The 47,084-nt window shown below is 68.9% G+C and carries 47 protein-coding genes and 1 tRNA gene (1 of these 48 cut by a window edge); 22 read left to right on the plus strand and 26 right to left on the minus strand.

Annotated elements, in window-relative coordinates; all coding sequences use genetic code 11:
• A protein-coding gene (locus tag NO998_RS14085; RefSeq protein WP_267647911.1) for a YcaO-like family protein crosses the window boundary here: on the minus strand, nt 1–1,207 show its 5' portion. It extends 503 nt beyond the left edge of the window; 1,207 of the gene's 1,710 nt are visible here — the first part of the coding sequence; its start codon is at nt 1,205–1,207; its stop codon lies beyond the left edge, outside the window.
• 45 nt (nt 1,208–1,252) lie between these two features.
• Nucleotides 1,253–2,074 carry a transcriptional regulator TbsP gene (gene tbsP / locus NO998_RS14090; protein ID WP_267647912.1) on the minus strand — a complete coding sequence of 274 codons (822 nt, stop codon included), beginning with the start codon at nt 2,072–2,074 and terminating at the stop codon, nt 1,253–1,255.
• Between the two features lie 268 nt (nt 2,075–2,342).
• Between tbsP and glyA the strand changes: the two genes are divergently transcribed.
• The 3 genes from glyA (at nt 2,343) to NO998_RS14105 (ending at nt 7,278) form a co-directional block, all read left to right on the plus strand.
• Nucleotides 2,343–3,590: a serine hydroxymethyltransferase gene (gene glyA / locus NO998_RS14095; protein WP_267647913.1), complete on the plus strand. Its 1,248-nt coding sequence runs from the start codon at nt 2,343–2,345 to the stop codon at nt 3,588–3,590.
• Between the two features lie 180 nt (nt 3,591–3,770).
• Entirely contained in the window at nt 3,771–6,266 is a 2,496-nt protein-coding gene (locus NO998_RS14100) for a PAS domain-containing protein (RefSeq protein ID WP_267647914.1), read from the plus strand.
• Nucleotides 6,267–6,354: 88 nt separating this feature from the next.
• A complete protein-coding gene (locus tag NO998_RS14105) occupies nt 6,355–7,278 on the plus strand; it encodes a bifunctional 5,10-methylenetetrahydrofolate dehydrogenase/5,10-methenyltetrahydrofolate cyclohydrolase (protein ID WP_267647915.1) in 924 nt (307 codons plus the stop codon).
• An 80-nt stretch (nt 7,279–7,358) separates the two neighbouring features.
• Here the strand turns inward: NO998_RS14105 and NO998_RS14110 are convergent, their stop codons facing one another.
• Entirely contained in the window at nt 7,359–7,805 is a 447-nt protein-coding gene (locus NO998_RS14110) for a universal stress protein (protein ID WP_267647916.1), read from the minus strand.
• Nucleotides 7,806–7,899: 94 nt separating this feature from the next.
• A complete protein-coding gene (locus NO998_RS14115; RefSeq protein WP_267647917.1) occupies nt 7,900–8,682 on the minus strand; it encodes a DUF7117 family protein in 783 nt (260 codons plus the stop codon).
• A 132-nt stretch (nt 8,683–8,814) separates the two neighbouring features.
• On the opposite strand from NO998_RS14115, the gene NO998_RS14120 reads away from it, so the two are divergent.
• The 3 genes from NO998_RS14120 (at nt 8,815) to NO998_RS14130 (ending at nt 10,546) form a co-directional block, all read left to right on the plus strand.
• On the plus strand, nt 8,815–9,732 hold the full coding sequence (locus NO998_RS14120) for a DUF1028 domain-containing protein (protein ID WP_267647918.1): 918 nt from the start codon (nt 8,815–8,817) through the stop codon (nt 9,730–9,732).
• A gap of 70 nt (nt 9,733–9,802) precedes the next feature.
• The gene (locus NO998_RS14125; protein ID WP_267647919.1) at nt 9,803–9,949 is read left to right on the plus strand and encodes a hypothetical protein; all 147 of its coding nucleotides are present in this window, start codon (nt 9,803–9,805) and stop codon (nt 9,947–9,949) included.
• A gap of 318 nt (nt 9,950–10,267) precedes the next feature.
• Nucleotides 10,268–10,546 carry a PadR family transcriptional regulator gene (locus NO998_RS14130; protein ID WP_267647920.1) on the plus strand — a complete coding sequence of 93 codons (279 nt, stop codon included), beginning with the start codon at nt 10,268–10,270 and terminating at the stop codon, nt 10,544–10,546.
• Here the strand turns inward: NO998_RS14130 and NO998_RS14135 are convergent.
• Nucleotides 10,543–11,769, minus strand: a complete 1,227-nt coding sequence (locus NO998_RS14135) for an AI-2E family transporter (protein WP_267647921.1) — start codon at nt 11,767–11,769, stop codon at nt 10,543–10,545. The genes NO998_RS14130 and NO998_RS14135 overlap by 4 nt on opposite strands.
• Before the next feature lie 79 nt (nt 11,770–11,848).
• Here NO998_RS14135 and NO998_RS14140 point away from each other — a divergent pair, with 79 nt between their 5' ends.
• The 5 genes from NO998_RS14140 (at nt 11,849) to NO998_RS14160 (ending at nt 17,606) form a co-directional block, all read left to right on the plus strand.
• A complete protein-coding gene (locus tag NO998_RS14140) occupies nt 11,849–13,156 on the plus strand; it encodes an MgtC/SapB family protein (protein ID WP_267647922.1) in 1,308 nt (435 codons plus the stop codon).
• A gap of 50 nt (nt 13,157–13,206) precedes the next feature.
• Nucleotides 13,207–14,544, plus strand: coding sequence for an aminotransferase class III-fold pyridoxal phosphate-dependent enzyme (locus NO998_RS14145; protein WP_267647923.1), 1,338 nt, complete (start codon nt 13,207–13,209; stop codon nt 14,542–14,544).
• 187 nt (nt 14,545–14,731) lie between these two features.
• Nucleotides 14,732–15,904 (plus strand): metal ABC transporter substrate-binding protein, encoded by a 1,173-nt coding sequence (locus tag NO998_RS14150; protein ID WP_267647924.1) that lies wholly within the window; start codon nt 14,732–14,734, stop codon nt 15,902–15,904.
• The gene (locus NO998_RS14155; protein ID WP_267647925.1) at nt 15,904–16,641 is read left to right on the plus strand and encodes a metal ABC transporter ATP-binding protein; all 738 of its coding nucleotides are present in this window, start codon (nt 15,904–15,906) and stop codon (nt 16,639–16,641) included. The genes NO998_RS14150 and NO998_RS14155 overlap by 1 nt, the downstream gene beginning before the upstream one ends.
• The gene (locus NO998_RS14160) at nt 16,641–17,606 is read left to right on the plus strand and encodes a metal ABC transporter permease (RefSeq protein WP_345781136.1); all 966 of its coding nucleotides are present in this window, start codon (nt 16,641–16,643) and stop codon (nt 17,604–17,606) included. The genes NO998_RS14155 and NO998_RS14160 overlap by 1 nt, the downstream gene beginning before the upstream one ends.
• A 155-nt stretch (nt 17,607–17,761) precedes the next feature.
• Here NO998_RS14160 and NO998_RS14165 read toward each other — a convergent pair whose 3' ends face one another.
• Entirely contained in the window at nt 17,762–18,082 is a 321-nt protein-coding gene (locus NO998_RS14165; RefSeq protein WP_267647926.1) for a ribbon-helix-helix protein, read from the minus strand.
• A gap of 369 nt (nt 18,083–18,451) precedes the next feature.
• On the opposite strand from NO998_RS14165, the gene aspS reads away from it, so the two are divergent.
• Together aspS and NO998_RS14175 are read left to right on the plus strand one after the other, a co-directional pair.
• Entirely contained in the window at nt 18,452–19,756 is a 1,305-nt protein-coding gene (gene aspS / locus NO998_RS14170; RefSeq protein WP_267647927.1) for an aspartate--tRNA(Asn) ligase, read from the plus strand.
• Between the two features lie 145 nt (nt 19,757–19,901).
• Complete coding sequence (locus tag NO998_RS14175) at nt 19,902–20,828, plus strand: HhH-GPD family protein (RefSeq protein WP_267647928.1); 927 nt, start codon at nt 19,902–19,904, stop codon at nt 20,826–20,828.
• A gap of 36 nt (nt 20,829–20,864) precedes the next feature.
• On the opposite strand, the gene NO998_RS14180 is transcribed toward NO998_RS14175, so the two are convergent.
• The 6 genes from NO998_RS14180 to NO998_RS14205 form a co-directional block, all read right to left on the minus strand.
• Nucleotides 20,865–23,045 carry a heavy metal translocating P-type ATPase gene (locus NO998_RS14180; RefSeq protein WP_267647929.1) on the minus strand — a complete coding sequence of 727 codons (2,181 nt, stop codon included), beginning with the start codon at nt 23,043–23,045 and terminating at the stop codon, nt 20,865–20,867.
• 181 nt (nt 23,046–23,226) lie between these two features.
• On the minus strand, nt 23,227–23,814 hold the full coding sequence (locus tag NO998_RS14185) for a cysteine hydrolase family protein (protein WP_267647930.1): 588 nt from the start codon (nt 23,812–23,814) through the stop codon (nt 23,227–23,229).
• A 52-nt stretch (nt 23,815–23,866) separates the two neighbouring features.
• Nucleotides 23,867–24,445, minus strand: coding sequence for a hypothetical protein (locus NO998_RS14190; protein WP_267647931.1), 579 nt, complete (start codon nt 24,443–24,445; stop codon nt 23,867–23,869).
• On the minus strand, nt 24,442–25,623 hold the full coding sequence (locus NO998_RS14195; RefSeq protein WP_267647932.1) for a redox-regulated ATPase YchF: 1,182 nt from the start codon (nt 25,621–25,623) through the stop codon (nt 24,442–24,444). Before NO998_RS14195 ends, NO998_RS14190 begins: the two co-directional genes overlap by 4 nt.
• Nucleotides 25,624–25,717: 94 nt before the next feature.
• Complete coding sequence (locus NO998_RS14200; RefSeq protein WP_267647933.1) at nt 25,718–26,284, minus strand: hypothetical protein; 567 nt, start codon at nt 26,282–26,284, stop codon at nt 25,718–25,720.
• A 117-nt stretch (nt 26,285–26,401) separates the two neighbouring features.
• The gene (locus tag NO998_RS14205) at nt 26,402–27,289 is read right to left on the minus strand and encodes a polymer-forming cytoskeletal protein (RefSeq protein WP_267647934.1); all 888 of its coding nucleotides are present in this window, start codon (nt 27,287–27,289) and stop codon (nt 26,402–26,404) included.
• Nucleotides 27,290–27,429: 140 nt separating this feature from the next.
• Between NO998_RS14205 and NO998_RS14210 the strand changes: the two genes are divergently transcribed.
• On the plus strand, nt 27,430–27,627 hold the full coding sequence (locus NO998_RS14210) for a DUF5800 family protein (protein WP_267647935.1): 198 nt from the start codon (nt 27,430–27,432) through the stop codon (nt 27,625–27,627).
• A gap of 19 nt (nt 27,628–27,646) precedes the next feature.
• On the opposite strand, the gene NO998_RS14215 is transcribed toward NO998_RS14210, so the two are convergent.
• Together NO998_RS14215 and NO998_RS14220 are read right to left on the minus strand one after the other, a co-directional pair.
• On the minus strand, nt 27,647–28,387 hold the full coding sequence (locus NO998_RS14215) for a ribonuclease H-like domain-containing protein (RefSeq protein WP_267647936.1): 741 nt from the start codon (nt 28,385–28,387) through the stop codon (nt 27,647–27,649).
• Nucleotides 28,388–28,447: 60 nt separating this feature from the next.
• Nucleotides 28,448–29,401: an NAD-dependent epimerase/dehydratase family protein gene (locus NO998_RS14220; protein WP_267647937.1), complete on the minus strand. Its 954-nt coding sequence runs from the start codon at nt 29,399–29,401 to the stop codon at nt 28,448–28,450.
• 175 nt (nt 29,402–29,576) lie between these two features.
• Here NO998_RS14220 and NO998_RS14225 point away from each other — a divergent pair, with 175 nt between their 5' ends.
• Complete coding sequence (locus NO998_RS14225) at nt 29,577–30,110, plus strand: Rrf2 family transcriptional regulator (protein ID WP_267647938.1); 534 nt, start codon at nt 29,577–29,579, stop codon at nt 30,108–30,110.
• Between the two features lie 11 nt (nt 30,111–30,121).
• On the opposite strand, the gene NO998_RS14230 is transcribed toward NO998_RS14225, so the two are convergent.
• Both NO998_RS14230 and ligA read right to left on the minus strand, forming a co-directional pair.
• Nucleotides 30,122–30,904: an MBL fold metallo-hydrolase gene (locus NO998_RS14230; protein WP_267647939.1), complete on the minus strand. Its 783-nt coding sequence runs from the start codon at nt 30,902–30,904 to the stop codon at nt 30,122–30,124.
• Between the two features lie 51 nt (nt 30,905–30,955).
• Nucleotides 30,956–32,719, minus strand: a complete 1,764-nt coding sequence (gene ligA, locus NO998_RS14235; protein ID WP_267647940.1) for an ATP-dependent DNA ligase LigA — start codon at nt 32,717–32,719, stop codon at nt 30,956–30,958.
• A gap of 89 nt (nt 32,720–32,808) precedes the next feature.
• Between ligA and NO998_RS14240 the strand changes: the two genes are divergently transcribed.
• Entirely contained in the window at nt 32,809–34,341 is a 1,533-nt protein-coding gene (locus NO998_RS14240) for a glutamate-cysteine ligase family protein (RefSeq protein ID WP_267647941.1), read from the plus strand.
• Nucleotides 34,342–34,409: 68 nt separating this feature from the next.
• Here the strand turns inward: NO998_RS14240 and psmB are convergent, their stop codons facing one another.
• On the minus strand, nt 34,410–35,135 hold the full coding sequence (psmB, locus tag NO998_RS14245) for an archaeal proteasome endopeptidase complex subunit beta (protein WP_267647942.1): 726 nt from the start codon (nt 35,133–35,135) through the stop codon (nt 34,410–34,412).
• A 117-nt stretch (nt 35,136–35,252) separates the two neighbouring features.
• Nucleotides 35,253–35,420, minus strand: a complete 168-nt coding sequence (locus NO998_RS14250) for a hypothetical protein (RefSeq protein ID WP_267647943.1) — start codon at nt 35,418–35,420, stop codon at nt 35,253–35,255.
• A 269-nt stretch (nt 35,421–35,689) separates the two neighbouring features.
• Between NO998_RS14250 and NO998_RS14255 the strand changes: the two genes are divergently transcribed.
• Complete coding sequence (locus NO998_RS14255) at nt 35,690–36,139, plus strand: DUF5799 family protein (protein WP_267647944.1); 450 nt, start codon at nt 35,690–35,692, stop codon at nt 36,137–36,139.
• A 22-nt stretch (nt 36,140–36,161) separates the two neighbouring features.
• On the opposite strand, the gene NO998_RS14260 is transcribed toward NO998_RS14255, so the two are convergent.
• Complete coding sequence (locus NO998_RS14260; RefSeq protein WP_267647945.1) at nt 36,162–36,374, minus strand: hypothetical protein; 213 nt, start codon at nt 36,372–36,374, stop codon at nt 36,162–36,164.
• A gap of 92 nt (nt 36,375–36,466) precedes the next feature.
• Between NO998_RS14260 and NO998_RS14265 the strand changes: the two genes are divergently transcribed.
• The 3 genes from NO998_RS14265 to NO998_RS14275 are packed head-to-tail and all read left to right on the plus strand — an operon-like array spanning nt 36,467 to nt 37,502.
• Nucleotides 36,467–36,751, plus strand: a complete 285-nt coding sequence (locus NO998_RS14265) for a DUF5779 family protein (protein ID WP_267647946.1) — start codon at nt 36,467–36,469, stop codon at nt 36,749–36,751.
• The gene (locus tag NO998_RS14270) at nt 36,748–36,981 is read left to right on the plus strand and encodes a DUF8142 family protein (protein WP_267647947.1); all 234 of its coding nucleotides are present in this window, start codon (nt 36,748–36,750) and stop codon (nt 36,979–36,981) included. Before NO998_RS14265 ends, NO998_RS14270 begins: the two co-directional genes overlap by 4 nt.
• A 38-nt stretch (nt 36,982–37,019) precedes the next feature.
• The gene (locus NO998_RS14275; RefSeq protein WP_267647948.1) at nt 37,020–37,502 is read left to right on the plus strand and encodes an SRPBCC family protein; all 483 of its coding nucleotides are present in this window, start codon (nt 37,020–37,022) and stop codon (nt 37,500–37,502) included.
• A 30-nt stretch (nt 37,503–37,532) separates the two neighbouring features.
• On the opposite strand, the gene NO998_RS14280 is transcribed toward NO998_RS14275, so the two are convergent.
• Nucleotides 37,533–38,072, minus strand: a complete 540-nt coding sequence (locus NO998_RS14280; protein ID WP_267647949.1) for a carotenoid biosynthesis protein — start codon at nt 38,070–38,072, stop codon at nt 37,533–37,535.
• Nucleotides 38,065–38,952, minus strand: coding sequence for a DMT family transporter (locus NO998_RS14285; RefSeq protein WP_425601458.1), 888 nt, complete (start codon nt 38,950–38,952; stop codon nt 38,065–38,067). The genes NO998_RS14280 and NO998_RS14285 overlap by 8 nt, the downstream gene beginning before the upstream one ends.
• 328 nt (nt 38,953–39,280) lie before the next feature.
• Between NO998_RS14285 and NO998_RS14290 the strand changes: the two genes are divergently transcribed.
• Nucleotides 39,281–39,354, plus strand: a tRNA-Tyr gene (locus NO998_RS14290).
• A 67-nt stretch (nt 39,355–39,421) separates the two neighbouring features.
• Here NO998_RS14290 and NO998_RS14295 read toward each other — a convergent pair.
• The 3 genes from NO998_RS14295 to NO998_RS14305 all read right to left on the minus strand — a co-directional run bounded on the left by NO998_RS14295 (nt 39,422) and on the right by NO998_RS14305 (nt 43,829).
• The gene (locus NO998_RS14295) at nt 39,422–40,765 is read right to left on the minus strand and encodes a cytochrome P450 (protein ID WP_267647951.1); all 1,344 of its coding nucleotides are present in this window, start codon (nt 40,763–40,765) and stop codon (nt 39,422–39,424) included.
• A gap of 152 nt (nt 40,766–40,917) precedes the next feature.
• On the minus strand, nt 40,918–41,811 hold the full coding sequence (locus NO998_RS14300; RefSeq protein WP_267647952.1) for a hypothetical protein: 894 nt from the start codon (nt 41,809–41,811) through the stop codon (nt 40,918–40,920).
• Between the two features lie 92 nt (nt 41,812–41,903).
• Nucleotides 41,904–43,829, minus strand: a complete 1,926-nt coding sequence (locus tag NO998_RS14305; RefSeq protein WP_267647953.1) for a DEAD/DEAH box helicase — start codon at nt 43,827–43,829, stop codon at nt 41,904–41,906.
• Between the two features lie 281 nt (nt 43,830–44,110).
• Here NO998_RS14305 and NO998_RS14310 point away from each other — a divergent pair, with 281 nt between their 5' ends.
• Nucleotides 44,111–45,409, plus strand: coding sequence for an erythromycin esterase family protein (locus NO998_RS14310; protein WP_267647954.1), 1,299 nt, complete (start codon nt 44,111–44,113; stop codon nt 45,407–45,409).
• Here the strand turns inward: NO998_RS14310 and NO998_RS14315 are convergent.
• Nucleotides 45,406–46,014, minus strand: coding sequence for a hypothetical protein (locus tag NO998_RS14315; RefSeq protein ID WP_267647955.1), 609 nt, complete (start codon nt 46,012–46,014; stop codon nt 45,406–45,408). The two genes, NO998_RS14310 and NO998_RS14315, sit on opposite strands and share 4 nt — an antisense overlap.
• Before the next feature lie 87 nt (nt 46,015–46,101).
• Entirely contained in the window at nt 46,102–46,662 is a 561-nt protein-coding gene (locus NO998_RS14320; protein ID WP_267647956.1) for a TATA-box-binding protein, read from the minus strand.
• Between the last annotated feature and the right edge of the window lie 422 nt (nt 46,663–47,084).

Below are 47,084 nucleotides of genomic sequence, written 5' to 3' on the forward strand. Positions count from 1 at the left end.
TCGCGGCGACGACCGGAACGTCAACGTCCTGTGTGAGCAGGGTGACCGTGACGTCAAGTTCCTCGCTCGCGGCGCGCTTCCGGAGCGCCGCGAAGCGGTCGTCGTCGACCGAGAGCCCGAGTGGCTCGTAGTCGGAGTACCACGAGAGCATCGTCGCGTCGCGCTCGATGACCTCCGAGAGCCCCGAAACCGTCGCTTCGACCGTCGAGCTACCGAGGCCCAACCCGGTCGTGATCGGTGGCTTGATCCGGGTCTCCGGTGGGGGGTAGTGGACGACTTCCGCGGGGAGCCAGACGCCGTCCTCCGAGTCGAGGTCCAGCCCCGGGACCCAGGGACGCTCGACGCTCGGGTCCGGGTCGTACCGGTCGGCCGTGACGAATCGCGTCGGCGAGACGGCGTCGTCGAGCGCCGTGGCGGGTGCACGGCGGAACTCGGCGTTCCGGTAGATCCCGGCGGCGTAGCGCTCCATCGCCTCGCCCAGCGCCTTCATGTACGCCTCGTTCCAGTCGACGGCGGCGCCGGCGGCGAAGGGCGCCGCGCTAGCGTCGGAGAACCCCGTCGTCTCGGAGTTGGCCGCCATGTAGTACGGCAGCGGGAAGGAGGCCTGCTCGCCGACCTGTTCGATCATGCCTACGCGCTCGTCGACGGCGGCCTCGGCGCGGGTGAGCGTCGGGTCGAGTTCCGTTTCCTCGTAGTCGAGCGAGAGCATCCGGTCGCGGCCGGGGTGACAGCCACAGAACGGGACCGGCTGGAACTCGCGCTCGGCGCCCTCGACTTCGACCACGGTGCCGCCGAGGTCCTCGCCGGTCAGGACCCGGGTGGCCCGGCGGCCCGCCAGCGCGCCAGCGAAGCGTACGGCGCTCGTTGACGCCGAGGGGCTCTCGTCGGTCGGTTCGGTCGTGGCGGCGACGCGCTGCTGGAGGCAGTGGTAGCAGCCGGACGAAGGGGTGAACGTCGACACTGTGGCGTCGGTCCCTTCGACGGCGTAGCCGCCGATGCCGCCGATTTCGACGGCGACCCAGCGGGAGAGCGCGTCGCTGTCGGCCGCGGCGCCGAACGCGTCCGCGCCGGTCGCGCCGACGACGAAACAGAACCCGACGTCGGCGAAGTCGCCGCTTCCGATCTCGACGATGCGTGCGTCGAGGTCGGCCATAGCCGCCTCGATCGCGTCGGCGGCCGGGCCGGTCCCGACGATTCCGATGTCCATGTCACCGGAGGGGGGCGCGGCTCGCAAAAAGGCGCGGGTGCCGGCTCAGGCGTCGATCATCGACTGGGCGATCGAGGCGAACTCCCCGGCGTCGGCGCCACGGAGTTGATCGTCGCCGAGCTTGAGGCGCAGGCGCGGTCGGCCCACGTCGATGGGCACCTTCTCGGTGTCGATCAGGCCCAGTTCCTCGAGTCGGGTCTTCGTCCGGGAGAACGTCGCCTTCGAGGCGATCCCCACGTCCTCGCCCCACTTGCTGATGTCGTAGAGGAGCACGTCGTTCTTCGCGGCGACCAGCAGCGAGATGGTGACCTCGTCGAGGCCGTCGCCGTCGCCGCGGGCGGTTTCGAGCGAGTCGAGCACGGCGTCGAAGTCCTCGCGGGCCTGTTCGCCGATGTCCGCGGCCATCGTCTCGCGGATGCGGGAGATGGCCGGCGTCCGGAGGTTGAACGTTTCGGCGGCGTCGAAGCGCTCGCTGTAGTCCGCGTGGGCGAGTTCGACGAACGCCGCGTCGTCGGTCGCCAGCCCGGCGACGGCGTCGCCGGCGCTCACGACGGCGACGGTCCGATCGTCGGTGATGAGCAGGGCGTTGTCGGTGTCGGCACCGAGGTTCCGAAGTTCGAGGGTGCCGGCCTCGACGAGATCAGCGGCGTTGCTCGCCACCAGGAAGTCGTCCATCACGTCTTTCAGCATCCGCTCGTCGGCGAGCAGCTTCACCGTCGGGAGCTCCCCGTCGAAGCCGACACCGAGCTCGACTAGGGCCTCGACGGCCGCTGCGGAGGGATCGACGAACAACAGCTCCTCGCCGGCCTCCTCGATGCTCTGGCGGAGGATATCCTCGATTTCCTCGCCGAGTAAATTCGATGTCATTACTATGAGAGTGTATGGAATACTCCGTATTTAATATTAACGGGAATACTGGCGTCTCAGCGCTTCTAACGGAAATTACTGGGTCGGACTGTATCGGAATTATATAAGTAGTGAACGTTTAACTAAACTTACTGTTGGGCGGTCGGACCGACCTCTTCGAGGCGACGGAGTGCCGTGGTGTCGCGGTCGACGCCGTGGCGGCGTCGACGGTGCCACGAGCGCGTCGCCGACAGTCAGGCTTAACCCGGCCGTCCCCGCCCGTGCGTGTATGGAGCACGATCACGTCCGACAGGTCGACCCCGAGGTCGCCGACGCGCTCGAAGCCGAGATCGGCCGCCAGCAGGACACGCTCTCGCTGATCGCCAGCGAGAACCACGTCTCCGAGGCCGTGATGGACGCACAGGGGAGCGCCCTCACGAACAAGTACGCCGAGGGCTACCCCGGCCGACGCTACTACGGCGGCTGTGAACACGCCGACACCGTCGAACAGTTGGCCATCGACCGCGCCAAGGATCTCTGGGGCGCCGAGCACGTCAACGTCCAGCCCCACTCCGGTTCGCAGGCCAACATGGCCGTCTACATCGCGGCGCTGGAGCCAGGCGACAAGATCCTCAGCCTCGACCTGACCCACGGCGGCCACCTCAGCCACGGCCACCACGCCAACTTCGTCGGCGAGCACTTCGACGTGGAACACTACGAGTGCGACGACGAGACGGGCTACGTCGACTACGAGGCCCTGCGCGAGAAGGCGGAGGCGTTCGACCCCGACATGATCGTCTCGGGCTACTCCGCCTACCCCCGCGAGGTCGAGTGGGAGCGCGTGCAGGCGGCCGCCGAGGCCGTCGGCGCCCACCACCTCGCGGACATCGCCCACATCACCGGTCTCGTCGCCGCGGGCGTCCACGAGTCGCCGGTCGGAATCGCCGACTTCGTCACCGGCTCGACGCACAAGACGATCCGCGCCGGCCGCGGCGGAATGGTGATGTGCGGCGAGGACTGGGCCGAGGCCGTCGACAAGGCCGTCATCCCCGGGATGCAGGGCGGCCCGTTGATGCACAACATCGCCGGCAAGGCCGTCGGGTTCAAGGAGGCGCTCACCCCCGAGTTCGAGGAGTACGCCAGCCGCGTCGTCACGAACGCCGAAGCGATGGCCGAGCGACTGAGCGAGCGCGGCCTCGACCTGGTCTCCGGCGGCACCGACACCCACCTGGTCCTCGCCGACCTGCGACCGTCCCACCCCGACACGACCGGGAAGGACGTCGAGGAAGCCCTGGAGGCGGCCGGCATCGTCCTCAACGCCAACACCGTCCCCGGCGAGACGCGTTCGCCGTTCAACCCCTCCGGTATCCGTGTCGGGACGCCCGCCATCACGACCCGCGGGTTCACCGCCAGCGACTGCCGGACCGTCGCCGACTGCATCGTCGACGTGGTCGACGCGCCCGACGACGAGGACGTGATCGCCCAGGTGGCCGAGACGGTCGGCGACCTCACCGAGAAGCACCCGATCTACGAGTAACGACCGAGCGGGAGGGGTTTATCTGTCCGCCCCTCAACGTCCCGATAGATGGGGTTCCTTTGGATCGGCGAATCAGCTCCTCCACCCTCGGTTGCGGCCGTCGCCCGACGGCACGACCGGGCGCTCCTGACTGCCGACCCGGCGGGCGCCGCGGCTGCGGCCGCCCGACACCGCACAGACGTGATTTTCCTCGATACCGCCGACGCCGACGTCGACGCCGTTCGAGCGGCCGCGCCGTCGGCGTCGATCATCTACTGTCCCCCGAAAACGACCGCCGACGGCGTGGCTGCAGCCGACGCGGCGGGGGTGGAGACGGTGTTGCCACAGGACGCCGAGGCGTGGGGCGCCGACCGACTCGCCGAACGCGTGGCCGACGCGCTCGCCAGCGCCACGCGACCCGGCCGGGCGGTCTCGGTTTCCGACGGCGCCGGCTCGGCCGATGGGACGACCGGCAGCGCGGGCGAACCGCCGGCGGTCCCGGCGAACGAGGCGCCGGTCCGCCCGACGGAACGGCCCCCGGCCCGCGGTATCCTCACCGTCGACGGGGACGGCCGGATCAGCTACGTCGGCGAGCGCGCCGCGGACCTGCTCGGCCGAGAAGCGACGGCGCTGCTCGACACCGACCTCGCCGAGGCGTTGCCGTGGGCCGACCTCGGACAGGTCGAACGCGGGGCCGACGACCTCGGCCCGGACGACGACTCGGTGTCGACGGTCAAGCGACTGATGCCGGCGAACCGCTGGCTCTCGCTCTCCACGCACTCGACCGGCGACGGCGCCGCGATCACGATCCACGAACTCGGTGCCGACGAACGCCGGCGGATCGTGCTCGACCGCCTCCACGGGGTTAGCCGACGCCTGTTCGCCGCTGAGACCCCCGAGGCGGTGGCGAATATCGCCGCCGAGGCCGTCCGGGACGTACTCGGCCTCGAAGTCGTCGTCGTCCGACTCACGGACTCGGCCGGCGAACGGCTCGTACCGGTCGCCCAGACCGAGGCCGTAGACGAGACCATGCCCGACCGGCCGACCTACGCCGTCGGCGAGGGGATGGCCGGCACGGCGTTCGAGACCGACAGCCCCCAGATCCGCTCCGATCTCGGCGACGACGGGTTCGGGACGGTCCGATCGGCCATCTGCCTGCCGCTCGACGACTACGGTACGATCAGTATCGGTTCCAGGGTGCCAGACGCGTTCAACGAGGACGACGTCTCTCTCGCGCGACTACTCTCGACGACGGTTCGGGTCGCCCTGGAGCGCGCCGAGCGCGAGAGCCAACTGCGGCGCAGGGAGGCGGTTCTCGAGTCGCTCAGGGGGTTGGTGTTCGTCCTCGACGAGGACCGGGCCATCGACTACGTCTCGACCGCGCTGGCCGAGCGACTGGGCAGGACTCGGGAGGCGTTGGTGGGCGAACACGTGGTCGAGTTCATCGACGTGACGGCGTTCTACCGGGCCGAACAGCGGATCCGGGAGGGCGACGACGAGATCACGCTCGACCTCCGGATCGACCCGCCCGGCGGGGGGGGGTTCCCCGCGCAGGTCGAACTCTCGGTGCTCGAGCGGACCGACGACGGCGAGTCCATCGTCGGCGTCGTCGAGGACCGCTCGACCCTCGCGGAGACGCGTGCGGACCTCCGCCGGAAACACGAGCGGCTGTGGACCCTGTTCGAGAACCTCCCCGATCCGGTCGTCGACGCCGAACACGTCGAGGGCGGCCCGGTGATCCGGGCGGCCAACGACGCCTTCGCCGAGGTGTTCGACTGTGACCGCGACGCCATCGTGGGTGAACCGATCGACGAGGTGCTGGACTCGCCGGCGAGCAACTCCCCGGGGAGCATGCCGCCCGAAGCCATCAACGAACAGGTCAACGAGGGCGAGGTGACCGGAGCGAAGATCCAACGCGAGACCGGCCGCGGCGCGCGGACCTTCCTCTTCCGTGGCATCCCGTACGCCGAGGAGGGGACGGTCCGGGCGTTCGGCATCTACACCGACGTGACAGAGATCGAGCGCCGCGAGCGCCACGTCAAGGTGCTCGATCGGCTGCTCAGACACAACCTCCGGAACGACCTGGGCGTGGTCATCGGCCGCGCCGAGAACGTCCTCAAAGGCAGCGACGACCCCGAGATACGCGAGGAGGCGCGAAAGCTGGTCGACGCCGCCGACGGCCTGATCGACCTCAGCGAGACCGCAAAGCGCATCCGCCGCATCATCGAGGAACCGGCGACCGACCGCTACCGGGTGACGGTCACGGACCTGCTCGATCAGGTGGCCGCCGACGCGCGCCAGCAGTCACCAGACGCGGCCATCGAGGCTGCTCCCGGGGACCCGGACGTGGCGGTGCTCGCTACCCCGGACCTCCAACTCGCCCTCGAGGAGTTGGTCGACAACGCGCTCGCCCACGGTGGGGACTCCCCGACGGTCGAACTCCGCGCCGAGGCGTTCGACCCGGCCCCCGACGAGTGGGTGGACCTGTTGGTCGTCGACGACGGCCCCGGTATCCCCGAGACGGAGCGTGCACCCGTCACCGGCGACCGAGACATCACCCAACTGCAGCACGGCAGCGGCCTCGGGCTCTGGCTCGTCCGCTGGGCCGTCGAGTCCGTCGGCGGCGACCTCGGGTTCGAACGTCGGGACGGCCGCACCGTCGTCCGGCTCCGACTGCGGCGCGCGCCGCCCGAGTGATGCACGTTTGTGATCAATAGTCTGTTTTCGAGGGCTGACCTATGCAGGAACCCGAGGGTTCAAGTGTGAACGGCGCCCCCTTTCCGGTGTGAACGAGGCCATTCAGGAGCGATCGGGCCGTGCGGACGTGATCGACGGCGAGGCCGTCGCCGCGGCGGTGCGGGAGTCAGTCGCCGAGGCGGTTTCCCGACTCGACGAGGTCGGCGTGACCCCCGGGCTGGCGACCGTCCTGATGAGCGACGACCCGGCCAGCGAGACGTACGTGCGGATGAAGCAGCGGGACTGTGCGGAGGTCGGCATCGAGAGCCGGCACGTCGAGATCGACACCGACGCCCCGGCGTCCGAACTGTTCGCGACGATCGAGGAACTGAACGACGACCCCGCGATCGACGGCATCCTCGTCCAGCGCCCCCTGACCGAGGGCGTCGACGAACCCGCGGCGCTGCGGCGCGTCGACCCCCGGAAGGACGTCGACGGCTTCCACCCGGAGAACGTTGGGCGACTCGTCACGGGCGACCCGCGATTCGTCCCCTGTACCCCCCTCGGCGTGCAGCGCCTGCTGACCGAGGCCGGCGTCGAGATCCCGGGTTCGGACGTGGTCGTCGTCGGCCGCTCGGAGCTGGTCGGCAAGCCGCTGGCGAACCTCCTGCTCAACCGCGGCGACGACGCCGACGCGACCGTGACAGTCTGTCACTCGAAGACCGACGACCTGGCCGCACACGTCTCCCGTGCGGACGTGGTGGTCGTCGCCGCCGGCGTCCCCGGACTCGTCGACGGCGAGATGCTCTCGGCGGACGCGACGGTGATCGACGTGGGGATCAACGCCGTGGGCGAGGGCGACGACCGGAAGCTGATCGGCGACGTGGACTACGAGAGCGCCAGCGAGGTCGCCCGCGCGATCACGCCCGTTCCCGGCGGCGTCGGCCCGATGACGCGGGCGATGCTGCTCAAGAACACGGTGACTGCCGCGGCCAACCAGGCCGCGGTCGATATCGACCTCGGACTCGACTGAGTCCGGTTCCGACGGCACGATCTCTCCGAGTCAGGACGCCGATAGCGGCGGCCGTCCTCGCTCCCGTGCCGTGATCGGCGTTACTCCGTGACGACGGTGACCGGTCCTTCGAAGTCGAGAATGACTCGCTGGGTCACGTCGCCGAAGATCGCCTTCCCGGTCGGCGAGCGGCGCTGGCCCGTCAGGAAGACGTGGTCACAGCCGTGCTTCTTCGCGCCCTGCAGCACCGTCTCGGCGCGGTCGCCGACGGCGCCGGCGGTCTCGTACTCGATGTCGACGCCGTCGAGCGCTTCGACGCCGACGTCGCTCGCGAAGCTCCGTGCGCCTTCGAGGGCCTGGTCGACCGAGTAGCTCACGTCGGCTTCCGGGATGGCCTCCAGGGCCTCCCGTTCGTCGGCGTACTCGTCCTCGCTGACCACACAGAGCAGGGTGAGTCGCGCGTCGACGCCCGCGGCGAGCTCCCCCGCCTCCCGAACAAGATCCTTCGCCACGTCTTCCGGACCGACGACGGCGAGTGCGTGTTCCATACCTCCTCATGCGGGGGTCCACTGATAAAACTGGGTGAAAACGCGGTAGCAAATGGCACGTTACACGAGCGCACATGACGCTGCCGCCCCTCGGTTACGCCAGCGTGTCGAGGTGTGCGGTGGCTTCCGCGAGCGATTCGGACTCGCCGTTCAGGTAGCGCTCCAGCGCCCGGCACGCGTCGATCAGTTCCTCCGCGATTTCCGGCTCCACGTCGCCGCCGAGGGCGTGCAGGCGCTTTTGCTGGTCGCGGACCCGTTCGAGGATGCGCTTGGCCCCCTCGTCAGGCTCGTCTTCGAGGTACGTCGATACGTCCTCGCGGTAGTCCTCGACGGCGCTCGCGTACGCCAACCCACGGGCGGCGGTCAGGGAGTCGGCCACGTCGGCTGGCTCGGGTCGCTCACCGTCTTCGGCGCCGCGGATGAGGCTCAGGAGGTAGCGCTCGGCGTCCTCGTCGCCGAAGTCGCCCCGGTCGACGCCGAGGGACGACGTCCCTCGGGCAGCCGGATGTGATCCGGCGACCCCGACGCGCTCGTCCCGGCTGTAGTCCGCGATGGCCGCCCGGAGTTCGCTCACCGCGAGGAAGGTGTCGTCGAGCGGGAGGAGTTCGCCGCCGCGGATGAACCCCCGTTTGCGGAGGTACGCCCGGCAGTCCCGCTCCACGCCGTCGGCCACGTCGACGATGGCGGCCCCGTCGGCCAGCGAACTCCGGTAGGGGCCGAGGTCGATCTCGGCGGGGCTGTCGGTGTGGCGCCGGCGCTCGTCTTCGACGGCGACGCTCCGGAGGCTCCCACACTCAGGGCAGGCCGTCTCGCCCGTCTCGTAGTAGGACCAGCGCGCCCCGCAGGACTTGCACTCGCGCTCGCCGCGGATCTTCATACCCGGGGGTGGGGCCGCCGGCGGCAAAACGACCCCGGTCGGACTGGGCCGAGACGACCCCGCCGCGAGCCGAGCGAACCCGCGGGTGCCACGGCGTCAACGCTTATCTCGGCGCGGGCCCTCCGCCCGGCCATGACGTTCTCCATCGTCGCCGCCGAGGGCGACGCCATCGGGATCGCGGTCCAGTCGAAGTTCGTGAGCGTGGGTTCGGTCGTCCCCTTCGCCGCCGCCGACGCGGGTGCGGTCGCCACCCAGAGCTTCGCCAACGTCGCGTACGGCGCCGACGGGCTCGAGCACCTCCGGGACGGCCTGACTGCCGAGGAGACGATCGAGAAACTGACCGGGGAAGACGACGAGGCCGAGCGCCGGCAGGTCGGCGTCGTCGGGGCGGACGGCTCCGTCGCCGGCTTCACCGGCGAGGACTGCTTCGACACCGCGCTGGACGTGCAGGGCGAGAACTACACGGCGCAGGGCAACATCCTCGAGAACGAGGAGACGATCCACGCGATGGCCGAGACGTTCGAAACTGCCGACGGCGGTCTGCCCGAGCGCCTGCTCGCGGCGCTCGAAGCCGGCGACGACGCGGGCGGCGACAGCCGGGGCAAGCAGGCCGCGGCGCTGTACGTCGTCAAGCCCGAGGGGGGATACGACGGCGGCAACGACCGCTGGATCGACGTGCGCGTCGACGACCACGAGACCCCGATCGCCGAACTGGAGCGGGTGTTCAAACTCTACGACGTGACCCTCCTGTCGCGGGAGGAACCCGACGACGTGCGCGAACTGACCGGCGAGACCGCCGCGGAAGTCGCCGGGACGCTCGCGGAACTGGGCCACCTCGCCGGCGAGGAGGCGGCCGTGGGCGACGACGGGTTCGGCGAGAGCCAGCGCGAGGCGTTGGAGGCGTTCCGCGGGATGAACAACTTCGAGAACCACTCCCTCGCGGTCGTCGAGGACGCGCTGGCTCGTGGCTGGGACGACGCCGAGGGAGAGGGCGAGGACCGGATGGTCGACGCCATCTGGCACGGGCTGCAGCGACTCAGCCGGAAATAGGGACCTGACCTCCCGGCGCCGTCGGCGCCACGCCCGCCACACCCAAGCGCCCGCGGGCCCAACGGCGCCCATGCGTGACGAAGCGGAGATCCGCGAGCAGTACGAGTACCTCGAGGAACAGCTCGACAGCGAGGAGATGAACCACGAGGGCGTCAGGGAGATGTTCACCTACTACAAGCGGGCGCTGGGCTGGGTGCTCGAGGAGGAACACATCTGAGACCTGTCGGTCCACCGGCAACGCTACGTTTAAGTCATGCCATGGACAAGCACGGGTGACGCTTCGTCTGGAGGGCCGAAGCGTCAGCGGGGACCGTTTCGACCGCCGGGCGACGGCGGGGGCTTTTCTCCCGCGCCTGCCCGGCGTTCACTTTCGACGTATCACACGACAGCGATTAGCCTGTCGTGGTGTTGCCGTTCCGTTGACCGAAGCGTTACCTGATGTGTTCGATTCGGACATAGAGTGGCGATAGACGGCCGAGAAGCCAATTCCTGCGAAAAGTTCATCAGTACTCCGAAACAACAGCCCCACGAACAGATGTACGATCTCACCGGGTTCCAACGCGATCTGCTGTACGTCATCGCGGGGAAGGACGAACCCCACGGGCTGGCGATCAAAGAGGAGTTAGAGGAGTACTACGAGTCCGAGATCCACCACGGGCGGCTCTATCCGAACCTCGACACGCTCGTCGACAAGGGGTTGGTGGAGAAGGGCCAACGTGATCGTCGGACGAACTACTACACACTGACCCGCCGTGGAACCCGGGAGATCGACGCCCGCCGGGAGTGGGAAGCGCAGTACGTCGACCTCGACTAAGCGTCCCCGTCTGACTCCTTTAGGTCGCCCTCTGGCTCCGGGGCGGTCTCGTTCGACACCGCGTCCAGCGAGCCGGGTTCCGCCTCGTCGAACTCGAACTCGGCGGTCTGGACGGCCATCTGGCTGGGATCGATCGCGTACGGTTCGATCGGGCTGGCCGAGAGCAGTTCCGGGAGCACGATCCGGGCGAAGTGGACCACCAGCACCAGCAGCATCGGCATCAGGAAGATGCCGTACCACCCGAACAGCAGCGGCCCGAGCGTGTAGGCGAGCATCAGCGCGCCGACGTGGAGCGACCGGCCCGAGACGTACGGTCGAAGCACCAGGTCCGGGATCGTATCGACGATGACGAACGAGACGGCGACGAACGCGATCACGAACGCGATCCCCCCCGGGGTCCCGTTGAGCAGCGCCTGTCCCAGCAGTACGACGGCGACCGGGACGTACACCAACTTCATGCCGACCACGGGGATCAGGCTCGCGATTCCGGCGAGCAGGCCGACCAGCGCGGCCGCCGGGATGGCGACCCCCTCGGGGGCGAACACATTGAGCAGCGAGTAGGTGATGACGCCGATGGTGCCGGTCAGCACCGCGTTGAGGATGTTCCCGAAGAAGATCGAGTTGAAGTCCCGATCGACCGCGCTGAAAAACGTCTGGAGGATCCCCCGGTCGTCGCCGAAGCGGTAGAAGAACCACCGCGAGAGCCGGTGGTCCTCACGGAGCAGGTAGAACGCCATCGCCAGCATCACGAACAGGTGGATCGCGGCGATGCCCACGACAGCGACGGTCCCGAACGCGGAGTTGAGCGAGCCGACCACGTCGCCGACGTTCGCTCCCGAGAGCAGTCCCTCCATCCCGTTCTGGATCAGGCTCTCGGGGTCGGCGATCCCCCCGAAGTCGTCCGGGTCGATGCCGAACCGTTCCACGTCGATGCTCGCGTTCTGGGCGTAGCGGTCGATCTCCTGGAGGACGATGGTGAGCGCGTAGCCGACGAGCGCGAGCGCCGGCAACACGAGCGCGAACAGGGAGATGCCGGCCGCGAGGCTGGGGCTGTCGAGGGCACGCCGGAGCTGGCGGTAGATCGGTCTGGTCGCGTAGTAGACGAACAGGCCGAACACGAACGTCCCGACGAACGAGTAGGCGACGAACGCCACCGAACCGGCCAGGGCGAGCCCGAACGAGCCCCACGCGAGCCGACCCTTGTCCACCTCCGAGTACTCCATATCGTCCGAGGGAACCGGCGAGGAGATAAGCGTGTTCCCGTTCCCATTTATCAGGGGGGCGCTCCTACGCCATCGCCCGATGGTTCCGATCCCCCTACAGGCCGACACCGTCTTCGCCGCGCCGCTGTCGGAGCCGGTGGTCAGGCTGTTGATCGCGGGCGCGCTCGGCCTGTTCCTCGGCCTCGAACGCGAGTGGTCCGAGAAGTCCGCGGGGGTCCGGACGTTCTCGTTGCTGACGCTCTCGGGGGCGACGGCAACGCTGCTGGCCGAGCGCGTCGACGCGGGCGGCGCGTTGCTCGCGGTCGGGGGGTTACTGGTGTTGCTGATGGGGGCTCTGCTCGCGGTGCGTGAACTCCGGCGCGGGACCGAAGAGCCCTCACTCTCGCTGACGACCAGCGTCTCGATGTTCGTCGCCTACGGCATCGGCGCGCTCGTCGCCAGCGGCCTCGTGACCGAGGGGGTGACGGTGGCGGTCATCTCCTCGGCGCTGTTGGTGCTCAAGCGCGAACTCCACTCCTTCGCGGGCGGGCTGGACCGACAGGAACTCCGCTCCTCGACGGAGTTCGCGGTGCTGGCGTTCGTCATCTACCCGCTGCTCCCGTCCGAGTCGGTGTCGCTGTTCGGCGTCGCGTTCCCGCCCCGCGTCGCGTGGCTGATGGTCGTCACCGTCGCGGGCATCGGGATCGCCAACTACGCGCTGGTCCGGAGCTACGGCGGCCGCGGCGTGGCGATCACGGGCTTCTTCGGCGGCTTGGCGTCGTCGACGGCCGTCGTCGGCTCGATGCTGGACCACGCCCGCCAGCGCGAGTCGGTGACGGAGTACGCCGTCGCCGCGGTGCTGTTGGCCGACGCCGCGATGGCCGCCCGGAACCTCGCCATCGTCCTCTTTTTCACCCTCACCTCGGGGCCGGGGACGCTCGTCGCTGCCGCCGTCCCGTTGGGCGCGTTGGTGCTCGCGAGCGTCGCCGCCGCCGCGGTGACCGCCGACTGGGACGCGGAGTTGGAGGTCGATCTGGAGAGCCCGTTCTCGCTGCGGAACGCGCTGGCGTTCGGCGGCGTCTTCGCGGTGATCCTCGCCGGCTCGGCGTTCGCTCAGGCACGCTTTGGCACCGCGGGGCTCTACATCAGCGCGGTGCTCTCCGGGTTGGTCTCCTCGGCGGGGGCGACCACGTCGGCGACGCTGCTGTACCTCGGGGGCGGCGTCGGCGGCGGGCCGGCGGTGGTCGCGGTCCTGCTCGCGTCGGCGTCGAGCATCGCCGTGAAGGCGGGGTTGACGCTCTCGGGGCCGCGGCCGTTCGCCCGCGCGGTGACGCTCTGGTCGGCGGTCCTGCTGGTGGTGACGGGAGTCGCGGCGGCGGCGTCGGTGCTGTTCGGCGGCGGGTTCTAACCCTCACGAACGACCGCCAGCTTAACAACCGATGGCTCGCTCGCCTAAGCATGGACCGGGATACCGTCGAACCGGAGGTCGACAGCCTCCCCGGAGACCGCGCGCAGGAGTGGGTAGATTACCACCATCAGTTCGCCGCGCCGAGCACGTACGTCTACGAGTTCGTCTGGGACCACACTGCCCCCGCGGAGGGGCCGTTCTGTACCGACGTGGACGGGAACGTCCTCATGGACTTCACGAGCCACGTCGCCGCAGCGCCCCTGGGGTACAACAACCCGAAGATCATGGAGCCGCTGTCGGAGTTCGATCTCGTCGATCCGCTGAAGATCGCCGGACAGGACTTCTACGTCTCCGACGCCAACGCGCCGGGCGAGGGCTTCCCCGGCCCGGCCGGGCTGATGGACCGCATCGTCGCCATCACCGAGCAGTTCGGGATGGACACCGTCTTCATGTCGAACTCCGGCGCCGAGGCCGTCGAGAACGCGATGAAGATCGCCTACGACCACAACCCCCTCGGGAAGTACGCGCTGACCTTCGAGGGGGCGTTCCACGGCCGCACGCTGGGGGCCCTCTCGATGAACCGTTCGAAGGAGGTCTATCGCCGACGCTTCCCCGAGATCGCGAGCGTCCACGACTTCCCGTACTGTAACTGCGACGGTGCTCCCGAGAACTGCCAGTGTGGCTACTTCCGCGGCGGCGAGTCGGCGCTGCGCTCGAAACTCGACCCCAAGTCGGGCCACGTCAACCCCGAGGAGGTCGCGTTCCTGATCATGGAGCCGATCCAGGGCGAGGGCGGCTACCGCTTCCCCAGCGAGGCGTTCGCCGAGGACGTGGCGGCGGTCACCGACGAGCACGACATCACCCTCATCGCCGACGAGATTCAGGCCGGGATGGGCCGTACCGGCGAGTGGTGGGCCTCCGAGCACTACGCCTTCGAGCCGGACGTGATCACCTCCGCGAAGGGGATGCGCGTCGGCGCGACGGTCTCCGACACCGAGATCTTCCCCGAGGAGAAGGGTCGCCTCTCCTCGACGTGGGGTGCTGGCGACGTGATCGGGGCCGCACAGGGGGCGTTCACCATCGACGCCATCGCGGAGTACGACCTCCTCGACAACGCGACCGAGCGCGGCCGGCAGTTCCAGGAGATCATGCGCGACGCCGACCTAGACGGCGTGACCAGCGTGCGCGGGAAGGGCCTCATGCTGGGTCTCGACTTCGCCTCGAAGGACCTGCGTGACGATATCGTCGACGCGGCCTTCCAGCGCGGCCTGCTCCTGCTCGCCTGCGGGCAGAAGACGATCCGCGTGCTGCCGCCGATGGACGTGACCGAACGCGAGATCGAACTCGGCGCGGAGCTGTTCATCGACGCCATCGAGGCGTCGAACTGAGGCGCCGACCCGCCGACCGTCCCGCGGAGCAGTCCCTTTTCGACGCCGCCACTGAAGCCCTCTGAACCGACCGCGCAGTGGCATCGCTCTCGGCCACGGTGGAGCTCCGTTCCCCCACCAGGGTTAGCAACCACGGCTCTCGAAAAGCCAAGGATTATTAGAAACGAAGATAGTGTTAACAACATAGATGGGATTCACCAGACGGCAGCTGATGGCCGTGGCAGCTGGAACGGCGGGAATCACGGCGCTCGCTGGCTGTACCGACGGGGAAGGCAGTTCAGGGACGGAATCGGGCCGGACGAGCGCCGCGTCCTCCTTTTTCGTCTTCGGGGACGTGACCGCCGAAGTCGCCGGCGACGTTGCCGCGGCCGACCTGCTGGTCCCGGTCGGCCAGCACGGGCACGGGTGGGAACCCGGCCCGCGCGTCCGCGCGGACATCCGCGACGCGGACCTGTTCGTCCACGGAATGGAGGGGTTCCAGCCGTGGGTCGACGGGATCGTCGGGGACCTCGCCGCCGACGGCGCCGACGTGACGACCGTCGACGCCAGCCGTGACGTGGACCTGCTCCCGGCGGACGGCGAGCACGAGGAGCACGAGTCCGGTGACGGGGACCACGACGGTCACGACGAGACGCACACCACCGACCACGACGGTCACGACGAGACGCACACCACCGAACACGACGGTCACAACGAGACGCACACCACCGAACACGACGGTCACAACGAGACGCACACCACCGAACACGACGGTCACAACGAGACGCACACCACCGAACACGAGGGAACCCACACCGGGGAGGAGCACGACGAACACGACCACGGCAGCGTCGACCCGCACTTCTGGATGGACCCGACCCGGGTGGTCGACGCCGTCGACACCATCGAGGCGGCCCTCGCAGAGGCCGACGGGGACAACGCCGACGCCTACGCCGAGAACGCCGAGTCGTTCCGGACGGCGCTGACCGACCTCGACGCGCGGATCGAGGAGACCGTCGCGGCGGGCGGCACCGACACGCTGCTGGTCGCCGGCCACGACTCCTTCGGCTACTTCGAGGACCGATACGGGGTCCACGTCGAGGCGCTGACGAACGTCTCGCCCGACGACCAGCCGACGACGCGGGACATCCAGCACGCACAGGAGGTCATCGCCGAACACGACCTGCAGTACGTCTGTGCGGACCCGCTGGAGTCACAGGAGGCGGCCGAGCAGCTCGTCGCCGAGACCGACGCCGAGGCGGTGCTGCCGCTGACGGCGATGCCGGGGCTGACCGAGGAGTGGGAGGCCGAGGGCTGGGGCTACGTCGACGTGATGACGGAGGTGAACCTCCCGACGCTCGAACGGGGGCTGGACGCCTGATGGCGGTGATCGAGGTCGAGGACGCCACGTTCGCCTACGGCGATCAGCCGGTCGTCGAGGACGTCTCCCTGACCGTCGAGGAGGGGGAGTTCCTCGGGCTGGTCGGGCCGAACGGCTCGGGCAAGACGACGCTGCTCGGGCTGATGATCGGGCTCCGACAGCCCGACAGCGGCTCGGTTCGGCTGTTCGGCGAGCCGGCGGGCAGTCGGGAGACGGGTCAGCGCGTGGGCTACGTTCCCCAGGACGTGGCCGGCGACGAGCGGGGGATGCCTGTCACCGTTCGCGAGGCGGTTCGGATGGGGCGCTACCCCAGCCGGCCGTTCGGCCGCTTCGGCGACGATGATCACGCGGCCGTCGACGCCGCGCTGGAGCGGGTCGGCATCACGGACCTCGTGGACCGGAGGGTTGGCCGCCTCTCCGGCGGCCAACGCCAGCGGGTCTTCATCGCCCGCGCGCTCGCCGCCGAGGCGGACCTGCTGGCGCTCGACGAGCCCACCGTCGGCGTCGACGCCGAGTCCCGCGAGGCGTTCTACGACCTGCTCGGTGACCTCAACGAGGACGGCATGACCATCGTGCTGATCGAACACGACATCGGCGTCGTTACCACCCACGCGAGCGAGATTGCGTGTCTGAACCGCGAACTCTACTTCCACGGCGACCCCGAGACGTTCGTCGAGACCGACGCCCTGGCCGAGGCCTACGGCGGCTCGCAGTCGGTCGTCCACCACCAGCACTGATGACGGGGATCACCACCGCGGCCGTTCGGCCGCTTCAGAGTCTTGACGGCGTGATCTCGTTCGTCCTCGACGACCTCTGGGGGTCGGTGATGGACCTCCTCGCCGGGCTGACCGGGATCGAGATGCTCGGCTTCCCGTTCATGCAGCGGGCCTACCTCGCGGCGATCTGTATCGCCGTGATCGGGCCGCTCGTCGGGAGTTTTCTGGTCCACCGGGAGATGGCGATGATCGGCGACACGCTCGCCCACTCGGCCTTTGCCGGCGTCGCCGCGGGGCTGTTCGTCAACAGCCTGTTCGCGGTGGCGGTGCCGCCGCTGCTGTCGGCGCTCGTCGTCGCCGCCGTCGCCGCGCTGGTGGTCCAGGCGCTGATCGACCGTGCCGGCGCGTACCGCGACACGTCGCTGGCGATCGTGCTCACCGGCTCCTTCGCCGTCGGGAGCGTCCTCATCACGGCGACCGACGGCGGGATCGCGGTCGGGATCAACGCCTACCTGTTCGGCTCGCTGGCGACGGTCTCGCGAGCCAACGCAGCGATCCTGCTGGCGATGAGCGCCGTCGTCGCCGCGACAGTCGCCGTCGCCTACCGGCCGCTGCTCTACGTGACCTTCGACGAGGTCGGTGCCCGCGCGGCGGGAATCCCTGTCGGCCACTACAACCGACTGCTGGCGGTGCTGACGGCCGTGGTCGTCGTCGCCGCGATGCAGATCATGGGCGTGATCCTCGTCGCCGCGATGCTGGTGATCCCCACCGCCGCGGCGGCGCCGGCTCGGGGGTTCAAGCGGTCGGTCGCCGGCGGCGTGGGTGCGGGCCTGTTCGCCACGCTCTCGGGGGTGACGCTCTCGTACCTCTTCGACGTGGCTGCCGGGGGAACGATCGTACTCGTCGCTATCGCCGTCTACGCGGCGTCGATGGTCGCGGTCCGACTGTGGAACGAGCGGGGCCGTGCGGCGGCTGCGGAGAACTGAGGTCGCGGCGCGGTGCGGCCGGCTGCGAGGCCGTGTACCGCGAGCGACCAGCGGGAGCGAGCGGGCCGACGAACGACCATCGGGAGTGAGGAGGCTTTTGATCGAGCTTTTGCTAGGGAGGCGCCTCCGGCGCCGACCGCAGCAAAAGGCGAGGTTTACATCTGGTAGCGGCGCTCGTCGTCGCGCTCGGGGTAGCGGTCGGCGCCGGTCATCTCCTCGTAGGTCGTCCCCGCGAGGTACTCGTCGTAGGTCACGTCGTAGCCGCTGCGGAGGTGGAAGTCGAGGTTCCCGCTGCGGACGGCCTGCTGGAACAGCGCGTGGACGCCGCGGCGGAGCAGTTCGTCGGTGTCGGTGCCCATCGCCGCCGACAGCATCGCCAGTTCGTTTCGGGTCTCCGGGTCGAGTTCCACCGTCGTCTCCTCGCCCAGCGCGGTGTAGTTCGCAGTGACGTTCTCGTCGAGGTCGTCGAGGCTCATAGTCGGTGGTTCGGCGGGAGCCGAATACGGTTTGTGGCTTCCTCGGCGGCGTGGGGTGGCTCGCCCGGCGGCGACGGTTCGGCGTCGGCGACAGTCCCCGTCGACGGTCGGGCGTCGGCGACAGTCCCCGTCGACGGCCGACGAGCCATCGAAACCGTTTTGCGCCCGTCCGGCGGATTCGGAGACACGAGATGGCGACTCCACGCCGCCCCAGCACGTCCATCGCCGGCCGTCGAGTGGGCAGTCAGTCGCCCGTCGCGACCAATACGCCTGCGTGAGCAGGCACACCAGTATCTTCCTTCGACCGACGCCCGACCACACAGCACTCAGACAACCCTCAGCCGGCGGGTAGCCGGCACCGACACACGAATGCTCGAACGCACCTACATCGACGACGTATCGGCAGAGGACGAGACGACCACCATCGCGGGCCACGTCCACGACACCCGTGACCTGGGCGGCATCCTGTTCGTCATGGTCCGGGACCGGACCGGGACCATGCAGGCCGTCTTCAAGGAGGACCGCGAGCCGGAACTGTTCGCCGAGGCCGAGGAACTGGACCGTGAGACGGTCGTCCAACTGGGCGGCGAGGTTTCAGAGACCGATCAGGCTCCCGGCGGCGTCGAACTCGTCCCGACTGACCTGACCGTGATCAGCGAAGCCAAGGAAGCGCCCACGATGGAGATCTCGAAGGACGTGGACGCTGACCTCTCGACGCGGCTCGACAACCGCCACCTCGACGTGCGCACCCCGGAGACCCGCGCGGTGTTCTCGCTGCGCTCGAAGGCGATGGAGGCGATGAAGCAGTACTTCTACGACGAGGAGTTCGAGGAGGTCGACACGCCCGCGCTCTCGACGGCCGGCGCCGAGGGTGGCGCGGACCTGTTCCCCGTCGTCTACTACGACAAGGAGGCCTACCTCTCCCAGAGCCCGCAGCTCTACAAACAGCTGCTCGTCGCCGCCGGCTTCGACCGACTGTTCGAGGTCGGTCACGCCTTCCGTGCCGAGGAGTTCGCCACCTCGCGGCACGTCTCCGAGATCGCAATGTTCGACGTTGAACTGGGCTACATCGAGGACCACCACGACGTGATGGACGTTCAGGAGGAGTCCCTCCGCGCGGCCATCGAGGCGGTCCAGGAGAACGCCCAGCGCGAACTCGAACTGCTCGACGCCGACCCCGTGCTCCCCGAGGAGCCGTTCCCGCGCCTGACCTTCGACGAGGCGCTCGACATCCTCGAAGAGGAGTTCGGCCACTTCCCCGACGACCCGACCGACCTCGACACGAAGGGCGAGCGACTGCTCGGCGAGCACTTCGCCGAGCAGGGCCACCCCGCAATCTTCGTCGTCGGCTACCCCGAGGAGAAGTTCTACTACAAGCAGGGCGTCGAGGGCGACGACGTGGCCTCCCGGAAGTTCGACCTCATCTACCGCGGCGAGGAACTCTCCTCGGGCGGCCAGCGTGAACACGACGTGGACCGCCTGATCGAGGTCATGGAGGAGCAGGGCGTCAACCCCGAGAACTTCGAGTTCTACCTCGACGCGTTCCGCTACGGCGCGCCGCCCCACGGCGGCTACGGGCTGGGTATCGACCGCCTGATCAAGGGTCTCGCCGACCTCGACAACGTCAAGGAGGCGATCCTCTTCCCGCGCGACCCCGACCGGCTCGAACCCTAAGCAGTCGACTCGGCGACTCGGCGACCCAGCGGTTCTTTTTCGGCACTGCTCGGGCCGACCAGCGACGCTTGGCGTGTAACGTCCGCCCCGCGACGCCCGGCCCGCGACCGCGCCGCATAAGCGACCCCCGACCCGATTCGCAGCCATGACCGAGGACGCCGACTCGCCGCTCCCGCCCGACCTCGACCTCGACGCCGTCCGAGAGGCCTTGATCGAGTGGTACGAGGCGGACCACCGGCCGTTCCCGTGGCGCGAGACCGACGACGCCTACGAGATCCACGTCAGCGAAGTGATGAGCCAGCAGACCCAACTCGACCGCGTGGTCTCGGCGTGGGAGGACTTCCGTGACCGCTGGCCGACCGTCGACGCCCTCGCCGACGCCGACCGGAGCGACGTGGTGGGGTTCTGGACCGACCACTCGCTGGGCTACAACAACCGCGCGAAGTACCTCCACGAGGCCGCCGGGCAGGTCGTCGACGACTACGGCGGCGAGTACCCCGAGACGCCCGAGGAGCTACAGGAGCTGATGGGCGTCGGCCCCTACACCGCCAACGCCGTCGCTTCCTTCGCGTTCAACAACGGGAACGCCGTCGTCGACACGAACGTCGAGCGCGTCACCTACCGCGCCTTCGACGTGCCCGACGACGACGACGCCTTCGAGCAGGCAGCCCGGGAGCTGATGCCCGAGGGTGAGTCCCGCGTCTGGAACAACGCGATCATGGAACTCGGTGGGGTGGCCTGCACGAAATCCCCCTCCTGTGACGAGGCAGGCTGCCCGTGGCGCACCTGGTGTCACGCCTACGAGAGCGGCGACTTCACCGCGCCGGACGTGCCGACCCAGCCGAGTTTCGAGGGCAGCCGCCGACAGTTCCGCGGGCGCGTGGTCCGACTCCTCGGCGAACACGACGAACTCGCCCTCGACACCATCGGCCACCGCATCCGCGTGGATTACGCGCCGGAGGGCGAACACGGCCGCGAGTGGCTCCGTGGCCTCCTCTCGGACCTGACCGAGGACGGGCTACTCACCGTCGACGAGTCGGGGGAGACGGCGACCGCCCGCCTCCGGAAGTAGGGTATCGCGGGCGCGGCCCCGTTCTCGGCGTGGCACTCAGTCCCCGCGGAAGCCGAGCAGTCGGAGACCGTTCAGCGAGACGATCACCGTCGACCCCTCGTGGCCGACCACTGCGAGCGGGAGCGGGATGCCCCGGAGCAGGATCGTCCCCACCATGAGTCCGATCGCCCCGAACGCGATGGCGAGGTTGACTGTCAGCGTCCGTCGGGTCTTTCGTCCGAGGCTGAGGATGTAGGGGATCTTGCTGAGGTCGTCGCCCATCAGCACCACGTCGGCGGTGTCGAGTGCCACGTCGGTCCCGGCCCCGCCCATCGCCACGCCCAGCGTCGCCGTGGCGAGCGCCGGCGCGTCGTTGACGCCGTCGCCGACCATCGCCACGTTCTCGTGTTGCTCGACCAGCCGTTCGATCGTCGCCACCTTCTCCTCGGGCAGCAGTTCCGCCTGCACTTCGTCGATGCCGACCTCGTCGGCGATGCGCTGTGCGACGCGCTCGTTGTCGCCCGTGAGCATGACGATGTGTTCCACCCCGAGTTCGCGGAGGTCCTCGATCATCTCGGCGGCGTTGGGCCGGACCGCGTCGGTGAACGCGAGCCACCCCACCACGCTCACGTCGTCCCCGCGCTCCCGGGCGACGATGACGCTCGTTTTCCCTTCTGCCTCCAGCGTTCGGAGTCGGTCGAGGCCGGGTTCGAGGCCGTCGATGGCCGCGTCGCCGAGGACGGTCTCGAAGTAGCTGCGGTTCCCGATGTGGGTGGTGGTCCCGTCGACGACCGCGCTGACCCCTTTCCCGGCGACGGACTGGAACCGATCCGCGCCGTCGACGTCGAGTGATCGTTCGTCGGCCGCTTGCACCGTCGCCCGAGCGAGGTGGTGTTCGGAGCGGGCCTGCACCGCGGCCGCGGTGGCGAGCAGGTCGTCCTCGGTCAGCGTCTCGCCTGGGCCGGCCGAACGGACGAACACGTCGGTCAGCTTCGTGTCGCCCTGCGTGAGCGTCCCCGTCTTGTCGAACGCGACGGCGTCGATGCGTGCTGCGGTCTCGACGTGTTCGCCGCCCTTGAACAGCACACCCTGCCTCCCTCCGGAGGCGATGGCCGAGAGCACTGCCGCCGGCGTCGAGATGATGACCGCACAGGGGGAGGCGGCGACCATGAGCGTCATCGCGCGGTAGAACGTCGGTTCGAACGCGCTCCCGAGGGCGAACGGAACCGCGATCGCCGCGATCGTGAGCGCGAACACGCCGAGGACGTACGGCTGTTCGAGTCGGTCGATCAGCCGCTGTGTCGGGGCCTTCTCGCTCTGTGCGCGCTCGACCATGTTGATGAGGCGGCTGATCGCCGACTCGTGGGCCTGCCGGGTGACCTCGATTTCGAGGCTGCCGCTCTCGTTGATCGTCCCGCCGAACACCTCCTCGCCGGGCTCTTTCGGAACCGGGATGGACTCGCCGGTGAGCGAGGCCTGATCGACGGTCCCCTCGCCGGACTGAACGACGCCGTCGAGCGGGATCTTGTCCCCGGGTCGGACGACGAACACGTCGCCGACGGCGACCTCGTCGATGGGGACGGTGACCTCCTTGCCGTCACGTAGCACCTGGGCCTCGTCGGGGCGCATCTCGACGAGGGACTTGATCGCCCGGCGCGAACGGCCGATCGCGTAGTGTTGGAGGGTGTTCGACAGCGAGAACAGGAAGAGGAGCATCGCCCCCTCGAACGGGGCGCCGATCGAGAGCGCGCCCACCGCGGCGACGATCATCAGCAGGTCGATGTCGACCGCCCGGTGGCGCAGCGTCTGGATCGCGCCCTTCAGGCCGTACCACCCGCCGAAGACGTAGGCGACGCCGTAGCCCGCCCACGCGAGGAGCGACGGTCCGCCGAGTACGCCCGTCAGCAGGCCAGTCACCATGCCCACCAGCGTCAGGCCGACGAACACGGCCTCCTGCCGGAGTGTCGAGCGGTCCGTCGCGTCGTCGGTCGCCGCCGGCTCCGGTTCGATCGAGACGTTGCGGTCCCGAACCGCGTCCCGAAGCTGTTCCTCCGAGGTGACGCTCCCGTCGTAGGTGATCCGCGCGCTCCCCGTCCGGAACGAGACATCGACGTCGCTGACGCCGGGAATCTCCCGGAGCTGTCGTTCCAGCGCCCGTGCGCCCGCGTCGCCGCGCCCGCCCCGTCGTTCGAGCCGGACGGTACACGTCGATTCCGGGGGTGATTCGGTTACTGTCACGCGATCACCGCCGATAGTGTGTGTTGAGTTCCCATCGTCTGTTTCCCTGCAGTTCCGTTCCGCTGCGTTCTCGTCACCCCTATGCGGGGGCGGGGTATTGAACCCCGGCGCGCCTGCCAGTCACGTGGCCTCCCCTGGTGGGCCCTCGCGTCGGTGACGTCGCCGCCGCCGGGCCCACCGATCACGCCAGCGCGTCGATGACGGACGCAGCGTCTCGTACGTCGGCGAACTCCCGGTACAGCTCCGCCAGCGCAGCGCGGTGGTTCTCCTCGGCGGTGAGTTCGATGTCCCCCGGCCCCTCTCGGGCGAACGTCGCCGAGGCGTCGGCGACCAACGTGACCGCGTAGCCGCGGTTCTCGGCCATCCGGGTCGTCGTCGAGACGCAGTGGTCGGTGGTGAGCCCGCAGACGACGAGCGTCTCGACGCCCTGCGAGCCGAGCCAGTCGTCGAGGTCCGTCCCGAGGAACGCGCCGTTGACCTGCTTGGTGACGACGTGCTCGTCGTCCTCGGGCGCGGTTTCGGGCTTCCAGGCGAACCCCGCCCCGTCGCTGCGGAGCGGGGAGCCCGCTTCCTGTGAGTCGTGGCGCGCGTGGACGACGGGGGCGTCGGCCTCGCGCCACGCCGCGAGTAAATCAGCGGCGCGGGCTTCGGCGTCGGGGTTGTTGCGCTCGCCCCAGCCGTCGGCGTCGAAGCCGGTCTGGAAGTCGACGAGGAGGAGGGCGGCGTCGGCTGACAGCGAGAGCGGGCCATCGGCCGTCAGGTCGGTCATGGACGGACTGGGCGCTCCGGGAATATCGGTGTTTCGCGGTGTCGCCCCCGGATCAGGCGTCGCCGTCCTCACTCTGAGCCAGCAGCCCCTTCTCGGCGAAGAGGTCCTTGCCGCGCCCGTAGGCGCCGAAGCCGTAGAGCCGCGAGGGCGTGAGGACGTAGCGCCGTTTCACGCCACCTTCCGAGCGGTAGCGGACGACGAACCGCGGACGGGTCAGCAGCGGGAGGCCGTACTCGGGCTCGACGCCCTCGATGGCGTCGAAGTGGATCACCACCTCGCCTTCGGGTGCGGGCCCGCGGAGCCGGTTCCACGCGAACCGCGCGAGCAAGAGGCCGGCGACGCCGCCGACGAGCCACACGGGGAGCGTCCGGACCGCCAGCACGACGCCGACGACGGCAGCGACCAGGAACAGGGCGACGCCGGCCCGACGGATCGCCGGGATCGAGTCGTCGGTCAGCGCCTCCCGGACCGTACCGATACGCCCACGCCGGCCCGACTGGATGCGGAGGCGGTCCTCGGCGACGACACAGCGACCGTCCTTGGTGCGGAACTCCCCGACGATCGAGCCCTCCATCGGCGTCTCGGCGTTGGCGCCGGCGGCGGTGTCGGCGTCGCCGTGTTCCCCCGTCATGACGCGGTGGAGACGACCTTGATCACGTCGCCCTCCTCCAGTTCGTGGTCCTCGCCGATCCGGCGCCCCGCGCGGGCGTCGACGGCGTGGAGGTAGCCCTCGCCGATGTCCGAGTGGACAGCGAAGGCGAGGTCCTTCGGGGTCGACCCGCGCGGGAGCAGGAAGGCATCGGGGAGGACGTTTCCGGTGCCGTCGGTCCACTTCGACTCGTTCTGAACCGGGTAGGCGGTGATCCGGTCCAGCAGACCGTAGACGGCCTCGTTCAGGGACTGTTGGACCCCCGTGCCGCCGTACTCGGCCATCGTCTCCCGGATCTTCTCGAGACCCTGCTCCTGTTGGTCGCTCACGTCGCCGAGAATGTCGAAGTCGGCGTCGCCGGGGTCGTAGTCGATGATCCCCGCGTCGGCGCCGTTTCGGAGCGCGAGTTCGCCGTCGGCGGTACAGGGAACGACGGGCTTGTCGGTCTCCCGGAGCGCCTCGACGTTCTCCGGGGGCGCGATGTCGATCTTGTTGGCGACGAGGACGATGGGCTTGGTACGTGCCCGGAGGTCCCGGGCGAGCGTCTCGCGATGGTCGTCCTCCCAGCGGCGGGGGTTCTCGGGGTACTCCATCCCGCGGAGCGTGGCGGTCACGTCGTACTCGTCGGCGCCGAAGCCGGTGAGCAGGTCGTGGAGCGCCTCGTCGATGTCGAAGTCCGGCGAGCGTGACTTCCGCTCGACGGATTCCCAGTTGCGCTCGACGATGCCGGCGAGCCAGCGGTCCATCTCCTCCTCGATGAACGTCGCCTCCTCTGTCGGGTCGTAGGTGCCGACCTCGACGGGTTCGCCCTCGGCGTTGGTCGCACCGGCGGCGTCGACGACGTTGAGGATCACGTCGGCGTCGGTCAGTGCGTCGAGGAACTGGTTGCCAAGCCCGCGGCCCTCGTGAGCGCCGGGGACGAGGCCGGCCACGTCGAGCAGTTCGACGGGGACGTAGCGCTTGCCGTCGCGGCAGTTGTCGCTGTCACAGCGTTCGTCGCGGGCGAGACAGGGACACTCGGTCCGGACGTGGCTCACGCCGCGGTTCGGGTCGATGGTCGTGAACGGGTAGTTCCCCACGTCCACGTCGGCCCGGGTGGCGGCCTGGAAGAACGTGGACTTGCCGGCGTTGGGTTTCCCCGCGAGCGCGACCGAGAGCATTCCTTGGGGTCTGGTTTAACGGACGGTGGGAACTGCCTTTCGGTCGGGTCTTCGCGACGGGTGGACGAGTCACCGACAGTACGGGGAACGGCCCTTAGCGGTCGTCGTAGGACGCCCAGACCCGCCACTCGCCGTCGTAGGTCCGGAGGGTGATGACCACCTCCCTCGGCGATTCCCCTTCGTTCCCGAGTGTCACCTCGACGTAAGCGAACTCCCCGTCGGTCTCGTCGACCCGGGCGTCGATTAGCGTCACCCCTTCGGTGTCCCCCAGGTTCTCTTCGGTCACCGGGAGGTAGTCGGAGTCGGGGGTCTCTGGATGCACGAACTCGTTCGCGGCGTCCAGATCACTGTCGAGGAGTCGGCTGTAGAACTCGTAGCTGACTCGTGCAGCCGGATGTCTCTCCCCGCTCGCTGTCGTCGTTTCGCTCTCCGACGTCGACGTTTCCGGTGGCGCTTCCGTCGGCGTCTCGGTAGGTTCCGCCGTCGGTGTCTCGGTACGTTGCTCGGTAGGGTCGTCGGTCGCTACCGGACTCGCCGTTCCGTCCGTCGACGCCCCCCCGCTGCTACACCCCGCTAGTACACTCACCGACGCCGCAATGCTCGCCGACACGAAAGTCCGTCTGTCCATCAGTTTAGACCCGTCTAGGGACGACGTTAACACTTGGGTAATGAAGCAACGACTGCCGATATCGCGCCGATCGGTCGTCCCCCGCGCTCACTTCGACGACGACCACGCTCCCCGGCGCTCCCGATTCGGGCGCTCGCGGCGCGTCTCAACTCAGAAGTTCGGCGTGTGCTCCTGTGGGTTCTCGCCGACCGCCCCGTCGGCGTCGCTCTGGACCAACTGGATCTCCCCGTCGGCGCGCATCGTCCCCTCGACGTTGGCGTGCTCGTGGACCCGCAGGTCGACCGAGGAGATGTCCCCGCGGACGTTCGCGCCCGCCTCGATGGTGACGGCGCCGTCGCGGGTCGTCACGTCGCCGTGGATCACGCTGCCGGAGTGGAGGTGGACGTCGCCGCGGGCCCGGATGCTGCCGAACAGCTCCGAGCGCTCGTCGACGCTGACCTCGGTGGCCCGGACGTTCCCGTGGAGCCGGCAGTCGGTGCCGATGCTCGCGGGGGTCGAGACGCGCCACGCGTCGTCGGAGACCGACGAGCCCCGCGGGATCACGAGCGGCGCCTGCTCGGCCTCGCCGCCGTCGGCCAGCGCGTACGCGAGGTCGTCTGCGGCCTCCTCCTCGCCCAACCGGAGCAGTTGGGAGAGCACGATGAAGTAGAACACCAGCGTCGGCATGGGGTTCCGGATGGTGATCCAGCCGTTGGCCTCGAACCCCTCCTCGATGTCCACGTCGTCGCCGATGTCGAGGTCGCCCGAGACCATGAGTTGACCGCCGATCCGGGTTCGCTCACCGAGGTAGGCGTCCTCGCCGACGAGCACGTCGCCGTCCACGTCGGTCCACATGTCCAGTCGACAGTCGTTCTCGGCCTCGATGTGGCCGCCGAAACTGCTCCGTTCGCCGGCCGCGACCGAGCGACCGCGGACCCCGAACTCGACGGTCGACTGCCCACCGACCAGCACGTCACCGTCGGTGACGAGGTCGTGTTCCTCGACCACGGTACCGCTGGGGATGGACAGTTCGTCGAGCGGGTCCTGACGGAGCGACATATACCGGCTCATGAGTTCTCCACACATAATAACACTCCGTCAGACACATGTACGGGATCAGGGAGGTACCCCCGTCAGGCGGCGGCCCGCGCCCGGACTCGAAAGGTGAGGTTAACCCTCCCGAGGCGGTACCGACGGGTATGACTGCACTTTCCTTCGACGAGGAAGGCGTCGACGTCGTCTACGAGGGAACCGAGTTCCGACTGGAGAAAGCCCTGATCGAGGACGCGACCGGGAAGTCGTTCCCCGACGTGACCGACCACGAGGTGCTGAAGATCGTCGAGGAGGAGCCGGCCATCTCCGGCGAACCGCGGCGGATCGGCGACATCGTTCGGTAGGACCGACGGCCGAGCGGACTCAGCGCCGGGGGAACGTCCGCCGGTCGAGTCGTTCGGTCGCCTCGTCAGCCAGCGTCCGGAGGTTCACCGCGTCCTCGCGGTTGTAGGAGATCAGCGTCTCCAGCGAGCCGTCCTCGCCGCGCTCGTGTTCCTTCCAGAGGCGGACGGCGTCGCGGCCGGAGATGTCGGGGCGGTCGCGTTCGATCCCGATCTCCTGCTCGATCGGCTTCAGCCCGCCCGAGAGACCCAGCTTCTTGCAGGTGTACATCAGGTCGAGGTGGGCGGTGTCCACGTCGAGGTCCAGCGCGGCCTCGAGGAACGGCACGTCGAAGCGCTTGCCGTTGAACGTCACCAACAGGTCGGCGGCGTCGAACTCGGCACGGACGTTCCCGGGCGTGAGGTCGTCGCCCTGCACGAGCGTCGTCGTCTCGCCGTCGCGGTGGAACGACACCGTCGTCACGTCGTTACGGTCGTGATCCAGCCCGGTGGTCTCGATGTCGAAGAAGCATGCCGAATCCCGGAAGTTCTCGTAGAGTCGCCAGCGCTCGCCGGAGGGGAAGGCGTCGTCGAAGAAGGCGGCGTCGCCGGCGTCGAGGCGCGGCCGGGCCTCGTCGATGAACGTCTCGATGTTCTCGCCGGTCTTCGCGCCGACGGCGCTCGGGTGGAAGTCGTCCCAGTGGGTGACGCCGTCGTCCCAGAGGCGCCGCTCGGTGGACTCGCCGACGCCCCGGACGGGGATGAAGGAGTTCTCGACGCGCATGTACGGAGTCGGACGGTTGACGGTGATAAAGTCGGCGCTCCGTCGGGCGCTCCCGAACTGCTACTCCCGGACGCGCTCGCGCTCCTGCTCGCCGGTCTCCCGCCCCTTGTACGGCTCACAGACCATCGAGACGCCCTCCTCGAAACTGATCTCCGGCTCCCAGCCCGTCGCCTGCTTGAACTTCGAGGCGTCGGCGTGGGTGTGGTAGACGTAGTTCTCGATGGGCACCGGCTCGTACTCGGGGGCCACGTCGGTGCCGAGTTCGTCGTTGATCATGTCGACCATCTCGTTGAAGGTGTAGGGGTTGCCGACGCCGAGGTTGTAGATGCCGTCCAGTTCGTTCTCGGCGGCGAGTTCGAGGCCGCGGACGATGTCGGTCACGTGGGTGAAGTCCCGGGTCTGGCTGCCGTCGCCCCACAGCACCGGCGACTCGCCGTCGGCGATGGCGTCGGCGAACTGCGAGATGGTGTTGGCGTACTCGCCCTTGTGGCCCTCGTTGCCGCCGTAGCCCTGATAGACCGAGAAGAACCGCATCCCGGCGAGCGTGAGGTCGTGGAAGTCCGAGTAGTACTCCGCGTAGCGCTCACGGCCCATCATCGAGGCGTCGTAGCCCGTCGACGCCTCCACGGGCATCTCCTCGGTGCAAGGTTCCTCCTGACTGCCGTAGATGGAGGAGGTGGTGGCGTAGACGAAGGTGTCACAGCCGTCGGCCATCGCCTGTTCGACGACGTTGACGAACCCCTCGATGTTGACGCGGGCGCCCTGCCGGGGGTTCTCCTCCAGCATTTGCCGGGAGGAGAGCGCCGCGAGGTGGAAGACGGCGTCGACGTCGGTCGGGAGCTCGTCGTCGAGCACGTCGGCTTCGGCGAAGATCACGTCCTCGTCGAGGTTCTCCGGCGTCCCGAGGTAGCAGTTGTCCAGCGCGATGACCTCGTTGTCGGCCGCGAGGTGGTTCGCGAGGTTCGAGCCGATGAACCCCGCGCCGCCGGTGACCAGCACGCGTTTGCCGTTCATGGTCGGACCTGCTCCCGGCGGCGCCAAAGGCCTGTCGTTCAGCCCGGAACGGCCGTGTATATCCGACGAGATTTTTGGACAGTTACTGTCGATTCCCGTGTTTCGTTGACGAATCCCTCCACGTTTCGACGGGTGCCCGTATCCTTATGTACTTCCACCGGTAACCGATCAACAAATGTCTTCGATAGAGCTCACCGCGAGCCAGCGCACGATACTCAGAGCGCTCGTGAACCTTCACGGCCAGCAGGAGTCGGCAGTCAAGGGCGAAACGATCGCCGAGGAGGTCGGGCGCAACCCCGGCACGATCCGGAACCAGATGCAGAGCCTGAAGGCTCTCCAGTTGGTCGAGGGCGTCCCCGGCCCGAAGGGTGGGTACAAGCCGACGACCAACGCCTTCGACGCCCTCGACGTCCAGCAGATGGACGAGCCGGCGTCGGTGCCGCTCAGCCACGACGGCGAGCCGGTGACGGGCGTGAACGTCGAGGAGATCCGCCTCTCCAGCGTCCACAACCCCGACCTCTGCCGGGCCGAACTCCACCTCCGTGGCTCGGTCAACGAGTTCCACGAGGGCGACCACGTGCGTGCGGGCCCGACGCCGCTGTCGGCGCTAGTCGTCGAGGGGACCGTCGACGGCAAGGACGCGACCGCGAGCGTCCTGATCCTCGAGATCGAGTCGATGGAGGCGCCGGCAGGCGAGACTGCCCACTAACGGCCGTCGATCTATCCTTCCCGTTCGTCGAGCACGACGGGTACTCCCCGTTTGGCGACGTCACGCGCGAACGCCCCTGAATCGGCTTGGAGCGCCTCGATCGTGTTGTAGTGGACCGGCAACACCAGATCGGGGTCCATCCGTTCGGCGAGGTCGGCGGACTCCGCGGCGGTGCTGACGACGGTGCCGGCGATGTTCGCGAGGAACAGCGAGACCGAGAGCTCCGCGAACGCGTCGAGGGCGTCGCTGTCGCCCGGCCAGAACACCGAGGTCCCGCCGATCGAGAGCCGATAGCCGACGCCGAACCCTTTCGGGTGCGGGACGGTTCCGTCGGCGTCGGCGCGCGGGCCGGCGGGGTCGTTGTATGCCGGGACCGACCACACGTCCACGTCGCCCCCGTCGACGCCGTCGACGGCGAGGTGGTCCGCCTCGCCGGTCCGGACGACCTCGCCCGGTAGCTCCTCGACCGGGCCCACGTCGCGGCCGATCCCGGCCGGGTCTACTCCCTCGTAGACGACGACGGTCGTCTCCTCGTTCGCGACGCGCTCGATGCCGTCGGAGTCGTAGTGGTGGTCGTGGGTGACACAGACCAGATCGGCGTCCTCCGGGCGGAAGTCAGTCGCCCGCGGGTGGGCCGCCTCCTTGGGGTTCCCGCCGCCGACGGGGGTCCAGTCGCCGGTGAGGACGCCGTAGCGCCCCGGATCGAGGTAGGCGACGAAGCCCCCTTCCGTCTCGATGCGGGTCGTCGCGTAGCCGTACCACGTCACCTGCAGGCCGTCGTGGCGAACCGTCATGGCTCCGGGTCGGGTCGGGCCGGCCTTAGGCGTACGCTTCCCGGCCGAGCCTCAAGCGTCGTCCTCGCCGTCGACGCCGCCCGCGAGGCGCTCCACGCGCTCGGCGGTGTCGGCGTCGGCGGGGGTCTTGTCGTCCCGGACCTCGACGAACCGCGGGAACCGCAGCGCGTAGCCGGCGCCGTAGGTCGGCGACTCCTGGATCTCCTCGTAGCCGACCTCGAAGACGACCTCGGGCCGGAACTCGACGGTCTGGCCGTCCTCGCTCACGACGTGGGGTTCGAGAAGTTCAGTGAGTTCGGCCAGTCGTTCGTCGGTGATCCCCGTGGCGACCTTGCCGACGGTCTCGTAGCCCTCGTCGGCGCCGACGGCGAGCAGGAACGTTCCGAACTCGTTGGCCCGCCGGCCCTCTCCCCACTCCGCACCGATGACGACGCAGTCGAGGGTCTCCACGTCCGGCTTGCGCTTGAGCCAGTCTTGTCCCCGGTCGCCGGGGGTGTACGTCGACGCGGGGCGTTTGAGCATGATCCCCTCGTGGCCGGCGTCGAGCGCTTCCTGCTCGAACGCCTCCACTTCCCCGGCGTCGTCGCTGTAGAGGACTTCGCTGGCGGCGTCGGGCAGGAGGTCGGTCAGGTGGTCGTGGCGCTCCCGGAACGGCGAGTCGAGCAGGTCGGCTCCCTCTCCACCGTCGGTGCCGTCGCCCGCGCGGCCGTCGAGCAGGCAGTCGAACGCGTGGAGTTCGAGTTCGACCTCCTCGCGCATCCGATCCACGTCGTGTTTCCGGCGGAACCGCCGCAGCACCTCCTGAAACGGGAGGGGGCCGCCGTCGTCGTCGACGGCGACGACCTCGCCGTCGAGGATCGCCGGCGCGTCGAGGCGTTCCTCGGCGAACTCCCGGATCTCGGGGAGCGCGTCGGTCACCTCCGAGGTGTTCCGGGAGTAGAGCCGAACCGTTGGGTCGTCGGGTGTCGGCTCACGGCCGGCGGCGGGCGGGGCGATCCCGTCGGGGTGGTGGTGGAGTTGCACGCGCGCGCCGTCGAACTTGATCTCGGCCGCCACTTCCTCCCAGGACTCCAGCGCGCCGGTGACGGTGCCGGCCTGTGCGAGCATCGACTGGACCGGGCGGCCGACGGTAAGGCCCATTTCGCTGAGGCCGTCCTCGCCCTCGTCGCGGGCGACCTCGGCGACGAGGCCGTAGTCGTTGCTCACCTGCAGGGCGTCGGCGACCAGTTCGGCGTCGACCTCGAACGCCTCGCTGATGGCGTCGCGGACGGTCCCCTCGCCGACGCCGAGGCGCATCTCCCCCAGCACGAGTCGGGCGAGGTAGCGTGCTTCGTCGTCACTCACGCGGGAGAAGAGGCCGAACAGGGTCGCCAGTTTGGTGTCCTCGCTGCCGGCACCCTCGGCGGCGGCGACCTCGCGGAGCGCGTCGTCGACCTCGGCGAGCGTGGGTCCGTCGTCGCCGCCGGCGTCGCCCCCGCCCGCGGCGAAGGCAGCGAGTCCCTGCTGACCGCCCAGGTCGAGGCCGGCGGCGACGACACCGATCTCCCCCTCGTCGGCCAGTCGCTCCTCCACGTCGTCGGCGGTGACGTTCGTGCCGGCGGCTTTCGCCAGCGCCGCGTAACAGAGGCGCGGGCCGATGTCGAGGGTCCGGCTGTCCCAGCCCGGGAACACCCGGCCCATGAGGAAGCGCGCGATGACGGGGAGTTCGTCGGTGTCGGCCGCCCGGAACAGGGCCGCGACCAGCGAGACGGTCTCGAGGTCGGCGGGTTCGGCCTCCAGTTCGGCGGCACGGTCGGCGAAGGCGGCGAACTGCATTCGCCCGGGATAGGCGCATCCGGGGCAAAAGGCCGCCGACTCGTCGTCGGCCCACGGATTCTTGGGTGTCGACGCCGACTGACTCCCGTATGGACCGGACACTCGCCGACCGAGTGCGGGAGCTGGACGCCGTCGACGCCGAGGCGTTCGCCGAGCGGGCCGCCGGCGACGCCGAGGTGGTGAAGTCGCTGCTCCGGGACGGCGCCTTCGACAACCACCGCTCGGTGGTCGGCTTGGAGTACGAGTTCTACGCCGCCGCCGACGGCCGCTGGGCCGACGACGAGGCCACCGACTGCACGCTGATGCGCGTCCCGCGGCGGCTGTTCGACCTGATCGACTTCGAGAAGGAACTGGGGCTGCACAACGCCGAGATGACCACCAGCCCCCAGCCGTTCAACGGCTACGGGATGGCCGCCCAAGCCGCCGAAGTCCGGTCGCACCTCCAGAACGCGCGGGACTGCACCAAAGCCGAGGGGATGCGGCTGGTCAGCGACGGCATCTGGACCATCCCGCCCGCCGGCGAGACCGCCCGGGAGTACCTCACCGACAGCGTGCTCGACGACGGCGTCCGTGTGGCCGCAAACATGAGCGATGCCGTTCGCTACCACGCGATGGCCAACGGCGAGGAGTTGGAGACGCCGCTGACCGTCGACGCCCCAAACGTCGACATCGAGGCCGAGACGGTGATGCCCGAGAGCCTCATCACGTCGATCCAGCCCCACTACCAGATGAGCCGTGCGACCGACCTGCCCCGCCACCACACCTACGCGCTCCGGATCGCCGGCCCGCTGCTCGCGTTGGGGGTGAACGCGCCGTTCTTCCCCCCCGACCTCTACGCCGATGGCGTCGACGCCGAGACGATCCTCGAGGAGGCGTACATGGAACACCGGATCGCCGTGTTCGAGTCGGTGCTGAACGCCGACGGTGCCCGGAAAGTCAGGTTCCCCCGGGACTTCGACAGCGTCGAGACGGCGGTCGACCGGATCGCCGACGACGACGTGGTGGTACCGATCCCCGCCGACGAGGGTGGCGACCGCTTCGACGACCAGTTCCCGACGTTCCGGGCCAAGCACGGCACCTACTGGCGCTGGGTCCGGCCGGTGTTCGGGGGGTCGACGCGCTCGTCGGCCAACGCCCGACTGGAGTTCCGCCCGCTGCCGGGCCAGCCGACCGTCGCCGACACGGTCGCGTTCCTCGCGGCGTTCGCCGGGCTGATGGAACAGCTACCCAAGCACGGCCACCCGGTGGCGGACCTCGACTGGGCGGACGCCGAGGCGAACTTCTACGGCGCGATGCGGGACGGCATCGAGGCCGACCTCGACTGGATCACCGCCGACGGGGAGCACACGACCGACCTCGACGCGATCTACGACGACCTGCTCGACGCCGCGGCGGCGGGCCTCGAAGCCGCGGGCTGCTCGGCGGCGGCGGCCGAGGAGTACCTCGCGCCGCTACGCTACCGCGTCGAGAACCGGACCACACCGGCGTCGTGGAAGGTCGATCGGGTCCGCTCGCGGCTCGACGACGGCGAGGCGTTCGCCGAGGCGGTGACGGCGACCCAGCGGGAGTACATCTACGAACAGAGCGAGACGCTGCTGCAGGGAACGTTCGCGGAGTGGTAGCGCCGGCGCTGGCGAGCGTGAAAACGGAAGAACGCGGGACTGCGTCGACTGGATGACGGGGGACCGACTTAGAGCAGCGAGTCGATGTCCTTCTCGTTCGTGATGTCGACGCCGTCCTCGGTGACGACGGCGATGTTGATGCCGTTGCCGGAGGCGGTGTCGCGCTCCATCGCGCTCTTGATACACTTCGTGGCGACGGTCTTGGCCGCCTCGACGCCCATGTCGTCCTCGAACTCCTGTTCGAGCACACCGAGGGCGAACTGCGAACCGGAGCCGGAGACGGCGTACTGCTCCTCGGTCGTGCCGCCGAGGGCGTCGATGGAGTAGACGTGCGGACCGGTGTCGTCGACGCCGCCGAGGATGGGCGAGACGATGTAGAACGCACCCGAGCGCAGGAGGTTGCCGGTCAGCGTCGAGAGCGCCTGCATCGACATCTGCTTACCCCGTCGGACCCCGAAGAGGTTCGACTCGGCTTTCAGCGTCTCGATGAGGGATTGGGCCGCCGAGACGGAGCCGGCGATGGTGAGCGCGCCCGTCGGGTGGATCTGCTCCACCTTCTGGACGTCCTTGCTGGAGACCATGTTGCCCATGCTCGCACGCATGTCCGTGGCGAGCACGACGGCGTCGCCGGCGTTGATGCCGACCGTGGTCGTGCCGGTCTTCATCCCCTCGTCGGTGGAGGCCTGCGCACGGCGCTGGTCCGCGTCGGGGAACTCGCCGAGTTCCGGACCGAACACGTCGGACTGATCGCCGGTGAGCGGGTCGAGACCTGACTGGTGGGCAGGTGTTCGCATTGGGAAATCGTTGTCGGGGAACGCTGATAAAGCCACCCCTTCGGGGAAACCCCGCCGGCGTCGAAACCCGGCGACGCCGCTGACGGCGGCTGTCTCGACAGAACTGGGGGGTCGTAGTTACTTGGACGCCTCGTAGGCCGCCTTGGTGCCGTCGACGGCCCGGCCGAGGGGCAGCGGGACGCCGAGCCGCCGGGTCAGCAACGCGACCGGAAGCAGCGTGATCCCGAGCAGGACGGTCAACTGGTAGAGGGCGAACAGCGCGACGCGACGGATAGTTCGGCTCATCTCCGTACCCTCCCGGACCTCGTGGAGGTATAAGTACTTACTGGGCTGGCGGCGGCGGGTACCCCGACGCTTGCTTGCGCTTCTACCCGAGTTGTGCTGGAGGCAAGCTGACTGGGAGTGCGTATAAAGCGCGGCGATAACGCAGAGGACTGAGAGGCGGCATCGTCATAACTTATGCGTACGTTTCACTGGCGACGCGCGGTCGGCGGGCGGCGGTGTCGGTCGAGGCGTGGGAAACGCTGAAACGCACGCTCGGCATAGGGGGCGTCATGAGCGAGTCAAACTGGACCGACGCCATCGTGGGCGAGCGGATGGCCGTCGATCAGCAGTTCGCCGCCGAGGTTCGGGAGTCACCGTTCTCCAACCAGGAGTGGGGACTGATCATGACCGCCGCGGAGTTCGAGATCGCCGACGCCGACGACCCGGACGCGGCCCGGATCGTCCCCGAGACGGCGAAGGTCGCGGGGATCATGCCCGAAGTGGAGAAGATGGGCGGGGCGATGGGCGGTCCCGGCGGTCCCGCGGGCGACCGTGGCGGCGACGACGACGGCGGGATGTTCTCCTCTGTCAAGAAGGGACTCGGCCTCGGCGGCGGCGACGACGGCTCGGACCGACTCGAGGACGCCGAAGCGCTGTTGGAGCAGTACGCACGGACGCTACAGGAACACCTCGTCGAGCAAGGTCGCTGGGAGCAGGTCCGCATCGCGTATCAGGAGTAAACGCGCTGTACTGCGGGGCGGCTTAGCTGTTGGCCATCTCGGCGTCGTCGAGCGGGAAGTCGACGTCGACCTCCTCGCGGCTCTCCTCGACCATCGTGAGTTCGAGAGTCTGTCCGCAGTCGGGACACGGGACGACGACGTCGATGCGGAACCCCTCACCCGAACCGTGGATATCGGTAATGGCGCCGTCGCTTCGCGTGAGGTACTCCCCGTCGAGTTCGTGGCTACAAGCCATACTCGGATTTGTGTCCCCAACGGTTTCAGTACGTTGGCCCTACAGTCCCCGGCCCCGACTCCTTTTTTACCTCCCGGCGGCGAAGGGTGGTCATGAGCGATTTCGGCCTCGACCTCGCCCGCGCCGAAGAGGAACTCGACGACCCGGACGCCGACGAGGTCGTCCTCGGCGTACTCGACGGTGAGACCGACCCGCAGGAGTGGATCGACGCCGTCCGATCGGGGAACGTGCTGATGCTCGCCGTCGAGGGCGACATGAACACCCTCGCTTCGGGGTTCGCCCGGGAAGTCCGTGCCGACGGCGGTTCGCTGACGCACTTCCGGGGGTTCCTGGTAGTGACGCCGGCGGGCGTCACCATCGACACCGACCGACTGTGAGCGACGGCGGCGACGTCGCCCGCTCGTCCCAGCCTGAAGCCGACGCGGCGAACCGTCGGCGTGCGGTGCTCGCCACGCTCCCGTTTCTCGCGTTGGGACTGGCGGTCGCCGCGCTGGCGGTCGTCGTCGCCCCCCAGCCCCTGTGGGCGTTCCTGTTGCTCCCGCCGATCCTGTTCATGTGCGTGCTGACCTACCTCACGTTCCGGAGCGACTTCCTCGAGGGCCGGTAGCCCGCGGAGTTTTGCCCCGTCCGCCCCTACGTCGAGCCATGCCGGTTTACACCCGCCGTACCCGTGTCGACGCCCCGCTCGCGGACGTGTGGTCGTTCCACTCGCGGGTGGAGGGACTGGAGGCACTCACGCCCGGGTTCATGAACCTCGAAGTCGAGGCGATCCGGGGTCCGGACGGCGAGGCCGACCCCGACGTGTTGATGCAGGGCAGCGAGATCGACATGTCGATGCGCCCGTTCGGGGTCGGCCCGCGCCAGCGCTGGACGTCCGTGATCACCGACCGCGAGGAGGGAAACGGCGTAGCGTGGTTCCGTGACGAGATGCGCGGCGGGCCGTTCCCGCGCTGGGTGCACACCCACCGCTTCCGGACCGACGGCGAGGCCACCATCGTCGAGGACCGACTGGAGTACGAACTCCCACTCGGGCCGCTCGGACGGCTGTTCGGGCCGGCCGGCGTCGTCGGCTTCGCGCCGATGTTCCGGTCGCGCCACAATCGAACGCGCGAGATCCTGGAGAAGTAGACTGGGTCGGGCCGCGGTCCTCGTTGCGTCTCAGACCGCCGCCGGGAGCAGCGCCGTGAGGAACACGATGACGAGCCAGCCGGCGGCGTTCCACCACGGGACGCCGTACGGCCGTGGCCCGGGGATCCGTTCCGAGTAGGCCCACGCGCCGTCCTCGACAGCACCCGGCTCCACCAGCGCGTCCGCCAGCGTCGCCAGCACCGCGGCGGTCGCCGCAACCGGGACGGCGCCGTCGACGCCGAGCGAGGCCACCCGGACGGCGAGGTACACCACGGCGGGCCACGCCAAGAGGATCGAGACCGGGACGCCCGCGACCGTCGGCCGGAGGTAGTGGGTGAACAGGCCCGCCCGGATCGACGGCGCCTCCGCGGCGAACGCGATGATGACGCCGCCGAGGAACAGCGCGGCCGCCTCCGGGAGCGGCCACGTGAGCAGCGCGTGACCGAGCGTGAGGGCGAACAGGCCGATGTGGCCGGCGACGTAGCGGCGGGCCGTCGCCGGATCGATGGGACGGTCGTCACCCGGGCCGCCGTCGGGTGCGTCGCCACCCGCCGATGTGCGATCAGTCATGGCCGCGTGCGACCGCGGTGAGGTAGATGCCGAGCAGGACGACGGCGCCGCCGGCCACCGTCGTCGGCGTCGGGATCTCCCCGGGGAGCAACAGCAGCGCCAGCACGGTGCTGCCGACCGGTTCACCCAGCAGGCTAACCGAGACGACGCCCGACTCGACGTGGGCGAGCGCCCAGTTGATCACGGTGTGGCCGAAGATACCCGGGCCGATGGCCATGCCGAGGAACAGCAGCCACTCCCGGCGCGGGTAGTCCACGAGCGGGGCGTTCTGGGCCACGGCGATGGCCAGCAGCGCGCCCGCACACGCGAGGTAGACCACGACGACGTAGGGAACCAGCGAGACGCGTTGTCGTAGCGAGCGGCCGGCGAGGACGTACGCCGCGGAGGTGACGGCGCCGACGACCGCGAGGGCGTTCCCGAACGCTCCCGTGTTCGTCAGCCCCGCGGCGTCGCCGATGCCCACCGAAGCCAGCAGCGGGTCGCCGAGCGACATGGCGACGGCGCCGAACAGCGCGATGAAGATCCCCACCAGCATCCGGCGGGTGAGTCGCTCGTCGAGCAGCGCCCACGCGCCGACGGCGACGAACAGCGGCTGAGTCTGGACCAGCGTGACGCTGGCGGCGACGGAGGTGTAGTTCAGACTCTCGAACCACGAGACGAAGTGCAGGGCGAGCGCGAGCCCGGTCAGTCCGGCGAGCCCCACGTCCCGGAGCTCCATCCGGCCGAACTCCCCGCGGTAGCGCCCCAGCGCCCACGGTACCAACAGGGCGGTCGTGAACAGCACCCGGTAGAACGCCTTGATGACGCTCGGGGCGTCCGACCAGCGGACCAGGATGGCGCTGGTGCTGACGGCGATCACCGCGACGGCCAGTCCGGCCATCGGCGGCACGCGCTCCTCGACGGCGGCGATAGACACGCGAGAGGTTCCTCTTCCCGGGCTCATACCGGTTTCGAAGCGGGCGACCTAGACGCATGACCTCGTTGGCAGAGCTGAAGCCTTATCGCGGGTTCTCCTGTGGATTAGGCCACCGCTCGGACCCACGCTCGGAAGCCGAGCACTGCATTCCGACCGGTGGGGCCCACAACCTCGCCGGCGACTCTCGACCGCGGAGCGACCGCTCGGTCGACCCGCGACCGTGCGATACACGTCGCCGTCGTCGATCGAAGAGACAACCCTTAAGTCCAAACCACCACCTACGTTGGAGTGCCCGCCCTTAGCTCAGACTGGTAGAGCAGCCGACTGTAGATCGGCTTGCCCCCCGTTCAAATCGGGGAGGGCGGACTTCTCCCGAAGCCGCTTCCGTTCGACCGGAAGGTGTGTCGCCGATTCTGCCGTCGTTCCCAGCCGCTTAGCGCCGTTCGACGCGCATCGGCATCCCGTTTCTCGGGTGTGCCGTCAGGGTCGGGAGCAGTTCGAGCGGCGTCTCACCCTCGAACTCGAGGCGATAGCGGCTTGCCGTCGTCGCGATGATCGATCGGGCCTCCAGCATGGCGAGGTGTTTCCCGATGCAGTGGCGCGGGCCGCCGCCGAAGGGGAAGTACGCGAAGCGGGGGCGCTCCCGGACCCGTTCGGGGCGCCAGCGCTCCGGGTCGAACGTCTCCGGGTCGTCCCAGTACCGGTCCGAGCGGTGGACCGCCCACTGTGGCAGCATGATCGACGCGGTGTCGGGGACGGTGTAGCCCCCGACCTCGACCGGCTCGGTCGGCTGTCGGAAGATGGTGTACACCGGCGGGTAGAGCCGCATCGCCTCCTTGATCACCCACTCGGTGTACTCCAGGTCCCGGATGTCGTCGACGGTCGGTCGGGTACCGTCGATGACGGCGTCGACCTCCTCGTGGAGTCGGCGTTCGACCTCGGGGTGTTGAGACAGCAGGTACCACGTGTACGTCAGGGTCAACGCGGTGGTGTCGTGTCCCGCCAGCAGCATCGTCATCATCTCGTCGCGGAGTTGGCGGTCGGTCTGGTCGCCGGCCTCCTGGGCGCGGACGAGGATCGAGAGGAAGTCCATCGGCGCGTCCGTGCTGTCCTCCTGCCGGATCTCGGCGCGCCGCTCGGTGACTATCTCGTCGATGACGCGCTCCAGTTCGTCGACGGCGGCGTCGAACTCGGCGTCGCCGGGCATAGGGACCCACTCCGGCAGCGCGAACCGGACGGGGTTGGGTTCGAAGCGCATGCCGAGTGGCTCCAACTGCTCGCGGACGTGGTCCAGTCGCTGGCGGGAGAGTTCGACGCCCATCATCAGGTCGAGGATCACGTCGATGGTCACCGTCGTCATCTCCTCCTCGACGTTGATCTGCTCGCCGTCGTCCCACTCGGCAAGCCGTGTCTCGGTGTGGTCGACGATGCGGTCGGCCATCCCGGAGAGTCGGCGCATGTCGAACGCCGGCTGTGCGAGCTTCCGCTGTCGCTGCCACGTCTCGCCCTCGCTGAGGAGGAGTCCCTGGCCGAGGAGGCTCCCGAGCGCGTCGTCTTGGAACGCCGGCTTGGTGAACCGGTCGGACTCGGAGACGAGCACGCGCTCGATCTCCGATGGGTCGGTGACCATGTACGTGTCGAGCGGGCCCATCTCGAACCGACTGACGCCGCCGTAGGCCGCTTCCAACCCCGTGACGAACCTGAAGGGGTCGCGGGCGTACCGCCGGCTGCTCCCGAACACCGGCTCTCCCTTGGGTCCGGGTGGAGTTCGTACCATCAGCTACCGTACGTGACAAACGGCCATAAACCCCGGTTTTCGTTGGGTAGCCTCCGATATCGCCCGGTATAAACGGCACCCGTCGGCATCTCGTTGGATCGTTCGTCGGGCGCCTCCCGTGGTCCGATCGCGGCCCACCCATGGGCGGCGGACTACTTCGGCGTGCCTTCGAGGATCGTGCCGTCGCTCCCCGCCGCGATGATCGTGCCGTCGGCCATGACCTCCGCGGCGTGGAGGGACTTCCCGACCCCGACCGGCTCCCGGCTGGCGCGGCCCTCCTCGTCGATAACGAGTACGCAGCCACCGCCCCCGACCGCGACGATCGTGTCGCCGCGGCCTTCGAGTTCCTGTGGCGAGGAGATGTTCGGGGTGGTCTTCTTGGTCCGCCCGCGCTCGCCGAACAGCGAGACGTCCTTGTAGGTCGTCCCGCCGTCGTCGATGGCGGCGATACCCACCCCGATCCGGGAGAGCGCCTGGACGGTCGTCTCCGCCAAGCGCTCCTTTCGCCACGTCCGGCCGTTCTCGGATCGGTAGAGGAACCCCGACGTGTCGGCGGCGTAGAGCACGCCCGAGTGGTCGACGACCTCGGTGAACCCCGTGCCGTCGCCGGGGATCGAGACGCCTTCGACCCGTGGCTCGTCGCCGTCGACGGTCGTGCGGAGCACGCGCCCGCTGCCGTCGACCGTGTGGACCGACTCGTCACCGGCTTCCCCGTTCGCGGAGACGCTGAGGAAGTCCGACGTGAGGTCGTAGGGTGCGGGGTGTGCCTCGACGCTCCCGCGCCGGCGGTCGTAGTAGCCGAACACACCGCTGACCCCCGAGAACCAGACCCGTTCGCCGTCGTCGGTCAGCGAGAGGTCGAGCACCCCCCGGCCGTCGCCGGTCGCGCCGCTGGTGAACACTCCGTCCCAGCGGCCCGGTTCGGTCCGTTCCACCAGGACCCCGCGCCGTCCGGTGGCGAACGCCGCGCCCTCGAACGATTCAACGCCGGTCAACTGTACGCCTTTCGGGGCCGATGCTGTGGCCCACTCGTACTTCCCCGACATCCCGTGGTCCACCAACTCGGGGGGTCAGTAAAAGGTTGGTCGCCGTGGCGAACGCGACGGCCGTCCCGTCGAGCAGTTTCCGACGCCCGCTCTCACTCAACCGACGGGTCGTCACCGACCTGATCGTCCGTCTCGTCGTCGGCCTCACCGGTGGCTTCGTTGTCGGCGCCCTCTCCATCCGTGTCCTTCCCAGCTGCCTCCTCTGCCGCGTCCGCCGAACCGACGACGGTCTCGTGGACGCGCACGCCCTTCTCGGCGAGGTGGCGCATCTGCCGGCGGGCGAACTCTTCCTCGCTCGTGCCGTGGGTGGCGAGGACAACGACCTCCGCGCGCCCGACCGGGCGCATCGTGCGACCCGCCCGCTGGGCGCCCTGGCGGCGGGACCCACCGAGGCCGGAGGCGACGACGGCGAGTTCGGCGTTGGGGAGGTCGATCCCCTCGTCGCCGACGCGGGAGACCACTAGCGCCTCGCGGTCGCCAGTGCGGAAGGACTCGAACAGGCGCTCCCGGCGGTGGTGGGGGGTCTCCCCCGAAACGAACGCGGCGTCGATGGCGTCGGCGACGGCGTCGCCCTGGTCGAGGTAGTCGACGAACACCAGCGCCTTGCCGTCGTGCTCGTCGAGGAGCCGCTCGATCTCTTCGACCTTACGGGGGTTGGTGCCCGCGAGGACGTGGCGCTCGCGGCCGTCGGCGTTGGCCCACTCGTTCTCGGCCATGTCGTCGTCCCACGGGAGGTAGCGGAGTTCGACCTCGGGTTCGGCGACGAAGCCGGCGTCGAACAGCGCCGACCAGTCGGTGCCGAGCGGTGGGCCGATGAGCGTGTAGATATCCGTCTCGTCGTCGCTCTCCCTGACGGGGGTGGCCGTGAGGCCGAGGCGGTGTTTGCTCTGCAGCGCCGCGGACTGGCGGAAGACGGGGGCCGGGACGTGGTGGGCCTCGTCGAAGACGATCAGCCCCCACTGGCGCTCGTCGAACAGCTTGCGGTGGCGGTCCATGCCGGCGATCTGGTAGGTGGCGATGGTTATCGGCCGGAGCTCCTTCCGCCCGCCGTGGTACTCGCCGACGTTCTCCGGATCGACGGTGGTGTGTCGCTCGATCTCCTCGCGCCACTGCCCGGCGAGTTCGCGGGAGGGGACGAGGATGAGCGTCTCGCCGCCGACCTCGGTGAGGGCGCCGAGGGCGGCGACGGTTTTGCCCGACCCCGGCGGGCCGACGAGGACGCCCGCCTGCTTCTCGAGGAAGCTGTCGACCCACGACTGTTGGTACTCCCGGAGGTCGGTCGTGAGGTCGGCGTCGATGGGGTCGCCGCTCTCGAGGTCACGCTCGTCGACGACGGGGTAGCCCGCCTCGTAGAGCGCGCGCTTGATCCCCGCGACGGCGTCCTCGTTGACCCACGCCTCGGTGTCGGAGATGGGCGCCCTGATCGCGTCCTCGTCGAGTTTCTCCATGGCGACGTTGCCCAGCAGGTCGTCGGTCGCCGCCGCGAGGACGACGTAGCCGTCCTCGTGGGTGTAGAGTCGGAAGCGGTTGGCGCGTTTCCACTGGCTCTCGACCCACTCCTCCAACCCCTCGTACCGTCGCGGGAAGACGCCGCGCATCGAGAGGATCAGGTCAGCGACGCCGTCGAACGGCGCCGACCACACGTCCTCCGGGCGGATTCGGTAGAGGTAGCCTCTGGTCCCGGGTTCGGTCCCGGTCGTGTCGACGAGGTGGGCGAACTGTGAGAGGCGCGCCTGTGTGTACTGGGTCGGCCGGTCGACGACGATCTCGCGGCGCTCGGGGAAGACGACCACGCGCTCACGCGAGGCGAGTTCGCCCCATTCGGTCGGGTACCAAACGACGGGGTCGGTCTCGACGTCGACGCGTTCGAGCAGGCCGTCGGCGGCGAGCCGAGCCAGCGCCTCGTCGGCGTCGGCCTGAGAACTGTCTACGCGCCGGGCGAACTGGCCGGCCGTGAGGAGCGGCCGCCCCTCCGCCTCGACGGCGTCGTAGAACTCCGCGAGGGAGAGATCGGTCATTACGAGCGGTTGGCGGTCCCGGGGAATACGGCTTGCGACCCGCGGCGTCGCCGGGCACGGCCCGACTGCCTGGCAGTCGCTCGACGCCGGAGCCCTACTCACCGCGAGCGGGGAAACGCTCTTGTCGGAACGGGGTGAGTTCGGAACGATGCTGCTCGTTCGTCGGTGAGCGTCGGTCGACTACCGGTTACGCGGGCGCCGTAGCCCCGCATACATCGCCGGGGTCGACGCCCATTTCTCCTCGATCGTGGAGCGCCCGCTCACTACCGACACCGTAGACGATGACGAACGACACTACCGATACGACACGAACGGAATCGACTGACCAACCGACAACTGCGACGGTTCGCGCGGCCCTGCGCGCACACGCACACGAAGTCGGGACTCGTGGCCCAACAGCAGACTTCCCGCCGGGGTCGCTCCCCGATGCACTCGACGACGCATCAATCGTCGCGCTGGGGGAGGGGACTCACGGCACGCGGGAGTTCTTCCGGCTCAAACACCGGTTGCTTCGGTGGCTCGTGACCGAGGTCGGTGTCCGGACGTTCGCCATGGAGGCGAACGCTCCCGAGGCACGGCTGCTCGACGAGTACGTCACCCACGGGCGCGGGGACCCGAAAGCGGGGCTGGAAGGCCTCTACTTCTGGACGTGGCAGACCGAGGCGGTCCTCTCGTTGGTGGAGTGGCTCCGGACGTTCAACGAGGGGCGTCCCCTCGCCGACCGGGTTCGGTTCCGTGGGTTCGACGCGCAGTACACGCAGGGGGCCGTCGACGCGCTCCGAGAGCACTTCGGGGACGGCCTCCCGCCGACGGTGGCGAACGACCTCGAACTGGTCGCCGATGACGGGACGCGCCCCATGCAGGACGATCGGGTCGGGGAACGGATCGACGCCGCCGAACGTGTGACCCCGTGCGTACGCGAGTTGGATGACACGGACGAGCGCGTGCTCCGGTGGCTCCGAACTATCGAGCAGGCGACCACGTACAAACAGCGACTCCTCGACTGGCAATCGGGGGCGGACGACAGTGACGCCGAGCGGGCGGCGATGGAGGCGGTGATCCGCGTCCGGGACCGAGCGATGGCCGAGAACGTGGCGTGGATCGAGGGGCGAACGGACGGGCCGGTCGTCCTGTGGGCACACGACGCCCACGCGAACCGCGACCGGCACTCGGTCCGTGGCTCTGGGGCCGCCGCGGCGTCGATGGGAAGCCACCTCGCCGACCGGTACGGCGACGACTACTACACGGTCGGGTTCGCGTTCGCCGGCGGTTCGTTCCAAGCGATCGACCGTACTGGCGCGGGCCGCGGGCTTCGTTCGTTCACGCTGAACGAACCCCTCCCGGGAACTGTCGAGAGGGTGCTCGACGATACGGGGGTGGGAACGGCGATGGTCGACCTGCGCGCCGGCGCTGTGGACTCTCGACTCGGTGATTGGCTCCTCAGGCCGCGAGAACGATTCTCGCTGGGTGCGACCTACGATGGGGAACCGGACGGTTATCTGACGGCGTACCGATTCGCCGAAGCGTTCGACGCGCTCTGTTTCGTCCCGGAGACGACCCGGGCGCGACCGCTGGGTTAGCGGGAACAGTGCGCCCGGTCCAGTTCGCCCTTCGAACGGAAGCGACCGTGACAGTCCACACAGCGCAGGTACCCCTGCCCCGGATCGGTCACGAGGCTGTGGCCGCGCACGTAGAACGGCCGTGGCACGTCACGCGGGCGGATGTGCTCGGGGACGTGCTCGTCGGCGCGCTCCGAGAGCGTCGTGCGCAGGCGGATGGTCTCGATGTCCGTGCGGTCCCAGCGCTCGGACGCCTCGGCGGCGCCGATGTCGGCGATCTCGGTCCACGCCGTGACGACGACGGGGGAGGCGGTCTCCGTGTCACAGACGACGACGACGAGCCGGACGCCCCCCTCGATGCGGGCGAACCGCCAACCGTCGCTCGTGTTCCATCGGAGTTGCCCCTCGCGGATCGCGGCGTCGATGCCGTCGATGGTGACGTAGCGTCCGGGCTGGGCCAGTCGCTCTCGGACGTGATCGGTTAGGGAGTACTGTCCCGGGTTCCGCATCGGCGGGTCTTCGGGCTTGCGCCGTGCCGCCTCGGGTGCCGCCCCCTCGACAGGTCGGTGCTCCGCACTCGGGCCCGGGCCGCCCCGGCCGGTCGGGCCGTGGTCACGGGATGCCACTACGCGCGGTTTCGCACCGGAGGGTTATGCCTCTTGTGCCGGTATGACACACTGCCGAGAAAAAATCGGGAAGGAGCGACCCGTGATTCAGCTGAGGAGGCCGAGGCCCTCGATGCGCTCGACGATCTTCTCGACGGCTTCCTGTGCGTCCTCGGTCCGCTTCCCGCCCGTGATGACGATCTTCCCGGAGCCGAACAGGAGGATCACCACGTCGGGTTCGTCCATGCGGTAGACGAGACCCGGGAACTGCTCGGGCTCGTACTCCACGTCCTCGAGGCCGAGTCCGATGGCGAGGGCGTTGAGGTTGAGGTTGTGCCCCAGGTCCGCACTGGAGACGATGTTCTGGACGGTGATGTCGGGATCGTCCTCGACCGGGATGGTGAGGTCTCGGAGCTTCTCGAAGATGATCCCCAACGCCTCGTGCACGTCGTCGATGCTCTTCGCGCCCGTGCACACGATCTTCCCCGAGCGGAAGATCAGGGCCGCCGCCTTCGGACTCTGGGTCCGGTAGACGAGCCCGGGGAAGTTGTCGGGGTTGAAGTCGGCGCCAGGAAGGTCCTCCGCCAACGCTTCGAGGTCGAGCTCCTGCCCGATGCCCGTCGATGCGACCACGTTCTGGATCTCAATGGAGTCTGCCGGCGAACTCATCGTTCGTCCCTTGTTGCTCGCCCTGCCCTTATAAACAGTTCCCTTATATACCGCCCCGTGGGGGCGTCGATGGCCCCGGGCGTGGCTCGTGGGAACGAAAATCGCACGACAACGCGACTCAGGGGCGGATCGAAACATCAGGGTTAAGTAGTCGCCACCCATCGGATGTAATGCGAAGAACGCGCCGCGGCCCGGAACACTCCGGGACGGTGCGTGGGCCCGAATCGGTTCGATGGGTTTATCACCCATCGACCGAAACATACGGGTCCGAAGAAAGATGAGGACGTCGCCCCCATGGTCCGCCACAGGACGGCATCTGATGCGAGCCTTGGTAGTTCGGTGACCCCCGGAGCGGCCGGCGATCACCGAACGGAAACCGATACATAGACCATGAACGGTAAGATCACGACGTGATCTTAACC

Source organism: Halolamina litorea (assembly GCF_026616205.1).
Classification (GTDB): Archaea; Halobacteriota; Halobacteria; order Halobacteriales; family Haloferacaceae; genus Halolamina; species Halolamina litorea.

Coding starts and splice junctions, on each gene's coding strand:
- tbsP (WP_267647912.1), bottom strand. CDS start 2,074: ATGACATCGAATTTACTCGGCGAGGAAATCGAGGATATCCTCCGCCAG.
- glyA (WP_267647913.1), top strand. CDS start 2,343: ATGGAGCACGATCACGTCCGACAGGTCGACCCCGAGGTCGCCGACGCG.
- NO998_RS14110 (WP_267647916.1), bottom strand. CDS start 7,805: ATGGAACACGCACTCGCCGTCGTCGGTCCGGAAGACGTGGCGAAGGAT.
- NO998_RS14115 (WP_267647917.1), bottom strand. CDS start 8,682: ATGAAGATCCGCGGCGAGCGCGAGTGCAAGTCCTGCGGGGCGCGCTGG.
- NO998_RS14120 (WP_267647918.1), top strand. CDS start 8,815: ATGACGTTCTCCATCGTCGCCGCCGAGGGCGACGCCATCGGGATCGCG.
- NO998_RS14125 (WP_267647919.1), top strand. CDS start 9,803: ATGCGTGACGAAGCGGAGATCCGCGAGCAGTACGAGTACCTCGAGGAA.
- NO998_RS14130 (WP_267647920.1), top strand. CDS start 10,268: ATGTACGATCTCACCGGGTTCCAACGCGATCTGCTGTACGTCATCGCG.
- NO998_RS14135 (WP_267647921.1), bottom strand. CDS start 11,769: ATGGAGTACTCGGAGGTGGACAAGGGTCGGCTCGCGTGGGGCTCGTTC.
- NO998_RS14140 (WP_267647922.1), top strand. CDS start 11,849: ATGGTTCCGATCCCCCTACAGGCCGACACCGTCTTCGCCGCGCCGCTG.
- NO998_RS14145 (WP_267647923.1), top strand. CDS start 13,207: ATGGACCGGGATACCGTCGAACCGGAGGTCGACAGCCTCCCCGGAGAC.
- NO998_RS14150 (WP_267647924.1), top strand. CDS start 14,732: ATGGGATTCACCAGACGGCAGCTGATGGCCGTGGCAGCTGGAACGGCG.
- NO998_RS14155 (WP_267647925.1), top strand. CDS start 15,904: ATGGCGGTGATCGAGGTCGAGGACGCCACGTTCGCCTACGGCGATCAG.
- NO998_RS14160 (WP_345781136.1), top strand. CDS start 16,641: ATGACGGGGATCACCACCGCGGCCGTTCGGCCGCTTCAGAGTCTTGAC.
- NO998_RS14165 (WP_267647926.1), bottom strand. CDS start 18,082: ATGAGCCTCGACGACCTCGACGAGAACGTCACTGCGAACTACACCGCG.
- aspS (WP_267647927.1), top strand. CDS start 18,452: ATGCTCGAACGCACCTACATCGACGACGTATCGGCAGAGGACGAGACG.
- NO998_RS14175 (WP_267647928.1), top strand. CDS start 19,902: ATGACCGAGGACGCCGACTCGCCGCTCCCGCCCGACCTCGACCTCGAC.
- NO998_RS14185 (WP_267647930.1), bottom strand. CDS start 23,814: ATGACCGACCTGACGGCCGATGGCCCGCTCTCGCTGTCAGCCGACGCC.
- NO998_RS14190 (WP_267647931.1), bottom strand. CDS start 24,445: ATGACGGGGGAACACGGCGACGCCGACACCGCCGCCGGCGCCAACGCC.
- NO998_RS14195 (WP_267647932.1), bottom strand. CDS start 25,623: ATGCTCTCGGTCGCGCTCGCGGGGAAACCCAACGCCGGCAAGTCCACG.
- NO998_RS14205 (WP_267647934.1), bottom strand. CDS start 27,289: ATGTCGCTCCGTCAGGACCCGCTCGACGAACTGTCCATCCCCAGCGGT.
- NO998_RS14210 (WP_267647935.1), top strand. CDS start 27,430: ATGACTGCACTTTCCTTCGACGAGGAAGGCGTCGACGTCGTCTACGAG.
- NO998_RS14215 (WP_267647936.1), bottom strand. CDS start 28,387: ATGCGCGTCGAGAACTCCTTCATCCCCGTCCGGGGCGTCGGCGAGTCC.
- NO998_RS14220 (WP_267647937.1), bottom strand. CDS start 29,401: ATGAACGGCAAACGCGTGCTGGTCACCGGCGGCGCGGGGTTCATCGGC.
- NO998_RS14225 (WP_267647938.1), top strand. CDS start 29,577: ATGTCTTCGATAGAGCTCACCGCGAGCCAGCGCACGATACTCAGAGCG.
- NO998_RS14230 (WP_267647939.1), bottom strand. CDS start 30,904: ATGACGGTTCGCCACGACGGCCTGCAGGTGACGTGGTACGGCTACGCG.
- ligA (WP_267647940.1), bottom strand. CDS start 32,719: ATGCAGTTCGCCGCCTTCGCCGACCGTGCCGCCGAACTGGAGGCCGAA.
- NO998_RS14240 (WP_267647941.1), top strand. CDS start 32,809: ATGGACCGGACACTCGCCGACCGAGTGCGGGAGCTGGACGCCGTCGAC.
- psmB (WP_267647942.1), bottom strand. CDS start 35,135: ATGCGAACACCTGCCCACCAGTCAGGTCTCGACCCGCTCACCGGCGAT.
- NO998_RS14250 (WP_267647943.1), bottom strand. CDS start 35,420: ATGAGCCGAACTATCCGTCGCGTCGCGCTGTTCGCCCTCTACCAGTTG.
- NO998_RS14255 (WP_267647944.1), top strand. CDS start 35,690: ATGAGCGAGTCAAACTGGACCGACGCCATCGTGGGCGAGCGGATGGCC.
- NO998_RS14260 (WP_267647945.1), bottom strand. CDS start 36,374: ATGGCTTGTAGCCACGAACTCGACGGGGAGTACCTCACGCGAAGCGAC.
- NO998_RS14265 (WP_267647946.1), top strand. CDS start 36,467: ATGAGCGATTTCGGCCTCGACCTCGCCCGCGCCGAAGAGGAACTCGAC.
- NO998_RS14275 (WP_267647948.1), top strand. CDS start 37,020: ATGCCGGTTTACACCCGCCGTACCCGTGTCGACGCCCCGCTCGCGGAC.
- NO998_RS14280 (WP_267647949.1), bottom strand. CDS start 38,072: ATGACTGATCGCACATCGGCGGGTGGCGACGCACCCGACGGCGGCCCG.
- NO998_RS14285 (WP_425601458.1), bottom strand. CDS start 38,952: ATGGCCGGACTGGCCGTCGCGGTGATCGCCGTCAGCACCAGCGCCATC.
- NO998_RS14295 (WP_267647951.1), bottom strand. CDS start 40,765: ATGGTACGAACTCCACCCGGACCCAAGGGAGAGCCGGTGTTCGGGAGC.
- NO998_RS14300 (WP_267647952.1), bottom strand. CDS start 41,811: ATGTCGGGGAAGTACGAGTGGGCCACAGCATCGGCCCCGAAAGGCGTA.
- NO998_RS14305 (WP_267647953.1), bottom strand. CDS start 43,829: ATGACCGATCTCTCCCTCGCGGAGTTCTACGACGCCGTCGAGGCGGAG.
- NO998_RS14310 (WP_267647954.1), top strand. CDS start 44,111: ATGACGAACGACACTACCGATACGACACGAACGGAATCGACTGACCAA.
- NO998_RS14320 (WP_267647956.1), bottom strand. CDS start 46,662: ATGAGTTCGCCGGCAGACTCCATTGAGATCCAGAACGTGGTCGCATCG.